General features: G+C 71.9%; 52 protein-coding genes (2 of these 52 only partly in view). 16 read left to right on the top strand and 36 right to left on the bottom strand.

Annotated features, from left to right (window positions below):
* Window positions 1–577 carry the final stretch of a peptidoglycan D,D-transpeptidase FtsI family protein gene (locus ACWCQK_RS13540; protein WP_451155202.1) on the top strand. 881 nt of this gene lie to the left of the window's left edge, so 577 of the gene's 1,458 nt are visible here — the last part of the coding sequence; its start codon lies beyond the left edge, outside the window; its stop codon occupies window positions 575–577.
* Between the two features lie 49 nt (window positions 578–626).
* Here ACWCQK_RS13540 and ACWCQK_RS13535 read toward each other — a convergent pair whose 3' ends face one another.
* Window positions 627–2,078, bottom strand: a complete 1,452-nt coding sequence (locus ACWCQK_RS13535) for an NCS2 family permease (protein WP_451155200.1) — start codon at window positions 2,076–2,078, stop codon at window positions 627–629.
* A 271-nt stretch (window positions 2,079–2,349) separates the two neighbouring features.
* Here ACWCQK_RS13535 and ACWCQK_RS13530 point away from each other — a divergent pair, with 271 nt between their 5' ends.
* Window positions 2,350–2,919 carry a SigE family RNA polymerase sigma factor gene (locus ACWCQK_RS13530; protein ID WP_451155198.1) on the top strand — a complete coding sequence of 190 codons (570 nt, stop codon included), beginning with the start codon at window positions 2,350–2,352 and terminating at the stop codon, window positions 2,917–2,919.
* 120 nt (window positions 2,920–3,039) lie between these two features.
* On the opposite strand, the gene ACWCQK_RS13525 is transcribed toward ACWCQK_RS13530, so the two are convergent.
* From ACWCQK_RS13525 to ACWCQK_RS13460, 14 genes are all read right to left on the bottom strand, one after another.
* On the bottom strand, window positions 3,040–4,194 hold the full coding sequence (locus ACWCQK_RS13525) for a right-handed parallel beta-helix repeat-containing protein (RefSeq protein ID WP_451155196.1): 1,155 nt from the start codon (window positions 4,192–4,194) through the stop codon (window positions 3,040–3,042).
* Window positions 4,195–4,392: 198 nt separating this feature from the next.
* The gene (locus tag ACWCQK_RS13520) at window positions 4,393–5,706 is read right to left on the bottom strand and encodes a pectate lyase family protein (RefSeq protein WP_451155194.1); all 1,314 of its coding nucleotides are present in this window, start codon (window positions 5,704–5,706) and stop codon (window positions 4,393–4,395) included.
* Between the two features lie 178 nt (window positions 5,707–5,884).
* Window positions 5,885–7,222 (bottom strand): ABC transporter substrate-binding protein, encoded by a 1,338-nt coding sequence (locus tag ACWCQK_RS13515; protein WP_451155192.1) that lies wholly within the window; start codon window positions 7,220–7,222, stop codon window positions 5,885–5,887.
* A 150-nt stretch (window positions 7,223–7,372) separates the two neighbouring features.
* On the bottom strand, window positions 7,373–8,959 hold the full coding sequence (locus ACWCQK_RS13510) for a family 43 glycosylhydrolase (protein ID WP_451155190.1): 1,587 nt from the start codon (window positions 8,957–8,959) through the stop codon (window positions 7,373–7,375).
* Entirely contained in the window at window positions 8,956–9,801 is an 846-nt protein-coding gene (locus ACWCQK_RS13505; RefSeq protein WP_451155188.1) for a DUF6807 domain-containing protein, read from the bottom strand. The genes ACWCQK_RS13510 and ACWCQK_RS13505 overlap by 4 nt, the downstream gene beginning before the upstream one ends.
* Entirely contained in the window at window positions 9,798–11,060 is a 1,263-nt protein-coding gene (locus tag ACWCQK_RS13500; RefSeq protein ID WP_451155186.1) for a Gfo/Idh/MocA family protein, read from the bottom strand. Before ACWCQK_RS13500 ends, ACWCQK_RS13505 begins: the two co-directional genes overlap by 4 nt.
* A complete protein-coding gene (locus ACWCQK_RS13495; RefSeq protein WP_451155184.1) occupies window positions 11,057–11,956 on the bottom strand; it encodes a carbohydrate ABC transporter permease in 900 nt (299 codons plus the stop codon). The genes ACWCQK_RS13500 and ACWCQK_RS13495 overlap by 4 nt, the downstream gene beginning before the upstream one ends.
* Complete coding sequence (locus ACWCQK_RS13490) at window positions 11,953–12,888, bottom strand: carbohydrate ABC transporter permease (RefSeq protein WP_451155182.1); 936 nt, start codon at window positions 12,886–12,888, stop codon at window positions 11,953–11,955. Before ACWCQK_RS13490 ends, ACWCQK_RS13495 begins: the two co-directional genes overlap by 4 nt.
* A gap of 178 nt (window positions 12,889–13,066) precedes the next feature.
* Window positions 13,067–14,818, bottom strand: a complete 1,752-nt coding sequence (gene araD, locus ACWCQK_RS13485) for an L-arabinonate dehydratase (RefSeq protein WP_451155180.1) — start codon at window positions 14,816–14,818, stop codon at window positions 13,067–13,069.
* Entirely contained in the window at window positions 14,815–15,726 is a 912-nt protein-coding gene (locus ACWCQK_RS13480) for a dihydrodipicolinate synthase family protein (RefSeq protein ID WP_451155178.1), read from the bottom strand. Before ACWCQK_RS13480 ends, araD begins: the two co-directional genes overlap by 4 nt.
* Window positions 15,723–16,427, bottom strand: coding sequence for a GntR family transcriptional regulator (locus tag ACWCQK_RS13475; protein WP_451155176.1), 705 nt, complete (start codon window positions 16,425–16,427; stop codon window positions 15,723–15,725). The genes ACWCQK_RS13480 and ACWCQK_RS13475 overlap by 4 nt, the downstream gene beginning before the upstream one ends.
* Window positions 16,428–16,658: 231 nt before the next feature.
* Window positions 16,659–17,408, bottom strand: coding sequence for an MBL fold metallo-hydrolase (locus ACWCQK_RS13470; protein ID WP_451155174.1), 750 nt, complete (start codon window positions 17,406–17,408; stop codon window positions 16,659–16,661).
* Window positions 17,409–17,506: 98 nt separating this feature from the next.
* Window positions 17,507–18,673, bottom strand: coding sequence for a hypothetical protein (locus ACWCQK_RS13465; RefSeq protein WP_451155172.1), 1,167 nt, complete (start codon window positions 18,671–18,673; stop codon window positions 17,507–17,509).
* Entirely contained in the window at window positions 18,670–19,611 is a 942-nt protein-coding gene (locus ACWCQK_RS13460) for a 5-dehydro-4-deoxyglucarate dehydratase (RefSeq protein WP_451155170.1), read from the bottom strand. The genes ACWCQK_RS13465 and ACWCQK_RS13460 overlap by 4 nt, the downstream gene beginning before the upstream one ends.
* 277 nt (window positions 19,612–19,888) lie before the next feature.
* Between ACWCQK_RS13460 and ACWCQK_RS13455 the strand changes: the two genes are divergently transcribed.
* The 6 genes from ACWCQK_RS13455 (at window position 19,889) to ACWCQK_RS13430 (ending at window position 26,430) form a co-directional block, all read left to right on the top strand.
* Window positions 19,889–20,698 carry an NAD-dependent epimerase/dehydratase family protein gene (locus ACWCQK_RS13455; RefSeq protein WP_451155168.1) on the top strand — a complete coding sequence of 270 codons (810 nt, stop codon included), beginning with the start codon at window positions 19,889–19,891 and terminating at the stop codon, window positions 20,696–20,698.
* 290 nt (window positions 20,699–20,988) lie between these two features.
* Window positions 20,989–21,759 (top strand): DeoR/GlpR family DNA-binding transcription regulator, encoded by a 771-nt coding sequence (locus ACWCQK_RS13450; RefSeq protein ID WP_451155166.1) that lies wholly within the window; start codon window positions 20,989–20,991, stop codon window positions 21,757–21,759.
* A 102-nt stretch (window positions 21,760–21,861) separates the two neighbouring features.
* The gene (locus ACWCQK_RS13445; RefSeq protein ID WP_451155164.1) at window positions 21,862–23,232 is read left to right on the top strand and encodes an ABC transporter substrate-binding protein; all 1,371 of its coding nucleotides are present in this window, start codon (window positions 21,862–21,864) and stop codon (window positions 23,230–23,232) included.
* Entirely contained in the window at window positions 23,229–24,167 is a 939-nt protein-coding gene (locus ACWCQK_RS13440) for a carbohydrate ABC transporter permease (RefSeq protein WP_451155162.1), read from the top strand. Before ACWCQK_RS13445 ends, ACWCQK_RS13440 begins: the two co-directional genes overlap by 4 nt.
* On the top strand, window positions 24,164–25,012 hold the full coding sequence (locus ACWCQK_RS13435) for a carbohydrate ABC transporter permease (RefSeq protein ID WP_451155160.1): 849 nt from the start codon (window positions 24,164–24,166) through the stop codon (window positions 25,010–25,012). Before ACWCQK_RS13440 ends, ACWCQK_RS13435 begins: the two co-directional genes overlap by 4 nt.
* Before the next feature lie 215 nt (window positions 25,013–25,227).
* Window positions 25,228–26,430, top strand: coding sequence for a TerD family protein (locus ACWCQK_RS13430; RefSeq protein WP_451155355.1), 1,203 nt, complete (start codon window positions 25,228–25,230; stop codon window positions 26,428–26,430).
* Between the two features lie 97 nt (window positions 26,431–26,527).
* On the opposite strand, the gene ACWCQK_RS13425 is transcribed toward ACWCQK_RS13430, so the two are convergent.
* The 4 genes from ACWCQK_RS13425 to ACWCQK_RS13410 form a co-directional block, all read right to left on the bottom strand.
* Window positions 26,528–27,094 carry a TetR/AcrR family transcriptional regulator gene (locus ACWCQK_RS13425; protein ID WP_451155158.1) on the bottom strand — a complete coding sequence of 189 codons (567 nt, stop codon included), beginning with the start codon at window positions 27,092–27,094 and terminating at the stop codon, window positions 26,528–26,530.
* 303 nt (window positions 27,095–27,397) lie between these two features.
* Window positions 27,398–28,981, bottom strand: a complete 1,584-nt coding sequence (locus tag ACWCQK_RS13420) for a TROVE domain-containing protein (protein WP_451155156.1) — start codon at window positions 28,979–28,981, stop codon at window positions 27,398–27,400.
* Between the two features lie 369 nt (window positions 28,982–29,350).
* On the bottom strand, window positions 29,351–30,799 hold the full coding sequence (locus tag ACWCQK_RS13415; protein ID WP_451155154.1) for an alkaline phosphatase PhoX: 1,449 nt from the start codon (window positions 30,797–30,799) through the stop codon (window positions 29,351–29,353).
* Between the two features lie 326 nt (window positions 30,800–31,125).
* Window positions 31,126–32,568, bottom strand: coding sequence for a hypothetical protein (locus ACWCQK_RS13410; RefSeq protein ID WP_451155152.1), 1,443 nt, complete (start codon window positions 32,566–32,568; stop codon window positions 31,126–31,128).
* Between the two features lie 461 nt (window positions 32,569–33,029).
* Between ACWCQK_RS13410 and ACWCQK_RS13405 the strand changes: the two genes are divergently transcribed.
* Entirely contained in the window at window positions 33,030–34,856 is a 1,827-nt protein-coding gene (locus ACWCQK_RS13405; RefSeq protein ID WP_451155150.1) for an endonuclease/exonuclease/phosphatase family protein, read from the top strand.
* Window positions 34,857–34,883: 27 nt separating this feature from the next.
* Here the strand turns inward: ACWCQK_RS13405 and ACWCQK_RS13400 are convergent, their stop codons facing one another.
* The 5 genes from ACWCQK_RS13400 to ACWCQK_RS13380 form a co-directional block, all read right to left on the bottom strand.
* Window positions 34,884–35,615 carry an SRPBCC domain-containing protein gene (locus ACWCQK_RS13400; protein WP_451155148.1) on the bottom strand — a complete coding sequence of 244 codons (732 nt, stop codon included), beginning with the start codon at window positions 35,613–35,615 and terminating at the stop codon, window positions 34,884–34,886.
* Between the two features lie 13 nt (window positions 35,616–35,628).
* On the bottom strand, window positions 35,629–36,249 hold the full coding sequence (locus ACWCQK_RS13395) for an ArsR/SmtB family transcription factor (protein WP_451155146.1): 621 nt from the start codon (window positions 36,247–36,249) through the stop codon (window positions 35,629–35,631).
* Window positions 36,250–36,951: 702 nt separating this feature from the next.
* Window positions 36,952–37,416: a DUF3618 domain-containing protein gene (locus tag ACWCQK_RS13390; protein ID WP_451155144.1), complete on the bottom strand. Its 465-nt coding sequence runs from the start codon at window positions 37,414–37,416 to the stop codon at window positions 36,952–36,954.
* Between the two features lie 665 nt (window positions 37,417–38,081).
* Window positions 38,082–38,795, bottom strand: a complete 714-nt coding sequence (locus tag ACWCQK_RS13385) for a hypothetical protein (protein ID WP_451155142.1) — start codon at window positions 38,793–38,795, stop codon at window positions 38,082–38,084.
* Window positions 38,792–38,983 carry a hypothetical protein gene (locus ACWCQK_RS13380; protein WP_451155140.1) on the bottom strand — a complete coding sequence of 64 codons (192 nt, stop codon included), beginning with the start codon at window positions 38,981–38,983 and terminating at the stop codon, window positions 38,792–38,794. The genes ACWCQK_RS13385 and ACWCQK_RS13380 overlap by 4 nt, the downstream gene beginning before the upstream one ends.
* 113 nt (window positions 38,984–39,096) lie before the next feature.
* On the opposite strand from ACWCQK_RS13380, the gene ACWCQK_RS13375 reads away from it, so the two are divergent.
* From ACWCQK_RS13375 to ACWCQK_RS13365, 3 genes are all read left to right on the top strand, one after another.
* Window positions 39,097–39,825, top strand: coding sequence for a class I SAM-dependent methyltransferase (locus tag ACWCQK_RS13375; RefSeq protein ID WP_451155138.1), 729 nt, complete (start codon window positions 39,097–39,099; stop codon window positions 39,823–39,825).
* Between the two features lie 94 nt (window positions 39,826–39,919).
* Window positions 39,920–40,825 (top strand): 4-hydroxy-tetrahydrodipicolinate synthase, encoded by a 906-nt coding sequence (dapA, locus tag ACWCQK_RS13370; protein ID WP_451155136.1) that lies wholly within the window; start codon window positions 39,920–39,922, stop codon window positions 40,823–40,825.
* 121 nt (window positions 40,826–40,946) lie between these two features.
* Window positions 40,947–41,450, top strand: a complete 504-nt coding sequence (locus tag ACWCQK_RS13365) for a hypothetical protein (protein WP_451155134.1) — start codon at window positions 40,947–40,949, stop codon at window positions 41,448–41,450.
* Window positions 41,451–41,507: 57 nt separating this feature from the next.
* On the opposite strand, the gene dapD is transcribed toward ACWCQK_RS13365, so the two are convergent.
* The 3 genes from dapD to ACWCQK_RS13350 all read right to left on the bottom strand — a co-directional run bounded on the left by dapD (window position 41,508) and on the right by ACWCQK_RS13350 (window position 43,668).
* The gene (gene dapD, locus ACWCQK_RS13360; RefSeq protein ID WP_451155132.1) at window positions 41,508–42,497 is read right to left on the bottom strand and encodes a 2,3,4,5-tetrahydropyridine-2,6-dicarboxylate N-succinyltransferase; all 990 of its coding nucleotides are present in this window, start codon (window positions 42,495–42,497) and stop codon (window positions 41,508–41,510) included.
* Between the two features lie 287 nt (window positions 42,498–42,784).
* Window positions 42,785–43,348 (bottom strand): TetR/AcrR family transcriptional regulator, encoded by a 564-nt coding sequence (locus tag ACWCQK_RS13355; RefSeq protein WP_451155130.1) that lies wholly within the window; start codon window positions 43,346–43,348, stop codon window positions 42,785–42,787.
* Window positions 43,348–43,668, bottom strand: coding sequence for a DMT family transporter (locus tag ACWCQK_RS13350; RefSeq protein WP_451155128.1), 321 nt, complete (start codon window positions 43,666–43,668; stop codon window positions 43,348–43,350). The genes ACWCQK_RS13355 and ACWCQK_RS13350 overlap by 1 nt, the downstream gene beginning before the upstream one ends.
* A gap of 181 nt (window positions 43,669–43,849) precedes the next feature.
* On the opposite strand from ACWCQK_RS13350, the gene ACWCQK_RS13345 reads away from it, so the two are divergent.
* Entirely contained in the window at window positions 43,850–44,698 is an 849-nt protein-coding gene (locus ACWCQK_RS13345) for an AbfB domain-containing protein (RefSeq protein WP_451155126.1), read from the top strand.
* A 74-nt stretch (window positions 44,699–44,772) separates the two neighbouring features.
* Here ACWCQK_RS13345 and ACWCQK_RS13340 read toward each other — a convergent pair whose 3' ends face one another.
* From ACWCQK_RS13340 to ACWCQK_RS13305, 8 genes are read right to left on the bottom strand one after another with little or no spacing between them, the layout of a single operon-like run.
* Entirely contained in the window at window positions 44,773–45,105 is a 333-nt protein-coding gene (locus ACWCQK_RS13340; RefSeq protein ID WP_030677253.1) for a metal-sulfur cluster assembly factor, read from the bottom strand.
* Window positions 45,102–45,569, bottom strand: a complete 468-nt coding sequence (gene sufU, locus ACWCQK_RS13335) for a Fe-S cluster assembly sulfur transfer protein SufU (RefSeq protein ID WP_451155123.1) — start codon at window positions 45,567–45,569, stop codon at window positions 45,102–45,104. Before sufU ends, ACWCQK_RS13340 begins: the two co-directional genes overlap by 4 nt.
* A 16-nt stretch (window positions 45,570–45,585) precedes the next feature.
* Window positions 45,586–46,842: a cysteine desulfurase gene (locus ACWCQK_RS13330; protein ID WP_385783668.1), complete on the bottom strand. Its 1,257-nt coding sequence runs from the start codon at window positions 46,840–46,842 to the stop codon at window positions 45,586–45,588.
* Window positions 46,839–47,603: a Fe-S cluster assembly ATPase SufC gene (gene sufC / locus ACWCQK_RS13325; RefSeq protein WP_451155121.1), complete on the bottom strand. Its 765-nt coding sequence runs from the start codon at window positions 47,601–47,603 to the stop codon at window positions 46,839–46,841. Before sufC ends, ACWCQK_RS13330 begins: the two co-directional genes overlap by 4 nt.
* A gap of 7 nt (window positions 47,604–47,610) precedes the next feature.
* On the bottom strand, window positions 47,611–47,931 hold the full coding sequence (locus ACWCQK_RS13320) for a non-heme iron oxygenase ferredoxin subunit (protein ID WP_451155119.1): 321 nt from the start codon (window positions 47,929–47,931) through the stop codon (window positions 47,611–47,613).
* Window positions 47,931–49,112: a Fe-S cluster assembly protein SufD gene (sufD, locus tag ACWCQK_RS13315; RefSeq protein ID WP_451155117.1), complete on the bottom strand. Its 1,182-nt coding sequence runs from the start codon at window positions 49,110–49,112 to the stop codon at window positions 47,931–47,933. The genes ACWCQK_RS13320 and sufD overlap by 1 nt, the downstream gene beginning before the upstream one ends.
* Window positions 49,113–49,169: 57 nt before the next feature.
* Window positions 49,170–50,591 carry a Fe-S cluster assembly protein SufB gene (sufB, locus tag ACWCQK_RS13310; protein WP_451155115.1) on the bottom strand — a complete coding sequence of 474 codons (1,422 nt, stop codon included), beginning with the start codon at window positions 50,589–50,591 and terminating at the stop codon, window positions 49,170–49,172.
* Window positions 50,588–51,340 (bottom strand): helix-turn-helix transcriptional regulator, encoded by a 753-nt coding sequence (locus tag ACWCQK_RS13305; RefSeq protein WP_451155113.1) that lies wholly within the window; start codon window positions 51,338–51,340, stop codon window positions 50,588–50,590. Before ACWCQK_RS13305 ends, sufB begins: the two co-directional genes overlap by 4 nt.
* 477 nt (window positions 51,341–51,817) lie before the next feature.
* Between ACWCQK_RS13305 and ACWCQK_RS13300 the strand changes: the two genes are divergently transcribed.
* From ACWCQK_RS13300 to ACWCQK_RS13290, 3 genes are all read left to right on the top strand, one after another.
* Window positions 51,818–52,741 (top strand): ABC transporter ATP-binding protein, encoded by a 924-nt coding sequence (locus ACWCQK_RS13300; protein ID WP_451155111.1) that lies wholly within the window; start codon window positions 51,818–51,820, stop codon window positions 52,739–52,741.
* A gap of 103 nt (window positions 52,742–52,844) precedes the next feature.
* Complete coding sequence (locus ACWCQK_RS13295) at window positions 52,845–53,561, top strand: ABC transporter permease (RefSeq protein ID WP_451155354.1); 717 nt, start codon at window positions 52,845–52,847, stop codon at window positions 53,559–53,561.
* 80 nt (window positions 53,562–53,641) lie between these two features.
* Entirely contained in the window at window positions 53,642–54,652 is a 1,011-nt protein-coding gene (locus ACWCQK_RS13290; RefSeq protein WP_451155109.1) for a COX15/CtaA family protein, read from the top strand.
* Window positions 54,653–54,822: 170 nt separating this feature from the next.
* Here ACWCQK_RS13290 and ACWCQK_RS13285 read toward each other — a convergent pair whose 3' ends face one another.
* Window positions 54,823–55,628, bottom strand: the 3' portion of a protein-coding gene (locus ACWCQK_RS13285) for an amidohydrolase family protein (protein WP_451155107.1). It continues 301 nt past the right edge of the window; 806 of the gene's 1,107 nt are visible here — the last part of the coding sequence; the start codon falls outside the window, past its right edge; its stop codon occupies window positions 54,823–54,825.

The raw sequence follows: 55,628 nt of genomic DNA, 5'->3' as shown, positions 1-55,628 counted from the left end.
GGAGAGGTTCGGCTTCGACGACGACAGCCAGGACGTCCCGGTCCGGGCCTACCCCAGCGTGTACCCGTCGGGCATGGACCGGGCGCAGACGGCCCTGGCGGGCATCGGCCAGTTCGACGTCACCGCGACCCCGCTGCAGATGGCCATGGTGTCGGCGGCCCTCGCCGACGGCGGCAAGCTGGTGTCGCCGCACATGGTCGCGCGGATCACCGACAGCGGCGGCGACCTGCTGAGGAACTACGACGACGAGGCGGGGACCACCCAGGTCGTCAGCTCCGGCACCGCGGAGCAGCTCAGGTCGGCGATGCGGACCGTCGTCGAGCGGGGCACCGGCACGAACGCGCTGATCGACGGGGTCACCGTCGGCGGCAAGACCGGCACGGCCCAGCACGGCGAGAACAACAGCGAGACGCCGTACGCGTGGTTCACGTCGTACGGCACGTCCGACGCGACCGGCGAGCAGGTCGCCGTGGCGGTCGTGGTCGAGCAGTCGGACGCGGCCCGTTCGGAGGTCAGCGGCAACGGGCTGGCGGCGCCGGTGGCCAGGGCGATGATGCGGGCCGCGCTGCGCGGCTGAGCGCGCCCGGGTCCCCGCCGCCCTCCTCGGGCGCGGGGACCCGCGGAACCTACTTGACGCCGAGGATCTGCTGGAGCGGATCGATCGCGAAGTACACGAGGAACAGCGCCGACGCGCCCCACAGCAGCCAGTGGACCTCCTTCGCCTTGCCGAGCACCGACTTGATCAGGACGTAGGCGACGAAACCCGCGCCGATGCCGTTGGTGATCGAGTACGTGAAGGGCATCACGGCGATGGTCAGGAAGGCCGGGATGGCGATCTCGTACGAGTCCCAGTCGATGTTCTTGACCTGGGTCATCATCAGGAAGCCGACCGCGACCAGGGCCGGGGCGGCCGCCTGGAGCGGGACGATGGTGAGCAGCGGGGTCAGGAACAGCGCGAGGGCGAACATGCCGCCGGTGACCAGGTTCGAGAAGCCGGTGCGCGAGCCCTCGCCGACGCCCGCCGCGGACTCGATGTAGGAGGTCGCCGAGGAGGACGAGGCCGCGCCGCCCGCGACCGCGGCCGCGCCGTCGATGAGCAGCACCCGGCCGAGGTGGGGCACCTTGCCCTCGTCGTCCAGCAGGCCCGCCTCGGCGCTGATGCCGACGACCGTGCCCATGGTGTCGAAGAAGTCGGACAGGACCAGTGTGAAGACCAGCAGGACCACGGTGAGGGCGCCGGTCTCGCCGAACGCGCCGAACAGGCTGAAGTGACCGAGCAGTCCGAAGTCGGGAGTGTCCACGACCTTGTCGGGCCACGCCGGCGTGGTCAGGCCCCAGGACTTGATGTCGGCGAGCGAGTCGATGACGATCGCGACGACCGTCATCGTCACGATGCTGATGAGGATGGCGCCCTTGACCTTGCGGGCGAGGAGTCCGACGGTCAGCAGCACGCCGAGACAGAAGACGAGAACCGGCCAGCCGGTGAGGGTGCCCGAGCCGCCGAGCTGGACCGGCACGGTGGTGCCCGCGATGTCGGGGATACGGCTGACGAAACCGGCGTCGACGAAGCCGATGAAGGCGATGAACAGGCCGATGCCGACGCTGATCGCCTGCTTGAGCGGCTGCGGGATGGCGTGCATGACGGCCTCGCGCAGACCGGTCGCCACCAGCACGCAGATGAGCAGGCCCTCGAGGACGATGAGGCCCATCGCGTCGTCCCAGCTCATCAGCGGGGCGATCTGGAAGGCGACGACGGCGTTGAGGCCGAGTCCGGCGGCCAGTGCCAGCGGGAGGTTGCCGCCGACGCCCATGATGATCGTCATGACGGCGGCCACCAGGGCGGTGGCGGTGGTGAGTTGGACGGCGTCGAGCTGGTGGCCGAACTTGTCCTTGGCGCTGCCGAGGATGATGGGATTCAGGACGAGGATGTAGGCCATGGTGAAGAACGTGGCGAAGCCGCCGCGTATCTCCCGGCCGAAGGTGGATCCCCGTTCGGAGATTCTGAAGAACCGGTCGACTCCGTCGGCCGCTGGTGGGGCGGCGCTCGGCCGGTCGGTCACCTTCTGTTGTTCGGACATGGCGGGTACTCCTCGTCGCCTGAATGATCGGTGCGCGGATGCTGGCTGGATTGTTCCCTCGTCCAACCGGTTTCAGGTTTTCCCCGTGTTACGGAATCGGGCTCGGGCAGCCATCCGCCGTTCAAAGCACCGTACGAGCAGGGCCGTTGACCACTGCTACGCTTCCGGATCTCGTCCCGGCCGTCCCCTCCGGGCTTCCCCGTGTCATCTACATGACATACATAGGCGCCGCCTTGCCGAGGGCGCGCTTCGCACCGAGAAGAGGTCATCCGTGGGCACGGTCGTGGACGACGCCGCCGCCGTGGAGTTCCATGCCTTCTTCGAGCGCCACTACGGCGAACTCGCGCGCCTCGCCCATCTGTTGACGGGAGAACCGGACGCCGCCGACGATCTGGCGGCGGACGCCCTGCTGGCGCTGTGGCACCGCTGGGACCGGGTCCGGGCCGCCGGCCACCCGGCGGCGTACGCGCGGGGTGTCGTCGCCAATCTGGCCCGCACACGGATCCGCAGCGCCGTGCGCGAGCGGCGCAGGGTCGCGCTCTTCTGGTCACAGCGCATGGAGACGGTGGCGGAGAACCCGGACGTCGCGAGCGTGCTGGACGTCCGGACGGCGCTGAGCGCCCTCCCGTTCCGCAAACGCGCCTGTGTGGTGCTGCGCCACGCCTGCGATCTCTCGGAGAAGGACACCGCGCTGGCCCTGGGGATCTCGGTGGGTACGGTCAAGAGCCAGACCTCCAAGGGCATCGGTGAGTTGCAGAGACTGTTCGGCGCCCACGGGACGCGGCGTAAAGCGCACGCGGTGATGGCCCGCACCGGGAAGGCCGGGGGAAGGGCCCGATGACGACGCGGCGGGCCGGGCCCGACGAGTCGCGCGCACCGGCGACGAGGGCGCCTTCCGGGAGATCCGCCGCGAGGGCGACCGGCGGGGGCGTACGCCCGGCCCGCCGGCCGCCGGGAGACGTCAGTTCATGGCCGTGCCGATCTCGGTCGCGCCGGTGGTCAGGAACCTGGTCGCGGGCAGCGACCCGTCCGCCCCGCGCGCCCCGCGCGCCGTGGCCGCGTCCGTCGACCTGAAGGCCGGGGTCGGCACCCCGCCGTCCCAGTTGTTGGCCGCGGACACCGTCGAGGGGCCGAGCTCGGCCGGGCCGCCCTTGTCACCCACGGCGAGGTTGCGGGCGAGCCGTGCCCTGCCGGTGGCGAAGGAGAAACCGGCCCCGGTGTTCGCGTACGCGGTGTTGCGGTTGAGCACGACGGCACCGGTGTCGGAGTGCGCGGTGAAGCCGTTGAGGGCGTTGCCCCAGGCCGCGTTCCGGTTCACGACGTGGGCGACCGTGGCTCCCCCGCCGCCCAGGTCGAAGCCGTCGCCGCTGCCCGCGAAGGCCGGGTCGTTCCAGCGGTTCCCGCCGTTGCCGAACGCCCAGGAGTGCTCGATGGTGACCGGCGAGGAGAACCGCCCCAGGTCGAGGCCGTCGTCCGAGTTGTCGTACAGGCGGGCGCCGGTGATCCGGTTGCCCGTGCCCGAACCGGACTCGACCGCGAGGCCGTCGGCGTTCCCGCCGTGTCCGGCCGCGTCGTAGTTGCCGTGGCTGTCCAGGTTCTGCACGAGGTTGTCGACGGTGTGGTCGCCCCGCAGGGTGAACCCGCTGTCGCCGTTGTCCGCGGTGACCAGGTTCCTGAAGACACCGCCGGTGGACGAGGTCACCACGAGACCCTGGGCCGGGGAGTTCTGGAAGGTGAGGTTCTGCACGGTCCAGTAGCTGCCCTGGATCGCGGCGAGCCCGGAGCCGGCGGGCAGCCGGGAGCCGTCGATCCGCACCGACTCGCCGTCCTGGGCCTCGAGCGTGATGCGAGCCGAACCGTCGCCGTCGGCGCTCGACTTGAGCGTGGCGGTCGGGTGGTAGGTGCCGCCGCGGACCTGGATGACGGTACCGGCGGCGGCGTGCGCGACGGCCGACTCCAGCTGCGCGGTGGTGGACACGGTGACCGTGGTGGACGCGGCCTGGGCACCGCCGTACGACAGACCGAGGAAGACGACGCCCGCCCCCGCGGCGAGCGCCGACGCGGTGGCGATCGGGAGGGTGCGCTTCCTGCGGTGGCGTCCGGTGCTCTGACGCACGGAGGGCTCCTTTCCTTGAGGGATGTGCGCAGTCCGGTCGCCGCCGGGGCCACGGAAGGTTGCCGCGGCGGAGCGAGATCGTGTGAAGATCTCACCGGTTCCCTCCGTGCGGTCGGCGTACCCGCCGTCGAGGTCGGAGTACTGGCCGCCGAACTCGACGGCGGCCGTGCGGTGCGCCCCGGCCCGGTGGGCGGGACGTCAGCACAGATGGCCGGCGCCCGCGCCGCGGTCGACGAGGCGCGGGACGGCCCTCGCCTGGTCGATCCGGGTGCGCAGGGTGGGCGTCCACCCCGCGCCCTGCTCCAGCGCCTCCGCCGGGATCTCCGCGTTGTGGACGGCGATCAGGTCGGTGAGCCTGCCGTTGACGTGGTTGTCGGCGGCGGTGAGCGGTGCCACGCTCCATCGCTTCAGGGTCTTCGCCGCGCTGATCCCGTCCGGCAGCGTGAACGCGTTGTGCTCGGCGACGAGCCGGGACTCCTTGCCGATGCCGAAGCTGTAGGAGTAGCCCGCCCCGGCCACGAAGTGGTTGTTGTAGGAGTCGACCTGCCCGAAGCGGACCCGTGGCGCGCGCTCCACCAGTCCCGAGAACAGGTTGTGGTGGAAGGTCACCTTCAGGTGGCCCCGGTCGTCCACGGCGGTCGACTCGCTGTCGCTGTTGCCGATCAGGATCGCCTTGTCGTGCTCGGTGAAGACGTTCCAGGAGGCGGTGACATGGTCGGCGCCCCGGACGATGTCCAGTTCGCCGTCGTGCTGCTGGTAGAGCATGCCGAAGTAGGCCGGCGCCGCGCTGTCGGGGTGGCTGCCGTCGGTGAACGTGTTGTGGTCCAGCCAGACATGGGTGGCGCCGTGGACGACGGCGGTGTCGTACTCGGAGTTCCAGTTGCCGCCGGCGCCGTCGGTGGGGTCCCACTGCGGGAAGCAGTCCAGGGGACTCTCCAGGGCGAGGTTGCGCACGATGACGTTGTCGACGGCCTTGATCTGGAGGCTGACGCCCCTGAACCCGGCGTTCCTCCCGATGCCGATGACGGTGGTGTTCGCCGGGATCTCCACCTTGACCGCCTGGTCCTGCCGGGCGGCGGAGGCCCGGCGCAGGCCCTCGGGGCTGTCGTCGGGCTCGGCGCTCAGGTCGGTGTCCAGGCCCCAGGCCCCGGGTGAGTACCTGGCCAGATAGGCGTCGAAGTCGTAGCCGGGCGCGGCGAAGGCGTCACAGCCCTCGGAGACGGCGTCGATCGTCCCCTTCACCTTGATGATCTTCGGTGCGGCGCCGCCGGCGGCGAGGGCGGCCTTGAAGCCGGCCCAGGTGGTGACGGTGTGGACGTGCGCGGCGTCGGCCGCGGCGCCGCCGGTGGTGCCCGTCCCGTAGGAGCCCCAGCCGTCGTGCGCGGCGAGCACCTGCCGGGCCGGGTCGCGCGGGGACTCGCCCGCGGCGGCGGGGCCGGTGACGGACAGCACCAGGGCCGTGCAGCCCACGAGTGCCTGTATGGCGCGAGCATGACATGTGCGTGTACGCATGATGCGGGTCTCCTCGGTTGCGCGGCCGGGCGACGGTCGCCTCGGGCCAGGTCGATCCGGAGCAGGGGGACGCCGGTCCCCCAGGGACACGGGAACGCCGACTCCCCGGGGGCGCGGGGAACCGCGCGGCCGGCCACGACCGGCCCGCGGTCACCCCGCGACCGCACCACCCGAGCGGTCAGTGGTTCTTCTTCCAGTCGGCCTGCGCCGCGTTCAGCTGGTCGGCGAGCGTGCCCAGGAAGTCCTTCGCGCTCATCTTCCCGAGCAGCAGCCTCTGGAAGTTCGGCTCGTTGTCCGCCTTGGAGATCGTGTTCCAGTCGGGCAGGTAGTACGGCAGCTGGACGATCTTCGTGCTGGTCCCGTTCAGCGCCTCCGCCGCCAGCTTCGTCGGCTCGGCGTTCTGGATCCACGCGTCCTTCGCGGCATCGGTGTTCGCGGGCACCTGCCCGGCGGACTCGTTGAACTTGGAGTTCTCCGCGGCCGAGAGCGCGAACTCGATGAACGTCCAGGCCGCCGCCTTGTTCTTGCTGGACTTGAACAGGCTGAGCCCGTCCACCGGGTTGGAGATCTGCACGCGGGTGCCGTCGTCCGCCGTGGGGTTCGGGACGCCCTTGAACTTGTCCGCGCCCAGCGCCTTCAGATGGTCCTGGTAGGAGCCCAGGTTGTGGCTCAGCATGCCGATCGTGCCGCTGTCCCACTGGGCGACCATCTTGGTGAAGTCGTTGTTGACGTCGGCGGACGGGGTGTCCTTCTTGTACAGCGCGACGTACTTCTCGAGCGCCGCCACGTTCTTCGGGTCGTCGACCGTGGTCCTGTCGCCGCTCCAGAACGAGGTGATGCCGGTCTGGCCGTACACCGCGTCCAGGGCCGGCGCGATGGACCCCTCACCGCCGCGGATGGTGAACCCGAACTTGTTCGCACCCTTGTCGGTGAGCTTGTCGGCGGCCGCGTAGAACTTCGACCAGGTGGTCGGGGCGTCGAGTCCGGCGGCCTCGAAGAGGTCCGTCCGGTACCACAGCGTGCCGTTGTTGGCGGAACTCGGCACCTGGTAGAGCGCCTCTCCGCCGCCGGCGGACTTGCTGACGTCGAGCAGGTTCCGGCTCAGCTTGCCGTTCAGCGGACTCTTCTCCAGCCGGCCGTCCAGCGGCTCCAGCGCTCCCTGCACCGCGACCTCGGCGAGCACCGCGGTGCCCACCCCGCCGACGTCGGGCAGGCCGCCGCCCTGGATGGCGGTGTCGTACTTGGACTGGGCGCTCGCGGCGGGGATCCCGACGTAATTGACCTTGATGTCGGGGTACTTCTTCTCGAAGTCGGCGATGATCTGCTTCCAGATCTCGGTACGGACACCGCCGTTGTTGTCCCAGAAGGTGATCTCGCCCTTGCCGGAACCCTCGCCGCCCTTGTCCCCCGCCGCTCCGCTGCCGTCGTCGCCACAGGCGGTGGCGGTCAGCGCGAGCACGGAGCCCAGGGCGACGGCCAGGGCGGCGCGCCTGCTTCCGCGGATGCTGCTCTTCATAGGTCGGCTCTCTTCTTCCGGATGCGGCGGGGTCATGAGGAGGTGGACGGGCTCGGTCACATCGCCGGCACCGGCGACACCACCGACGGGTAAGCGCTTGCTAGGGAAGTGCGTCATTGCGGCTCCCAACAGGCGTGCGGATGGACGGGATTACAGGGAACTGATCCGGAACCGGGTGAACGTGGCCGCGCCCGCGTGCCCGTGGCCCTCGGGCGCGAGCGCGAACAGACCGAGCCGGGCACCGGCCCACTGCCAGGGGGTGGCGGCGAAAACGGGACCCGACGGACGGAAACCGCCGGCGGCGGGAGACTCGGGAGACGTCGCGGGGAGCCCGGGTCGTGCCCCCTCGGGCAGCGGCGCGGCGGAGAACCGGCAGCGCGCTCCGGCCCCGATCTCGATCCGCAGCCTCACCCGTCCCCCGGGCGCGAGCCGCGGCGGGCCGGCGTCACGCTCCCGCTCGGCGACGGACTCCGCGGCGGACTCGGCGGCGGACTCGGCGAACCGGTGCACGAGGCGCACCGCCCGGTCCGCGCCCCGCTGGAGGCCGATCCAGCCGTACGCGTCCCCGAGGACCACGAGCCCGGCCCGCGCCCCCGGCTCCTCGCTGCGCAGCCACAGCTCCACCTCGACGGCGACCGGCGTCCCGGGCAGCCGCTGGGTGAGGACGTTCGGCAGTCTCCGCAGGTCGTGCGGGTCGGCCGAGCGCGCGCAGGTCAGCCGCAGCCCGTCGGCCGAGTGCCGGGTGGACCGGCCGTCCCGCGGGCCGGCCGTCCACGACCACTGCCGGCCGAACCGTCCGCCCGGGAAGTCGTCGTCGGTGGCGGGCGCGGCGGGCGGCTGCGGAGGCAGGGCGGGCCGCCGGTGTTCGGCGACCGGCGCGCCCTCGTCGCCGATCACCGGCCAGTGGTCGGCGCCCCAGCGCATCGGCTGGAGATGGACGACGCGGCCGTACGCGCCACGCTGCTGGAAGTGCAGGAACCAGTCCTCGCCGGACGGAGTGCGCACCCAGCCGCCCTGGTGCGGGCCGTTGACGTCGGTGTCCTTCTGTTCGAGGACGATCCGCTCCTCGTACGGGCCGAAGAACTCCCGGGCGCGGAAGGCGCCCTGCCAGCCGGTGCCGACTCCCCCGGCGGGCGCGAGGATCCAGAACCAGCCGTCGTGCCGGTAGAGCTTGGGGCCTTCGAGGGTGAACCAGCCGGGGATCCGGTCACCGTCGACGATCAGCTCGCCGTCGTCGAGCAGGGAGGTCCCGTCGGGGTGCATCCGGTATCCGGTGAGGCGGTTCTTGACGCCGGAGCGGGACCTGGCCCAGGCATGGGCCAGATACGCCTCACCGGTCTCGTCGTCCCACAGGGGGCAGGGGTCGATGAGTCCCTTGCCCCGCTTCAGCAGGTGCGGGCGGCTCCAAGGGCCGCGGATCGCGGGGGCGTTGATCTGGAAGATGCCCTGGTCGGGGTCCCCCCAGAAGATCCAGAAGCGGTCGTCGTGATGCCGCAGCGACGGGGCCCAGACCCCGCCGTCGGGCCGCGGCGAGCCGAACTCCGTTGCGGATTCAAGGTGTTCGAGGGCGTGGCCGACCAGGGTCCAGCCGACCAGATCACGGGAGTGCAGCAGCGGCAGGCCGGGGACGCCGCCGAAGCTGGAGGCGGTGAGGTAGAAGTCGTCGCCGACCCGGACGACGTCGGGATCGGACCAGTCGGCGTTCAGCACGGGGTTGCGGTAGGTCTCGTACGTCACCGGCCGACCGCCTTCCGCACCAGCGCGGCGGCCTGGTCCCGGCCGAGGCGGCCGTCGGCGACGACGGTGACGATCCGGCGTACGGCGGTGTCCCCGGGCTCGATCGTCAGCCGTTCCTCGGCCGCCAGGGACGAGCCGACGCCCGGGTAGTCGGCGGCTCGCACGAACCAGGGGTCCTGTCGGGTGGTGTCCGTGGCCCCGGCGAAGACCAGCGTCCAGGTGGCGCCCGCCAGGGCGAGCCAGTCGGCGCGGGTGCCGTGGACGGCGGCCTCGCCCTCGCCGTCGGCGGTGAAGACGTCCGGGGCCCCGGGCTCTCCGCGAGCCCGCCAGAAGTAGCCGCCGTAGGCCGCTCCGGGGCGTCCGTTGGTGGCGGGGCTGCCGATCGACAGCGGGGCCGGGGTGACGTTGGTCAGGCCGAAGGCGAAGTCCAGCGCCCAGGCGGACGCGGTGAGTTCGACGGCCGCGACCGTACGGCGCTCGCGCAGCAGCTCGGTGCCTGCGGCCGTCCAGCGCAGTCGCGCCGTGAAGCCGGCGGCGTCGCACAGCTGGAACGCCGTGTGCCGCTGGGTGCCGTGGTCGTCGAGCTCGGTGGGGCCCCGGTCGCGGACGTAGGTGCGCCCGCCCCAGAAGTTGTGCCCCTCGACGTCGGGAACGGCGACACCGACGCCGAGGTGGTGGGGGTGGTCGGCGGGGCCGAGCTCGGTCACCGCCGTGCCGGCCAGGGTGGTGACGGGGTGCAGGTAGGGACGCGGGGAGAGCCGGGCGGGCAGCTCGGGCCGGATCACGTACCGGGCGACGGGGCGGCCCGCGACCCGCAGGACCGGCGCGTCGTTCGCCGTCATCGGGTGCTCACCTCTTCCGGGTTCGCCGGGGTGGGCGCCCAGGGGGCGCCCAGTTCCGAGTAGAGGGCGAGGGTGTCGGCGGCGGCCGCGACCAGCGCCTCGACGCCGGGCACGATCCGGCGGCCGTCCCCGGCGAGCGGGCGCCAGGCGCCGGCGGGCAGCGGGGCCGGGTCGGGGGCCAGCCGGATCGCCTCGACGACCTTCATGAACGCGCCGGTCACGTCCGGCGGGACGAGCAGCGCGGTCCCGTCGGTGACATGCGCGACGAGGTTCTCCAGCAGGTCGGTGCGGCCGTACTCGTACTCGCGCGGGCCGTGGTCCGCGCGCTGGAGCAGCACGCGGTCCTGTTTGTACCAGAAGGTGATATGTCCGTGGCTGCCGTGCACGACGACGTACGGCTCGTCCGGCCGCTCGGCGCACAGCGTCGCGGCGACGGTGATCCGCCGGCCCCGCGCGGTGGTGACGCGGACGCACGAGGTGTCGTCGGACTCGATGTCGTTGGCGCGCAGCAGTTCGGTCTCGACGCCGGTGACGTCCCCGGCGCGGGAGGAGCCGCCCAGGGCGAGGGCGGTGGCCACGGCGTGCGCGAGGGGGTTGGTGAGGACGCCGTCGAGCACGTCGACGCCGTTCAGCCGTCGTCTGCCCGCCCAGGGAGCCCGCCGGTAGTAGGCCTCGGCGCGCGCCCAGGCGCCGGCGCCGCCGATCCCGGTCACCGCGCCGATCGTCCCCCGCTCGATCAGGTCGCGGATCGCGGGCAGGGCGTGCGAGCCCAGCGACTGGAACCCGATCTGGCAGCCGACCCCGGCCTTGGCGACCCCGTCGGCCATCCGGCGGAACTCCGCGTAGGAGGGGGCGGGCGGCTTCTCCAGGAGCAGGTGCGAGCCCCGTCGCGCGGCCGTCAGCGCGAGGTCGGTGTGGGTGGGGATGGGCGTGCAGATCACGGCGATCCGGGCACCGGTGGCGTCGAGGAGCGCGCCGAGGTCGGCGGACTGCGCGGGGGCGCCGAGACCGTCGGGGATCTCGTCCGGGGTGAGCGGGGTCAGCTCGCAGATCCCGGCCAGCCGGACGGCCCCCCGGTCCTGGAGCCGGCGGATGTTGTCGAGATGCCATCGACCGTGACCGCGCGCGCCGGCGAGGACCACGGGGAGCGGGGCGGTCGGGGAGGTGTTCGCACGCGTGCGGGTGTACGTCCGCGGCTGCGGGGCCGGGGGCGTGTGCGAGTCCCGGTGTCCGGGCCGGCTGTCGCCTCGGGGCCTCATCCCTTCACCGCCCCCGCGCTGAAGCCGGTGATCAGCCACTTCTGGATGAAGGCGAACACGATCACCACGGGCAGGGCCGCGATGATGCCGCCCGCGGCCAGCCCGCCCAGGTCGACGCTGTCCGAACTCATCAGGGTGTTGAGGCCGACCGGGATGGTCTGCTTGTCCTGGTCGGAGAGGAACATCAGGGCGAACAGGAAGTGGTTCCAGGCGTGCACGAAGGCGAAGGAGCCGACGGCGATCAACCCGGGACGCAGCAGCGGCAGTACGACGATACGGAAGGCGGTGAACCGGGTGCAGCCGTCGACCCAGGCGGCCTCCTCCAGGGAGTACGGCACGTTCCGGATGAAGCCGCTGATCAGGATCATCGACAGCGGCAGCTGGAACACCGTCTCCGCGACGACGACACTGCCCAGTGAGTTGATCATCCGGAGCCCGGCGAAGATCTGGAAGAGCGGCACCAGGAGCAGCGCGCCCGGGACGAACTGCGAGCACAGCAGGACCAGCATGAAGGCGCGCTTGATCCGGAAGTCGAACCGGGCGAGCGCGTAGCCGCCGGCCAGGGCGACGACCGTGGTCAGGAACAGGGTCGCCACGCCGACCAGCACGCTGTTCTGGAAGTAGGTGCCGAAGCCGCGCTCCGTCCAGACCTTCTCGAAGTGCTCGAAGGTCATCGGCCAGGGCACGAGCGAGGTCGAGCCGGCCGGGCGCAGGGCGAAGAGCAGGATCCAGTAGAACGGGATCAGCGTGAAGAGCAGGTAGACCGACAGGGGAAGGTAGATCTGCCAGCGCGGGGCCTCGTCCCAGGCCTGGCGGCGCCGGGCGGGCCGGGGGGCCTCGGGGGCGGCCGGCCGCCCGGGAGCGGGGGCGACCGCGGTGGCCTCCTTGGTGCTCACTTGTCCTCGCCTCCGAACTTGCTCAGCCGCAGATAGACGACCGAACAGAAGAGCAGGATCACGAACGCGACCGTCGTCAGGGCGGACGCGTAACCGAAGTTGTGGGCGTCGACGCTGGTGTTGGCGATGTACAGCGGGAGCGTCGTGGTCTCGCCGGCCGGGCCGCCGCCGGTGAGGGTGTAGAGCAGGTCTACGTTGTTGAACTCCCAGACCGCGCGCAGCAGTGTGGACAGGACGATCGCGTCCTTCAGATGCGGCAGCGTGATGTGCCAGAACTGCTTCAGCCGGCTCGCGCCGTCGACCTCGGCGGCCTCGTACAGGTCCTTGGAGACGGACTGGAGGTCGGCGAGGATGAGGATCGCGAAGAAGGGGACACCGCGCCACAGGTCGGCGACGACCGCCGCCGGGAAGACGGTGGAGGTGTCCGAGAGCCAGCTGGTGCCGTAGTCGCCGATGCCGAGATCCGCGAGGTAACGGGTGATCCCCGTCTGGGAGTTGTAGAGCAGCACCCAGATCGCGGAGGTCAGCACGCCGGAGACGGCCCACGGGGAGAAGACCAGGGCGCGGCCCACCCCCCGGCCGACGAAGGTCTGGTTGACGATGAGCGCCAGCGCGAGACCGCACAGCAGTTGCAGACCGACCTCGACGACGACCCACTGGGCGCTGAAGGTCAGCGTGTCCCAGAACTGCGGGTCTGCGGTGAAGGCGTGCACGAAGTTGTCGAAGCCCGCGTAGCCGTTGCGCCACGGCTTGGTGGGGTTGTAGTTCCGCAGGCTGTAGAAGAAGACGCTGACGACCGGGTAGGCGATGAAGCCCAGCATCAGCAGGGCCGCCGGGGCGATCAGCAGGTACGGCAGCCGGCGGGGCGTGGCGGAGGCACGGCGTCGCCGGGGTGGCACGGGCGGTTTCGCCACGGCTGCGGCTTGGGCCATGACTGGTCTCCGTTCTCGGTACGTCGGGCGTGCGCGGTGCTCGCGTGGTGCCTGCCTGGCGATTGCGTGGCGCTGAAGTGGTGTGCGCGGGTGGTGCGCGGGTGGTGCCTGCCTGGTACAGGAAGCGCTTTCTCCCTGTGCAGGGGTGTGCCGTGCCGAACGGCCGGACCCGCGGGGGTCAGCCCGCGTACGGATCCGGCACCTGGCCCGGGCGGGCCAGGAACGCGAAGTCGCAGCCGGTGTCGGCCTGGGTGATCTGCTCGTTGTAGAGCGCGCCGTAGCCACGCTCGTAGCGCACGGGCGGCGGCGTCCACTCCGCCCTGCGTCGCTCCAACTCCGTCTCGTCCACGTCGAGATGGAGGATGCGCGCGTCGACGTCCAGGGTGATCGGGTCGCCGGTGCGCACCAGCGCCAGCGGCCCGCCGATGTACGACTCCGGTGCCACGTGCAGCACACAGGCGCCGTAACTCGTCCCGCTCATCCGGGCGTCGGAGATCCGCACCATGTCCCGCACACCCTGCTTGAGCAGATGGTCGGGGATGGGCAGCATCCCGTACTCCGGCATGCCCGGACCGCCCTTGGGCCCGGCGTTGCGCAGCACCAGCACGCTGTCCGCGGTGATGCCGAGCGCGGGGTCGTCGATGGTCCGCTGCATCGTCCTGTAGTCGTCGAAGACGACGGCCGTCCCGGTGTGCTTGAGCAGGTGCCGCTCGGCGGCGATGTGCTTGATGACGGCACCGTCCGGGCAGAGGTTGCCGCGCAGGACGGCGACCCCGCCCTCGCCCGCGACCGGGTTGTCCCGCGGGCGGATCACGTCGTCGTCGTGCACCCGGGCGCCGGCGAGCTGTTCGCGCAGGGTGTCGTACGAGATCGTCGGCCGGTCGAGGTGGAGCAGGTCCGTGATCCGGGAGAGGAACCCCGGGACGCCGCCCGCGAAGTGGAAGTCCTCCATGAGGTAGGTCCGGCCGCCGGGGCGGACGTTGGCGAGGACGGGGACCGTGCGGGCGACGCGGTCGAAGTCGTCGAGGGTGAGGGCGACCCCGGCCCGGCCCGCCATGGCGATCAGGTGGATCACGGCGTTGGTGGAGCCGCCGAGGCCGAGGACGGTGGTGACGGCGTCCTCGAAGGCGTCACGGGTGAGGATCTCGGAGAGGGTCCGCCCCTTGTGGACTTGTTCAACGATCCTCATGCCCGCCGAGGCGGCCATCCGATCGTGTCCCGAGTCCACGGCGGGAATGCTCGACGCTCCGGGAACCGTCACGCCGAGCGCCTCCGCCGCCGCCGTCAGTGTGGACGCCGTCCCCATCGTCATGCAGTGCCCGGGGGAACGCGCGAGCCCGTTCTCCAGCTCGGTCATCTCGCAGTCACCGATGAGGCCGGCCCGCTTGTCGTCCCAGTACTTCCACATGTCGGTCCCGGAGCCGAGGACCTCGTTGCGCCAGTGGCCGGGCAGCATGGGCCCGGCGGGCACGAACACGGTCGGCAGGTCGACGGAGGCGGCCCCCATGAGCAGGGCGGGCGTGGTCTTGTCGCAGCCGCCCATCAGCACGGCGCCGTCCACCGGATAGGACCGCAGCAGTTCCTCGGTCTCCATCGCGAGCAGGTTGCGGTAGAGCATCGGGGTCGGCTTCTGGAAGGTCTCGCTGAGCGTGGAGACCGGGAACTCGAGCGGGAATCCGCCCGCCTGCCACACGCCCCGTTTCACGGCCTGCGCCCGGTCCCGCAGGTGCACATGGCAGGGGTTGATGTCGGACCAGGTGTTGAGGATCGCGATGACGGGCTTGCCCAGGTGCTCCTCGGGGAGGTAGCCGAGCTGGCGGGTGCGGGCGCGGTGGCTGAAGGAGCGCAGTCCGTCGGCGCCGTACCACTGGTGGCTTCTGAGCTCCTCCGGGCGCCTGTTCGCCTCCGGGGACCCTCCCCCGGGCTTCACAGGGACCACCCGGCCGCGATGGCGGCGACCTCGGCCCGCTCCCGCTCCGGCAGCATCCTGCTCGGCGGGCGGACCTCGCGGCGGCACAGGCCGAGGGAGGCGAGCGCCTCCTTGACGACGGTGACGTTGTCGGCGGAGCCGCCCGCGGCGCGCAGCTCCTCGAAGCGGCGGATCTGTTCCCAGACCTTCATGGCGGCCGGGTAGTCGCCCGCCCGCAGCGCCTCGATCATGTTCAGCGAGAGGGCCGGGGCGACGTTCACGAGTCCGGAGGTGAAGCCGGTGGCGCCCGCGGAGAAGTACGAGGGGGCGTAGGGCTCGGCGAGACCGGCGACCCAGACGAACCGTTCCAGCCCGGCGTCGCGGGCGAAGGCGGCGAACCGGGAGGCGTCCGGGACGGCGTACTTTACGCCGATGACGTTCGGGCAGGCGTCCGCGAGCTCGGCGAGGCGGGCGCCGTCGAGCCGCGCGTCGCGGAGGTAGGGAACGACACCCAGTTCGGGCACGGCGTCGGCGACGGCGCGGTGGTAGTCGACCCATCCGCGCTGCGAGACGTAGGGGTGGACGGGTTGATGGACCATGACCATCTCGGCCCCGAGCTCACGGGCGTGACGCGCGGAGTCGACGGCGGTGGGCACATCGTGGCCGACCCCGACGAGGATCGTTGAACGATCCCCCGCCTCATCGATCGTCAGCTCCGTGACCAGACGGCGCTCCTCGGGGGTGAGGGCGTAGAACTCGCCGGTGTTGCCGTTGGGGGTGAGCGTGGTGATCCCGCCGTCGAGCAGCCGGCGCAGCAGGGTCCGGTGGGCGCGCCGGTCGACGGAGCCGTCCTCGGCGAACGGGGTCACCGGGATCGCCACCACATCGGCCAGGGCCGCCCGCTGGGACTCGAACGCCACGCTGCTCATTCCCGGCCTCCCTCTGCCGCCGTCTCCGCCGCCGCTTCTGGCTCTGCTGCCGCTCCTGCCTCTGCCTCCGCCTGGGGGAACGCGCGCCGCACGAAGGACGCGATGTGGGCGTGCAGGGCGCTCGCCGCGCCGTCCGCGTCCCCGTCGAGGGCCAGCCGCAGGATCTCCCGGTGCTCGCCGGCCTCCCGCTCCCAGGAGGGCGAGGCGGCCCAGGCGACGGCGGAGACCAGGGCCGCCTGGTCACGGACCTCGTCGAGCATCCGGCCGAGCAGCGGGTTGCCGCACGGGAGGTACAGGGCCCGGTGGAACTCCCTGTTCGCGAGCGAGCGTTCGGCGGTGTCCGTGGCGTCGTCGGCCCGGGTCAGCGCGTCGCGCGCGGTGTCCAGGGAGGCGCCGCGCCGCACGGCCCGCCTCAGCGCCTCGGGTTCCAGCAGCAGCCGGACGTCGTAGACCTCGCGCGCCATGTCCGCGTCCACCATGCGTACCGTGACGCCCTTGTACTGGTTCATCACGACGAGTCCGGTGCCGGCCAGGGTCTTGAGCGCCTCGCGCACCGGGGTCTTGGACACCCCGAACCGCGCGGCGAGTTCGGTCTCGACCAGTGCCTGACCTGGCGTCAGCTCCCCGGTGAGGATGCGGTGTTTGATCGCCTCCAGCACGAACTGCGTACGGGAGGGGATCGGGATGGGCACAGAGGTCATGCGCGCCTCTCGGATCTCACGTGACGGATCCCGCGCAGCGGGTCCCGCGTATCGGATCTCATGTATCGCGTCTCATATATGACGTACGAAGTACGACGCGTTGAAGGTAGGAGCGGCCCTGCCGTTCGTCAATGCTTCCGACAAAGGAAGTCGGCGTAGCCGGAAGAGAACCGGAGGAGAGGCGGAGGAGAGGCGACGCGGCCCGCGAGGAAGGCTCCAAGAGCCCCGCTCTCAGAACGACTTCGTCTCGCCCTCGCGCGCGACCGAGACCCGGCCGCCGTACACCGTGGCCGCGCGCATCACGGCCGCCTCCCGGGTGAGCGTGGGTCCCACATGGGTGATCAGGAGCTCCCGCGCGCCCTTCGCGTACGCGCCGGCCTCCTCGGGTGTGAGATGCACCGGACGTTCGCCTTCGTGACGGCGGTCGATGTCGGCCTCGCAGAGGAACACGTCCGCGCGGGAGGCGAGTTCGGTGAGCGCGTCGCAGGGGCCGCTGTCCCCGGAGTACGCGAGGACGCTCCCCTGGCACTCGGCGCGCAGTCCGTACGCCTCGGCGTCGTGGGCGACGGCGCGCGTGGTGAGGCGGAGGTTCCAGTGCCGTACGGCGTGGTTGTCGTGCAGGGGCCGGAAGTCGAGGATGCCGCTCAGGAAGCGCGTGTCCGGCTGCCCGAAGAACCCGGCCAGCCGCCGGGCGCAGTCCCTCGGGGCGTACACCGGGACGGGTACGGGCGGGGTGAGCCCGCCGAAGGCGAACGCGTAGACCGCCGACAGCAGGTCGGCGCTGTGGTCGGCGTGCAGATGGGAGATCCAGACGGCCGTGAGCCGTGTGGGATCGGTGTGCCGCTGCAACTCCGCGAAGGTTCCCGGCCCGGCGTCCACCCACACCTCGGCGCCTCCGCCGCGCAGCAGGTAGCCGGAGCAGGGGCGGCCGGGCTGCGGGTGCGGGGAGGCGGTGCCGAGGACGGTGAGGCTCAGGGGCATGGACCGGAGAGTACGTTTCCCGGCCCCGGCCCGCTTCCGGTTCCGGGTGGTCTACGGCTTCCGGCCGGGTCCCGTCCGCCCTGCCGGCCGGGCCCGCTTCAGCGGGTGGCGAGCGCCTCCCGTACCGCCGCCAGGTCGCCGTCAGACGCCAACCCGGCGTGATAGAGGCGCAGTTCCGTCGCCCCGCACGCGCGGGCACGGGCCGCGTCCGCCGCCAGGGTCGCGGGGCTGCCGCCCATCCCGGAGATCACGGTGAGGTTGGCCGCCAGGACCGCGCCCGCGCGCCCCTGCTCGGCGAAGGGGGTCAGCGGGCCGGGCCCGCCCGCGCAGGGCACGACCACGCCGTCCGCGACGGACAGGATGTGCGCGGGGTCCACGCCGACGTTCGCGCCGCAGTGGTACCACACCGGATCCGCGTGCAGCAGGACCTGGAAGCCGTCGGGTGCGGCGGCGCGGACGGCGGCGACCGCCTCCTCCTGGAGGGTGCGGGCCGTCGTCCCGCGCCACGCGCGCGTGGCCGTCGCCCGCGCCTCGCCGAGCAGCTTCTCGACGCCCGCCCAGCCGCCGTCGCCGTCGGCCGCGCCCCGCCACAGCGGTTCCAGCGCGTCGCGAACGGCGTTCGCCAGCTCGTCGGCGTCCAGTCCCTGGTTCCCGTACCCGGCCCGGCAGTCCGGGCAGAAGCAGAGGGCCATCAGGTACTGTCCGGCGTCCCCCAGGCCGACCCCGCCGGTCTTGTCGTGGGCGTGCAGGTGGGGCAGCCCGTACCAGCCGAGGGACTCCAGCTCGGTGCCGCGCGCCCCGGGCCGTACGGCGGCCTCGGCTGCCAGGTCGACGAGGTACGCGCGCGTGGCGGGCTGCGCGATGCACGGCGCCCAGGGGTAGCGGTCGCCGTAGGCGTTGACGACCGAGGTGTCCGGGTGTTCCGCGCCCAGGCGGGAGTTGTGCGCGAGGACCACCCAGGTGTGCACCTCGAGACCGGCGTCCGCGAGCGCGGCGGACGCCTCGCCGTAGGCGTCCCCGGGGGCCCAGTCCCCGGCCGGACAGGGCCGCAGGGCGCGGGCCGTCCAGCGGTCGCCGAGCGGGTACAGCGCGGCGGCGTGCTCGGCGGTGACGACGCGGTGGCGCGGGTGGCGCGGGGTCAGGGCGCGGGTGGAGTGGTAGGCGGCGGCGAGGGTGACCTGTTCCACGCCGAGCGCGGCGATCCGGGCGGCCGCCCGCGGATCGCCGTTGACGTCCCAGGGGTAGACGAACGCCGACGCCTTCACTCGCCCGCCTCCAGCAGCGCGTCCGCGCGTTCGATCAGCCGGGCGAGCTGCTTCACATGCTCCTCGGTCGGCTCGTGCAGCGGCGGCCGCACCTCGCCCACGTCCAGCCCGCACAGCCGTACACCGGCCTTGACCAGGGAGACGGCGTAACCACGGCCCTGGGCGCGCAGTTCGACGAAGGGGCGGTAGAAGCCGTCCAGGAGCCGGTGGGCGGTGGCGTCGTCGCCCGACCTCAGCGCCTGGTGGAAGGCGAGGGCGAGTTCCGGGACGAAGCAGAACACGGCGGAGGAGTAGAGGGTGATGCCGAGGGCGCGGTAGGCGAGCTGGGTCTGCTCGGCGGTGGGCAGCCCGTTGAAGTAGAGGAAGTCGCCGGGCGCCTCGGTGCGTACGGCACTGACGATGCGCTGCATCAGGTCCAGGTCGCCGAGGCCGTCCTTGAGGCCGATGATCCCGTCGGTGCGGGCCAGCCCGACCACGGTCTCGGGGGTGAACACGGCGTTGTCGCGCTGGTAGACGATGACGGGCAGGTCCGTCGCCGCGGCCACCTCGCGGTAGTGCCGCAGCAGCCCCTCCTGGCCGGCGACCACGAGGTACGGCGGCATGGCGAGGAGTCCGTCGGCGCCGGCCGTCCGCGCGAGCCGGGCGTACCGTACGGCGAGCGCGGTGCCGTAGCCGGCGCCGGCGATCACCGGCACGCGCCCGTCGGCCGCCTCCACGGCCGCCCGTACGCAGTCCTCGAACTCCTCGGGTGTCAGCGCGTGGAACTCGCCGGTGCCGCAGCAGGCGAAGACGGCGGCGGCACCGGCCTCGACGCCCCGGCGCACATGCGCGCGGTAGACGTCGAGATCGACGGAGCCGTCGGGGCCGAAGGGGGTGACGGGGAAGAACAACGGCCCGCTGGGGATGCCGAGTCGAGCGGCGAGGGGGGCTGGCGTCACGGGCTCTCCCTAGGACAGGCGCGCACGTTTCCGATCCGCGCTCACGCTTCTGATCGGCGTCTACATTTCTGAACACGCCTAGCCTAAGGAGCCATCTCGGGGCCGGTCAAGCGCGCACATCCGCAATACGGAAGCGGATTCAGCAGGTCCGCGCCACACTTGACGGGACAGACCCAGGATCCTTAGCGTGTCCACGCATGTGAATACCGTCCATGGATACGTACTGTCCTCAGTTGCGGCCACCTGTCTCAGGCGGCGGACCCAAGGAGACCCGAGGATGCCCGCTCCGCGCACCGTTCTGCTCACCGGCGCCGCCGGCGGGCTCGGCACCCTGATGCGGGGCCTGCTCCCCGACCTCGGCTACCGGCTGCGGCTGCTCGACATGCGGCCGATCGAGGGCGAGCCCGACGCGATCACGGCGGACCTGGCCGACCGGGAGGCGCTGCGGGAGGCCGTCCGGGGCGTCGACGCGATCATCCACCTCGCGGGCATCTCCCTGGAAGCCTCCTTCGACAAAATCCTCCGGGCGAACATCGAGGGGACCTACCACCTGTACGAGGCGGCCCGCGAGGAGGGCGTCGGACGCGTCGTCTTCGCCTCCTCCAACCACGCGGTGGGCTTCACCCCCGCACCGCGCGGGGACGATCCGCTGATCCCGGTCGACACCCCGCGCCGCCCGGACACCTTCTACGGCCTGTCCAAGTCCTTCGGCGAGGACCTCGCCCAGTTCTACTGGGACAAGCACGGCCTGGAGAGCGTCTCGGTGCGCATCGGCTCCTGTTTCCCGGAGCCCACCAGCGTGCGCATGCTGTCGGTCTGGATGAGCCCCGCCGACGGCGCCCGCCTCTTCCACGCGGCCCTGACCGCCGAGCGCGTCGGCCACACCGTGGTCTACGGCTCCTCCGCCAACACCCGCCTGTGGTGGGACCTGTCGAGCGCGCGGGCGCTGGGCTACGAACCGCGCGACGACTCCGAGCCGTACGCCGGGAAGCTGATCGCCGAACACGGCGAGCTGGACCCGGCGAACCCCGCGCAGTCCCACCTGGGCGGCCACTTCGTGAACGACCCGCCGATCTGGCCGTACTGAGCCGTACCGGCCGCAACGAGTCGGCGCGAGACGGTGGGCGGGCACCGAACGGGCCCGCCCACCGCCCTGTTCGGGCATCGACGCCGCCCGTTCTCCCGCCCTCCCGCACGGCCTCGCAGGTCCGCGGCGGGCACCGGCCCGGCGGAACGGGCCCGGGCGGGCCGTATCGGACCTGCAACAGGCCTGGTCAGCGCCGCGCACCCGCTGTACAACTTCCCCCATGGGCCCCATCGGGCCCCACCGGGCCCGAACGGGCAGGGATGTCGGAGAGGGGAGAGCGGGTGGCGGCCATGAGCGTGCGGACGGCGGAAGAACGCCAGCGGGAGATCGTCCGGGTGGCCCGCACCACCGGCTCGGTCGACGTCACCGCCCTCGCGGCCGAACTGGGCGTGGCCAAGGAGACCGTACGACGGGATCTGCGCGCCCTGGAGGACCACGGTCTGGTGCGCCGTACCCACGGCGGCGCCTATCCCGTGGAGAGCGCCGGATTCGAGACGACGCTCGCCTTCCGCGCCACCAGCCATGTGCCCGAGAAGCGCCGGATCGCGGCCGCCGCCGCGGAACTGCTCGGGGACGCCGAGACGGTCTTCGTCGACGAGGGGTTCACCCCGCAGCTCATCGCCGAGGCGCTGCCCCGGGACCGTCCGCTGACCGTGGTCACCGCCTCCCTGCCGGTGGCCGGCTCCCTCGCCGGGACCGGGAACGTGTCGGTCCTGCTGCTCGGCGGCCGGGTCCGCTCCGGCACGCTGGCGACCGTCGACCACTGGACGACGAAGATGCTGGCCGGCTTCGTCATCGACCTCGCCTACCTCGGCGCCAACGGCATCTCCCGCGAGCACGGCCTGACCACCCCCGACCCCGCGGTCGGCGAGGTCAAGGCCCAGGCCGTCCGTGCCGCACGGCGCACGGTCTTCGCGGGCGTGCACACCAAGTTCGGAGCGGTCAGCTTCTGCCGGTTCGCCGAGATCGGCGTGCTGGAGACGATCGTGACGAGCACGCTGCTGCCGGCCTCCGAGGCCCATCGGTACTCCCTGCTCGGGCCGCAGGTCATCCGCGTCTGACAGCCCGGCCCACTCCGTCCGGGCACACACCTCACCACCCCCAGGGCGCCATCACCTCCCCACCGCACGCCCTTTACCCACCTATACGTCCAGGAGCGATCCATGCGAACCCCGAGCCGACGGAGGCCGCGAGCCACACTCGCCGCGGTCGCCGCAGGGACGCTGCTCGCCCCGCTGCTCTCCGGCTGCTGGGTCGGGGCGGGCGGGGCGGGATCGGGCGGCGACTCGATCAACGTCCTGATGGTCAACAACCCGCAGATGACCGAGTTGCGGAAGCTCACCGCCGCGCACTTCACCCGGGAGACCGGCATCGAGGTGAACTTCACCGTCCTGCCGGAGAACGACGTCCGCGACAAGATCAGCCAGGACTTCGCCAACCAGGCGGGCCAGTACGACGTCGCCACCCTGTCCAACTACGAGATACCGATCTACGCAAAGAACGGCTGGCTGGAACCGATGGACGCGTACGTCGCCGAGGACCCGGCGTACGACGAGCAGGACGTCCTGACACCGATGCGCCGGTCCCTCACCGCCGACGACGGCAAGCTCTACGGCCAGCCCTTCTACGGCGAGTCCTCCTTCCTGATGTACCGCAAGGACGTGTTCGCCGCGAAGGGCCTGACGATGCCCGCGCATCCGACCTGGACCCAGGTGGCGGACCTCGCCGCGCGGGCGGACGGCGCCGAGCCCGGCATGAAGGGCATCTGCCTGCGCGGACTGCCGGGGTGGGGCGAGGTGATGGCCCCGCTCACCACCGTCGTGAACACCTTCGGCGGCACCTGGTTCGACCAGGACTGGAAGGCGCGGCTCGACTCCCCGGAGTTCAGGAAGGCGACGACGTTCTATGTCGACCTCGTGCGCGAGCACGGCGAGTCCGGGGCGGCCCAGTCGGGCTTCGCCGAGTGCCTCAACAACATGACCCAGGGCAAGGTCGCCATGTGGTACGACGCCACCTCCGCGGCCGGTTCCCTGGAGGCGGCGGACTCCCCGGTCAAGGGCAGGCTCGGCTACGCCCCCGCACCCGTGGAGAGGACCGAATCCGCCGGCTGGCTCTACACCTGGGCCTGGGGCATCCAGAAGGCGTCCCGCAACCCCGACAAGGCCTGGAAGTTCGTCTCCTGGGCCTCCGGCAAGGAGTACGAGCAGCTGGTCGGCGACGAGGTCGGCTGGGCCGACGTGCCGGCCGGGAAGCGGGCGTCGACGTACGAGAACCCGGACTACCGCGCGGAGGCCGCCGCCTTCCAGGAGATGACCAGGGAGGCCATCGAGGGCGCCCGCCCCGACGACCCCGGGGTGCAGCCGCGTCCCGCGCCCGGCATCCAGTTCGTCGGCATCCCCGAGTTCACCGACCTCGGCACCAAGGTCTCCCAGGAGATCAGCGCGGCCATCGCCGGACGCCAGTCCGTCGACTCGGCCCTGACCAAGTCCCAGCGGCTGGCCGAGAAGATCGCCGAGGAGTACGAGGGACGATGACAGCCACGACGACGGCCCCTGCCGCCACCACTCCCCCACGCACGACGCACCGGCCCTCCGCCCGGCTGCGCGCCTGGTCGACCCGGGCCCCGCTGCTGCCCGCCCTCATCTTCATGATCGCCGTGACCCAGCTGCCGTTCGTGGCCACGCTGGTGATCTCCTTCTTCGACTGGAACGCCCTCTACCCCAAGGCCCGCCGCTTCACCGGCCTGGACAACTACCAGCAGGTGCTCACCGACGCGGACCTGCGCCACTCGGTGTGGACGACCGTGCTGCTGACCGTCGCGGTGGTCCTGGCCGGTCTCGTCCTGGGCCTGGCGCTGGCACTGCTGCTGGACCGCCGGTTCCCGGGCCGGGGCGTGGTCCGCACCCTGCTGATCGCACCGTTCCTGGTGGTACCGGTCGCGGCGGCCCTGCTGTGGAAGCACGTGCTCTACAACCCCGAGTACGGCCTGTTCAACGGCCTGTTGCACTACGTCGGCGGCCCCCGGCCGGACTGGATCTCGAACACCCCGCTGCTCGCGGTCGAGGCGTCCCTGGTGTGGCAGTGGACCCCGTTCATGATGCTGATCCTGCTGGCGGGCCTGCAGAGCCGGGACCGGGAGCAGCTGGAGGCCGCCCGGGTGGACGGCGCGAGCGACTGGCAGGTCTTCCGCCATCTCACCCTGCCGCACCTGCGCCGCTACCTGGAACTGGGCGCCCTGCTGGGCTCGATCCACATCGTCCAGAACTTCGACGCGGTCTTCACGATCACGTCCGGCGGCCTCGGCACGGCGAACCTTCCGTACACCGTGTACCAGAGCTTCTACCAGGCCCACGAGAACGGCCTCGCCTCGGCCGCGGGCGTCCTGGTGGTCATCGGCTCGATCGTCATCGCGACCTTCGCCCTGCGCGTGGTGTCGTCCCTGTTCCGCGAGGAGATGTCACGCGCATGAGCGCCACAGCCGTACGAGGACGCGGCCGCCGCAAGGACGCCGGGCTGGGCCTGCTGGCCTGGCTCGCCGGAGTCCTGTTCTTCCTGCCCATCGCCTGGATGGCGCTGACGTCCTTCCACTCCGAGCAGGACGCGGCGACCGACCCGCCGTCCTTCGGGGCCGCGCTGACGCTGGACGGCTACCGGGAGTTCTTCGGCACCGGCGGCGGGGCGAGCCCCTGGCCGGCGCTGATCAACTCGACGGTGGCGTCGACGGTGTCGACGGCACTGGTGCTGGCGCTGGCGCTGCCCGCCGCGTACGCGCTGTCGATCCGCCCGGTCCGTCGGTGGAGGGACGTCCTGTTCTTCTTCCTCTCGACGAAGATGCTGCCGGCCGTGGCGGGCCTGCTGCCGATCTACCTGTTCGCGAAGAACGCCGGAATGCTCGACAACATCTGGCTCCTGGTCATCCTCTACACGTCCATGAACCTGCCGATCGCGGTGTGGATGATGCAGTCGTTCCTGGCCGAGGTGCCGGTGGCGGTGATCGAGGCGGCGCGGGTGGACGGCGCACGACTGCCGACGGTCCTGACCCGCGTGGTCGCCCCGATCGCCCTGCCCGGCATCGCGGCGACCGCCCTGATCTGCTTCATCTTCAGCTGGAACGAGCTGCTGTTCGCCCGGGTGCTGACCGGAGTGGTCGCCGAGACCGCCCCCGTCTTCCTCACCGGCTTCATCACCAGCCAGGGCCTGTTCCTGGCGAAGATGTGCGCCGCGTCACTCGTCGTCTCCCTGCCGGTGCTCGCCGCGGGGTTCGCCGCCCAGGACAAGCTGGTCCAGGGCCTGTCGTTGGGAGCCGTCAAATGAGGGCCGCCGCCATCGAGTCCGTGGGCCGGGCCGTCGTCACCCAGGCGCCCGAGCTGCCGACTCCTGCCGGGGCACGAGTGCGCGGGGCGGGTGGTCGGGGCGGCCGGGCAGGGGCCGCGGGGGCCCGGAGAACACCCCGCCGCCGCGCCCACCCGATTGGCCGCCAGGTAAGGGAACGGTAAAGCGGCCCCGCTCGTTCACCCGGCATGACAGCTATGACACCCGGCTCGAACATCCCTCTGTCGGCCACCCGCGTGACGGTGGACGTCGCCGCCCCGGTGCGGCTCGACGTATCGGGCCTGCTGCTCACCGCCGACGGCAAGGTGCGCTCCGACGACGACTTCATCTTCTACAACCAGCCGAGCGGACCGGGCGTGACCTACCGCTCGGGCGGCGGCGCGGTTCCCGACGCGATCATCGTCGACACCTCCGCCGTCCCGCCGGGCATCGAGAAGATCGTCATCACCGCGAGCCCGGACGGCGCGGGCCAGACCTTCCAGGGCGTCGAGCCCACGGCCACGATCCGCAACGCGGCCGACAACAGCGTCCTGGCCACGTTCACGCCCCCGCAGCTCGGCACCGAGACGGCCCTGGTGGTCGTGGAGGTCTATCTCCGCAACGGCGCCTGGAAGGCCCGCGCGGTCGGCCAGGGATACGCCGACGGTCTGGCCGGCATCGCCACCGACTTCGGTGTGTCGGTCGAGGAACCGGCCGCCGCCGCCCCGCCCGCCGCCGCCGCCGCTCAGCCGGTCGCCCCGCCGCCGCCCGCCATGCAGCCCCCGGCCGCCCCGCCCATGCCCCCGGCCCCGCCCGCGCCGCCCGCCGCCGCGCCCGGCACCGGGAAGATCAACCTCGACAAGGGCCGGGTCAGCCTCCAGAAGAACCAGACCGTCTCCCTGGTCAAGGGCGGCCGCCCGCTGCTCTCCCAGGTCAAGATGGGCCTCGGCTGGGAGCCCGCGTACCGCGGCGGTGACATCGACCTGGACGCGTCGGTCATCGCCTTCGGCCCGCAGCGCAACCACATCGACAGCTGCTACTTCGGCAAGCTCTCCATCGTGAACGGCGCCATCAAGCACTCCGGTGACAACCTCACCGGTGAGGGCGGTGGCGACGACGAGGTGATCGTCGTGGACCTCGGGCGGCTCCCGCAGGAGGTCACCGGCCTGGTCTTCACGGTCAACTCCTTCTCGGGCCAGAAGTTCACCGACGTCGCCAAGGCCTACTGCCGCCTCCTGGACGCCGCGAGCGGCGAGGAACTCGTCCGCTTCGACCTCACCAACGCCGAGGCGCAGACGGGTGTGCTGATGGCGAAGCTGATCCGGCAGTTCTCCGGCGAGTGGGAGATGACCGCGATGGGCGACTTCGTCAAGGCGCGCACCGTACGGAACATGGTGAAGCCGGCGGCCCAGTCGCTCTAGGTCCTACGGCCCCGCACGGGGCGGACGGTTGCCGAGGGGCTCGGCCGGGTGTCCTACGAGCCCCTTCCACCGCCCGCCCGGGCGGTCCCCGGACCGCCTACGCCCGCAGTCCCTCCGTCAGCAGCGCGACATACCGGCGGATGGACTTCCCCTGCCCGTCGGCCAGTTCCGACGCCGTCGCCACCCCGTGGGCCAGCCGCAGGACCTCGACCGGCTCGATGTCCCGCCGCAGCGTGCCCTCCTCCTGCGCCGCCCCGACCAGCCGCGTCGCCGCACCCCGTACCGAGGTCGCGCACGCCGTCACCGTGGCCGAGCCGCCGTCGGTGACCGCCGACCCCAGGAGGGTCTTCAGGCCGCGCACCTGGATCGTGCCGACGCACAGCTCGTTCAGCCACTCCACCAGCGCCTCGCCCGGGGGCAGCCGCCCCGCGAGCTCGTCGGCGCGCGCCGCCAGCGCCTCGACGCGGTCCACGTACGCGGCCTCCAGCAGCGCATGCCGGGTCGGGAAGTGCCGGTAGAGCGTGCCGGACCCGACCCCCGCCCGCTTGGCGATGTCGTCCAGGGACGCGCCTTCCCCATGCTCGGCGAAGGCCTCCGCCGCCGCCTTCAGCAACCGCTCATAGTTGCGCCGAGCGTCCGCACGCATGGGCTTGACCTGCGTCATCCAGTTACTCCTCGCACACCGGGGACACTCTCCGCATCTTGTCGAGGACCGAACGGAGACAGCACCCGCTCACCTCGCGGGCAGTCCGTGCTGCCCGCATGGTCCATCACATCACCCGGGGACACCAGACAGGGAGCACTCGGTGTCGACCCGTCCACCCGGTGCACGCCGACCGCCCGTAACGGTCGGCGCGGCACGCCGTCGGCATCGGTGCCGGCTACCGGCACCGGCCCACCGGTGCCGGCGTCGGTTCCGGTACCGGCCTGACCGTGGCCCGCACCGAAGTGCGGGCCACGGCCGGTGTCAGCCGGTCCAGGGCCAGTCGGCGTCCCTGGCCGCCTCGAGCAGCGGCACCATCCGGAAGGCCGCGTCCGAGAGGCCGCCGAAGGTGTGCCGGCCGTCCTTCCCCGACGGGCCGTGGCCGGCCCCGTACCCGGCCAGGTTCCAGGTGTAGACCGGCACGCCCGCCGGGACCTGCTCGGTCGGGTCCCCGTGCCGGCTGTACGCGTACTGCTCGTCCGTGACGATCAGTACCCGGTCGTGCCCCTTGTAGTGGCGCCGTACGGCCTCGGTGGTGTCGGTGCCGCCCAGGTCGCCGAAACGCTCCAGGACCTTCAGCACCGACTCGCCCTCGCGGAACTTCATCCGGTTGCTGCTGGTGCCGAACTCGACGAGGTCGGCGTCCGCCGCCCGCAGCGCGAGCGCCGTACCGAAGATCGCCGCCGCGTCGGCCCGGCTGAGCTCCGAGCGGTCGGACAGCCGGGAGTGGAACATCGACCCCGAGCGGTCCACGAGCACCAGGGTGCGCCCCGGCAGCGCGGGCACGTTGGCCAGCGAGTGGCCGAGCGCCCGCTCCAGCGGGTACGACCAGCGCAGCGACGGCGCGTGCTGGTACGCGGCGAGGTACCGGAAGGGGAACTGCCGCGAGCGCGCGACCTCCGCCGGGTCGCTGATCCGCGCGGCGACCTCGGCCGCCACCGCGTCACTGACGCCCGCCTCGTCGAAGTTGCGCAGGTTACGCGTCAGCGCCATCACGCCCATGGACGGGATCACCGCCTCCCAGGCCTCCTTGTCCATCGGCCCCTGGAGCCAGCCCGCCAGCGCCTCCCACGTCATCCCGGCCTCCGCGAGCCGCTCGGCGCCGCCCGCGGAGGTGACCACCGCGCGCCGCCGTGCCACCGGCAGCGCCATCAGCTCGCGGTGCGCGGTCAGGACCCGGTTCGAGGCGGGCGGCACGGCGGTGTCCGGGTGGTGCCGACGGTCGAGGGCGTACTGGAACAGCTCGCCCTGCCACGGCTTGTCCGGGTCGGGTGCCGCGTGCACGACGTTGAGGATGTCGCCGAAGCGGTAGCCCTTGGAGGCGGTGTCGTACTTCAGCAGCGACCTGCCGCCGTAGAGACGTCGAACGGCGTCGGCGATGCCGCGCTTGACCGGCTTCGGCACGTTGCGGCCGTACACCGAGGTCCAGTACGCGAGCAGTTCGCCGGGCTCGTCGGGGCGCTGGAGCACGGAGGCCACGACCTGCCGGTTCGACGGGCCGTCGGTCGCGCCGGCGTCCAGCCGCGCCTTCACGTACTCGGCGGCGCCCACGACCGAGGCGCTGCGGAGGTTGCCCTCGCCGCGCAGCCAGCCGAGCAGTCCGGCGGTCCAGACCGGGTCGCTGACGGCGAGCTCGCACACCAGGCGCGCGAAGCGGTCGTCGCGGCCAGCACCGGTCTCGTAGAAGGTCCGCTGGGAGACGAAGTGGGACACGGCGAGCAGGAAGAGCTCGGAGCGCGCGTCGCGCTCCTGCCCTCGGCCGCCCTGGTAGGTGCGCAGCACCCGTCCCGTGGACGTCACCCGCGAGGTGGGCCGCGCCTTCGCGGTGCGGACATTGAATCGCGCCATGGTGAATTCCCCCGAATTCCGCTACGACTTTCCCGTCGGACAACGGAGGGAGGAACAGCTGAAGGAGGGTGCCCGAGATCAGGGGTCGACGACGGACTTATTTCCGGATGCTCTGCCGATTGAGCTACACCGACCCGAAGTCGATGACGGGACTCGAACCCGCAACCTTCCGATCCCTGAAGTAACCGTTGCCTGCGCACCGGGCACCCACCAAGAGCTGCGCCTCCCGAGATCAAGTCGGCGGCGGCATCGGATTCTTTGACAGAGAAGTAGCCGCCGCCATCGCACCGGGAGGTGCGTGACATTGTGATCTCACTGTAGGAGGCGCAGCTCGGGTGGAGCGAGCGAATTAGATACCTCTCCCGGTCCTCATCGCTTGTGCCGCTTCCAGGGCCCCGTGATGGCCAGCATGATGCCGGGGGTCTGGATATTGGCGAACAGCGTCTTCCCGTCGGGCGAGAAGGTGACGCCGGTGAACTCGCTGTACTCGGGCTTCTCCGCGGTGCCGGCGTTCAGCTCGTTGCGGGCGATGGGGTACGTCCGGCCGCTGTCGGTGGCGCCGAACAGGTGCTGGACGCCCTCGCCGTCCTCGGCGATGACGAGACCGCCGTACGGGGAGACCGTGATGTTGTCGGGGCCGTCGAAGGCGCCGTCGACGGACGGGTCCGGGTTGACACCGATCAGGACCTTGAGCGTGAGGGTGCGCCGCTTGGGGTCGTAGAACCAGACCGCGCCGTCGTGCTGGGCGCCGGGGCTTTCGGTGCGGGCGTACGAGGAGACGATGTACGTGCCGCCGTCGCCCCACCACATGCCTTCGAGCTTGCGGGCGCGGGTGACCTCGCCGGCGCCGAACTGCTTGCGCACCGAGACCGTCTTCGCGTCGCGGTCGGGAACGTCGATCCAGTCGACCCCGTACACCGTGCCGATCTTGGTGGCGCGGGACAGGTCGTCGACGAACTTGCCGCCGGAGTCGAAGCACTTGAAGGCCTGGAGCACGCCCGCGTTCTCGGCGAGGCGGCGCAGCTTGCCGTGGCCGTGGCAGAAGTCCTCGGGCGGCGTCCAGCGGTACAGCAGGCCGTTCGGGTTGGACGCGTCCTCGGTCAGGTAGAGGTGGCCGCGCTTGGGGTCGACGACGACGGCCTCGTGGGCGTAGCGGCCGAGCGCCTTGATCGGCTTGGGGTTGCGGTTGGCGCGGCGGTCGGCGGGGTCGACCTCGAAGACGTAGCCGTGGTCCTTGGTGAACCCGTTGGTGCCGGTCTTGTCCTCGGTCTCCTCGCAGGTGAGCCAGGTGCCCCAAGGGGTGTTGCCACCGGCGCAGTTGGTGGCGGTGCCCGCGATGCCGACCCATTCGGCGACATGGCCGCCGGGACGGATCTCGACGACCGTGCAGCCGCCGGCCGCGGCCGGGTCGTAGACCAGGCCCTCGGTGAGCGGTACCGGGTGGGGCCACTGGGCGCGCGGGCCGGCCAGCTCGTGGTTGTTGACGAGGAGGGTGGTGCCGCGGGGACCGTCGAAGGTCGACGTGCCGTCGTGGTTGGAGGGGGTGAACTCGCCCGACTCCAGCTTGGTCTGGCCGCTGTAGGTGATGACGCGGTACTTGAAACCGGCGGGCAGGGCGAGCAGGCCCTTGGGGTCGGGGACCAGCGGTCCGTAGCCGACCCCGCCGTGCGCGTCCGCCGACGCCTCTCCGACGCTCTCGGTGTCCGTGGAGGCGAGGGCGTTCGGCGCGGTGGCGAGGGCGCCGACGCTGCCCGCCAGCGCGACCCCGGCACTCGTGATCGCGGATTTCCTGGCGAAGTCCCTGCGGCTGAGCGACATGGTGTCTCCTGTGACGGTGGGTGTGCCGTGGAGGGTGGCGGTCGCGGTTCCGCGACACCGTCCCGCCCCCGCCTGAACGGGAGTTGAACACCGGGCGACCGAAGCGGACCGCGTTCCATGAATCCGTATGCTCCCGGCCCGCCGAAAGCAAAATGCGCCCGGCCGTCGGCGTGACGCCGCCGCGCCCGGCGGTCGTACCCGGCGGTCGCGCCCGGCGGTCGCGCCCGGCCGTCCCGCTCAGCCGTCGTGCTCGGCGTCGCCTTCAACCGTCCCGCTCAGCCGTCGTGCCCGGCCTCGGGTTCAGTCGTCGCGCTCGGCCGTCGTGCTCAGCCCTGTTGCTGCGAGCGTGCCTTGAACGCCGCCTTGCGGGCCTCCTTGGCCACCTTCTTGTCGGGGTGGAGGCGGCCCATGGCCTCCAGCACGTCAGCGGTGGCCGGGTGGTCCACCCGCCAGGCGGCGGCGAAGAAGCCGCCGTGCTGCTCGGCGAGTCCCTCCACGAGGGCCTGGAGTTCCTCGGAGTTGCCCTCGGCGGCCAGTTGAGCGGCCACGGTGTCGACGGTGAGCCAGAAGACCATGGCCTGCGACGGCACGGGCACGTCGGGGGCGCCGTGCTCGCTCAGCCACACCCGGGCGAGACCGCCCAGTTCGGCGTCGTCGAGGACCTCCCGCAGCGCCGGTTCGGCCTCGCCGCCGACCAGGGACAGCGCCTGCTGGCAGCGCAGTCGCCGCAGTGGCGCGCCGGCGTCGGCGCCGCGCGCCGCCGCGAGCAACTCCCGCGCCGCGGCGAGAGGTTCGCGGTGGGCGAGCCACTGCTCGGTCTCGGCGTGCGCCGCCGCGGGCGGGAACCCGGCCGTCCCGTCGAGCAGCGCGTCCGCGCCCTTGTCCGAAAGCTCACCCACGGCGGGGGCCTCGAACCCGGCCTCCAGCAGCCGCGCGCGCACGCCGTACCGGCCGAGGGGGGTGAGGCGGACCATGCCGTAGCGGGCGACGTCGGCTTCGTCGAGCTGCGCGGGGAGTTCCGCGACGGCGTCGTCGGTGTCCGCCATGAGCGCCTCGTCGACCGGCCGGTACTCCACCAGCCCGACGGGCTCCAGCAGCCGGAACTGGTCGTCCAGCCGCATCATCGCGTCCGACACCTGCTCCAGCATGTCGTTGGTGGGCTCGCCCATGTCGTCGGGTACGAGCATCGACGCGGCGAGCGCGGGCAGCGGCACCGGGCCGTCGCCGGGGCCGCCCTCGCTGACCGTCAGCAGGTACAGGTTGCCGAGGACGCCGTCGAGGAACTCGGCCTCCGCGTCCGGGTCCCAGTCCAGCCCGGCGAGGTCGACCGCACCGCCCTCGTCCATCGCCGCGACCAGGTCGTCGAGGTCGGGCACGCTCGCGTCGGCCAGCACGGTCTCCAGCGCGGTCAACCACACCCCGAGCACGTCGTGCGGGGAGCCGCCAGCGAGCAGGTCGAGGTCCTCGCCCGCCGTCACGGTGCCCGCCTCCTCGTCGACGACGTCGACGAGCCCGGTGTCCACGGCGATCCGCCAGGACTCGCTCGCCAGGGCGGCCGCGTCGTCGCCGGTCAGCCCGAGGGCGCCGGCGGCGGCGGGCAGCTGTTCCGCCACGAGTTCCCCGCCCGCCTCGACCCGGGTGTCGGGTCCGGTCCAGCGGGCGAGCAGGACGGCCCGTGAGAGCAACGGCGTGGACAGGGCGTCCCGCGCCAGCTCCGCTTCGGGGCGCAGCCGCACCGGCGGCAGGGAGGAGCTGGAGCTTTCTGACATCGGCTGGTTCTCCTAGGGCGCCTTGACGGCCGTACGCATCACGGTTCGACCACTCAGCCTAGACGGATTTCCACCCATGCCGCCCGGTTCATCTGCCCGCCGGTGGCCGCTCCTGGCCGAAACCTTGACAACTGGCGTGAGCAGACGGGAGATTGACGCGCGTAGATGTTCAGCGGACACTTGTTCACCGGATTTTCTACGCGCGTCGCCGCCCCCTGGGGGCCGCGGCCCCACGACGTTCCACGTTCGACCCACGCACCACCCCTGCTCCACCGAGGCGCACGTTCGACCGACGTGCCCCCGTGTCCCACCGAGGCGCACGTTCGACCGACGTGCCCCCCGTTCCAGGCAGGTGCACGTTCGACCGACGTGCCACCCGTGCTCCACCCCGTGCACGTTCGACCGACGTGCCGTGTCCCGCCCATGTCCCGGCGCTCACGTATGTCCCCGGAGGGATCCCGTTGCCGAGCAAGTCCTCCGCGCGCTTCGCCGCGCTCACCGTCGCCGCCCTGTGCTCCGCGGCCTCGACCGTCGTCCTCAGCTCGCCCGCGCACGCGGACGCCGTACGCGTCCACGACGTCCAGGGCACCACGCGCACCTCCCCGTACGCCGGCCTCCAGGTCACGGACGTGCCCGGAATCGTCACCGCCGTCCGTGCCTACGGCTCGTCCAAGGGGTTCTGGATGCAGGATCCGGACCCGGACACCGACCCGGCCACCAGCGAGGGCGTGTTCGTCTTCACCGGTTCCGCCCCGAAGGTCGCGGTCGGTGACGCCGTCACGGTCACCGGCACCGTCGCGGAGTACGTCCCGGGCGGCGCCTCGACCGGCAACCAGACGCTGACCGAGATCACCAAGGCGACCGTCACCGTCGTCTCCGGCGGCAACGCCGTCCCGGCCGCCACGGTCGTCGGCGCGCGGTCCGTGCCGGACGCGTACACCCCCGCGGGCGACACCGCCGCGGGCGGCTCGGTCAACGGCCTCACCCTGAGGCCGCGGAAGTACGCCCTGGACTTCTACGAGTCCCTGGAAGGCATGACCGTCCAGATCTCCGACACCCGCGTGGTCACGGCCACCGACCCGTACAGCGAGCTGTGGGTCACGGTGAAGCCGCACGAGCACGCCAACCGCCGCGGCGGCACCGTCTACGGCTCCTACGGCGCGCAGAACACCGGCCGCCTCCAGATACAGTCCCTCGGCGCGACCGCCGACTTCCCCGTGGCGGACGTCGGCGACACGCTCACCGGCGCCACCAGCGGCCCCCTGGACTACAACCAGTACGGCGGCTACACCCTCGTCGCGAACGAGCTCGGCACCCTGAGGAGCGCCGGACTCACGCGCGAGACGACCCGGAAGCAGTCGCGCGGCGAGCTGGCCGTGGCGACGTACAACGTCGAGAACCTCGACCCCGGCGACGCCACCTTCGAGGAGCACGCCGCCGCGATCGTGCACAACCTCCGGTCGCCCGACATCGTGTCCCTGGAGGAGATCCAGGACGACAACGGCGCGACGGACGACGGCACGGTCACCGCCGGCCGGACGGTGACCAAGCTGATCGACGCGATCGTCGCGGCGGGCGGCCCGGCCTACCGGTGGCGCTCCATCGACCCGGCGAACGACACCGACGGCGGCGAGCCGGGCGGCAACATCCGCCAGGTCTTCCTGTTCAACCCCGAGCGGGTCTCCTTCACCGACCGCGCGGGCGGCGACGCCTCCACCGCCGTCGGCGTCACCGAGGTGCGCGGCAAGGCTCGGCTGACGGCGTCGCCCGGCCGGATCGACCCGGCGAACCCGGCCTGGGCGAGCAGCCGCAAGCCGCTGGCCGGCGAGTTCGTCTTCCGTGGCAGGACGGTCTTCGTGATCGCCAACCACTTCAACTCCAAGGGCGGCGACCAGGGGCTGACCTCGCAGTACCAGCCGGTGGCGCGGAGCTCGGAGACCCAGCGCCACCAGCAGGCGACACTCGTCAACGCCTTCGTCAAGGACATCCTCGACACCCAGCGCGACGCGGACGTCATCGCCCTCGGCGACATCAACGACTTCGAGTTCTCCGGCACGGCGAAGATCCTCGAAGGCGACGGCGAGCTGTGGTCGGCGATCAAGTCGCTGCCCCGGAGCGAGCGTTACACCTACGACTACCAGGGCAACCAGCAGGTCCTGGACCAGATCCTGGTCAGCCCGTCGATCCGGCGCGGCTGCGACTTCGCGTACGACAGCGTGCACATCAACTCGGAGTTCCACGACCAGATCAGCGACCACGACCCGCAGGTGCTGCGCTTCGAGCCGTAACCCGGACCCGCACCGCCCGCCGCCTGCTCAGGACTGGCCGAACACCCCGTCCAGCCAGCCCTGCCAGGCGGTCTCGTCCGCCTTGGCGTCGGCGCCCGGCGCGAAGTCGTGCACGGAGATGCCGACCGGCGCGCCCCAGTGGTTGCGTCCGAAGAAGCGGATGAGGGCGTCGTCGGTGCGCAGCCCGAGGAAGTACGGGTTGCGGTAGTCGACCACGGCGTCGAGCTCGCGCCCGGCCGGCCCGCGGGCCGTCACCCGCACCCCCTGGGCCGTGTCCTCGGCCAGACCGAGGGCCCGGCCCACGGCGGCGAAGGCGTCGGCGGCCGTGGACGCCCCGGGGCCGTTGAGCGTCGCGAAGGCGACCGGGCGGCCCGCGAAGTGCGTCAGGTACTCGCGCAGGGTGTGCAGGTAGAAGTCGGTGTGCTTGCTCGCGCCGTCGTACTGGTTGTCCCAGTCGTCGGTGAAGATCCCGCTGTGCACGTACCGCACCCAGGCCCGCCGGCCGCCGTCGCGGGGCTCGATGGTGTTGTCGAGCTGGTTGAGGCTCTGCGTCGGGAAGCCCACGTCCTCGCTGCGCGAGGTGAGGCGGTGCGGCGGGTCCCAGTTCGTGAGCGTGGACCCGAAGGGGCCGGTGCGGCTCTCGCCGTCGAACTCCATCGGCCACAGCCACCCGCCGGTGCCGTGGGTGAGGCCCTCCCACACCTCCTCGGGCGTTGCGTCGACCTCAAACTCGCGGACGATCTCGAATTCCTTGGACATCACTGACTCCTGGCTACTTCTGGTCGATTTCCGGGGTGGCGGCGGGGGGCTGCGGCCGGACCGTGGGGTGGAGGGCCACGACGATCCGGTGGTCACGGCCGTCGTCGGCCTCCGGGGCGTCGTACTTGCGGATCAGGGCGCTGACGCCCGCCGTCAGCTCCTCGACGAACGCTGCCCGGTCGGCTGCCGAGGCGAAGCGCACCTCGCCGTCCAGCGCGTAGGTCGCCAGCCGTTTGCGGGCCTTCGCCGCGCCGGTCACCAGCGAGCCGACGTCCCGGACCAGCCGGGCGCCGAGGGCGAGCAGCCAGCGCGCGGAGAGCTGGTCGCGGAAGCGGTCCGGGTCCGGCTGCACCGCGGCGAGCGCGAGCGGTGAGATCACGTACGACGCCGCCGTCGCCCGCATCAGCCGCTCGGTGACGTTGCCCTTGCGGCGCTCGCCGGCCAGCTCCACCAGGCCGTGCCGCTCCAGTGCCTTGAGGTGGTAGTTCACCTTCTGCCTGGCCAGCCCGACCTGGCCGGCCAGCATGGCGGCGGAGGCGGGGCCCGCGGCCAGCTCGGCGAGCAGCCTGGCCCTGATGGGGTCCAGGGACACTGCCGCGGCCTCAGGGTCCTCGATCACGGTGACATCCAGCATGCCTTCACCTTCCCACCGAACACTTTTTTTGTCCAGGAGGCTGGATTGTTCGGTGAGGGGTGGGAGTGGGGGGTGCGGGGGCGGGGTGGTGCGGGAGGCGGGTGATGCGGGTGGTCCGGGCGCCGCGATCCTCCGCGCGGCGGGCGACCGTGCGGGATGGTCCCGCGCCGACGTCGTCCCTGTCGCAGCCGGCCCTGTCACGCGAGGCGTCCGTGCGGCGGGCGACCGTGTGGCGATCGTGCCCGCCGCGACCGTCGCCCCTGCCTCGGCAGGCCCTCCCGTGGCCGTCCGCGCGGTGCCGGTCCGCACGGCAGGCGCCCGCGCGACGATCGACTGTGCCGCCATCGCGCCTACTGCGACCGCCCGTACCACGGCCGTTCATACCGCATCGGTCCGCGCACCGACCGTCCGCGCCCCGAACCTCCATCCGACGGCCGCCCCTGCCGCAGTCCCCCGTCCCTACCGCTGCCGCTGCCGCGGCCGCGCCTACCACGACCGTCCGCGACGGTCCGTGCCGCGGCCGTCCATACCGCCATCCTCCGTGCGGCCCTCGTCCCCGCTTCAGCGGGTCCTGCCGCGCGCGGCGCGCGCAAGCGGCGGACGGCTGACAGCGGACAGCGGACAGCGGACAACGCGCCCCAGGGCTGGGTCCGGACCGGTTCCTCCGGTCCGGACCCAGCCCTGGGCTCGCGCTCCGAACGTTTACCGCGCGTCGCGCCGGCGCCGCACCACAGCGGCCGCGACGACCGCCGCCCCCGCCGCACCGACGATCAGCACCGGCCGCGGGTGCCGCCGCCCGGCCTGGACGGCGGTGCGGATCGGGCCCGGAACCACGTGCTCCGCCGAGCGTCCCGCGCGGGTCGCCGTGTCCTGGAGGCTGTGTCCGGCCCGTACGGCCGTGTCCTGCGCGCCGTGTCCCGCGCGTACCGCCGTGTCCTGCACGCCGTGCCCGGCCTGCGCGGCGCTGCTGCGCAACTGGACGGTCATCGCGCCCGCCCGGTCCCTGAGGTCGGCTGCCCGCGCCCTCGCCCGGCCCTTGACGTCCACCTTCGCCGCCAACTCCTGCACGGTCGCGCCGAGTTGGCTCCTGGTCCGCTCGATTCGGCGGCGCAGCTCGTCGGGCCCCTCGGCCCCAAGAGCGCCTCGTGCCGTCCTGTCCGTCGTCATCGGTGGGTCCTTTCCCTGGTCTGCTGGGCATCGACATCGGCACCGGCCCTGACGCCGCCGAGGCTCTCCTCGGACGCAGGGCGCCACGCCATGGGGCGCCACTCCATGGGCCGCCTCGGCGTGAGGAGCCTCGTCGGTGTGCGGCGCAGGGGCCGGCAGGACCCGGCACGGCCGGTCACGGCCGGGAGGCCGGCCGGCGCGCGCGGCACCCGTACGGGCCATGCAGGCGGAAGCGCGGCGGTGGCAGGCCCGGCCGGGGCCGGCCGCCTCGCGCAGGAGACGGCACCCGTCGGGCCGCCGCCGCACCCCGCACGCCACCCCGCCTCGGCCAACTCCGCCTCCACCGGGCGCGTTTCCGGTCGCGCGGGGCGGTAGGTCCGTACGGCGGGCCGCCCCGCAGCCGCGGCCATGGAGCACCGCTCCGCGTCCCGACCGGCGTGCGCGGGCCGGGCGTTCATGGTCGCGCTCACGATGTCCCGCCTCCTCCCGGCCGCAGAACCTTCGGGTACCCGGGCGGGCCGCGCCTACCCCAGGGGTACACCGACAGGAGTGCGGCGCACGGGCTGGGGCCCCCGGGGCAGCAGGCGGACCGATGGCGGAACGCCAGCGCGGCCGGACAACGCGGCGACGGAACGCCAGGGCGGCCGGCCGGCGGGCACGTCCCCCTACCGCTGCGGCTCCCCGCCGGACCCGCGTTCGCCCAGTCGGGACAGCTGCGTCTGGAACCAGTCGAGCCGTGCCTGCAACAGGGCTGCCTCGGCGACGAGTTCGGGCATGCCGAGGTCGCCGGGGAGGCCAGGAGCGCCGGAGCCGCCCAGGGCACCCGGGGCGCCCACCGGACCGGTGCCGCCCGCGACGACACGCAGGCCGTCACCGGCCAGCCGGGCGAACGCCGCGAGGGGGAGGGACGTACGGCCGCGTACGCAGCCCGCGCAGGCCGGAGCCAGCGCGTACCAGCCGGGCCGGCCCCAGCCGACGTCGGCGAGCGCGGCCGCGACCGTGCCGCAGGCGCACGGTCCGACCGTCGCCGTACGCACCCGCTGACGGGCACAGCGGAAGCCGCGTTCGAAGCGGATGTAGGCGCCCAGGACGGTGACTTCGAGCAGGACGGCCGCCCGGTGCTCGGCGGTGCACAGCAGCGCCTCGGCCGTCGAGCGGTCGTGCACGCAGTGGAAGCCGCAGTCGCAGCGGCGGTGCGGTGCCCGGTGCCGCAGTCCGTAGACGCAGGACGCGTCGGCCACGACTCCGTACGGCAGCGCGCCGCCGAGCGACACACCGGTGAACCCGGCCCGGGCGCCGTCCTGGGACAGCACCGGGTGGGCGATCTTGAATCCGGTCGGCGGCTCCGTCGGTCGTTCCTCCGGAAGCCGCAGCCTCATCGGGCGACCGGCACCTCGTCGACCGCGGACGAGGACGTGGTCGGGGCTGCGGCCGTGGAGGTGGACGCGGACGCGTCGACGTCACGCCCCTCCGTGGGCCGCAGCGCTTCGGGGAACGCGATCCCCTCCTGCCGGACCTCGGGCCGCTCCTGCGCGACGCCGGTGGCGAGTGCCTTGCCGAGCTTCATGACGCCTCCCATGACCAGGGGTGCACGAACCGTCCCTGCCATGGTGACCCATGAGTGGCCGGATTGGACACAGGGCCTCCCCGGGGCGCACCGGCTCCGCGTACCGTCACGGCATGGCTGACGAGGGCTTCCGGCATCCGCGGCTCGCCGCGATCTACGATCCGCTCGACCCCGACCGCGGCGATCTCGACGCGTACGTGGGCATGGCGCGGGAGTTCGGGGCGCGGCGGGTGCTGGACATCGGCTGTGGGACGGGGGTCTTCGCGCTGCTGCTGGCCGACCGGGGAGTCGAGGTCGTCGGCGTCGATCCCGCTCTGGCGTCCCTGGACGTGGCCCGGGCCAAGCCGGGCGGCGGACGGGTGCGCTGGATCCACGGTGACGCGACGGCGCTGCCGCCGCTGCGGGTCGACCTCGCGACGATGACGGCGAACGTCGCCCAGGCCATCGCCGGCCCGCGGGAGTGGCGCGGCACCCTGCGTGGCGCGCACGCGGCGCTGCGGCCGGGCGGCCGTCTCGTCTTCGAGACGCGGGATCCGGCCCGGCGGGCCTGGGAGGAGTGGAACCGCGAGACCTCGTACGGCGTGACGGAGATCCCGGGCGTCGGCGCCGTGGAGAGCTGGGTGGAGCTGACCGAGGTGAGCGGGCCGCTGGTGACGTTCCGCTGGACGTATGTGTTCGCGGCGGACGGACAGGTGCTGACGTCGGACTCGACGCTGCGCTTCCGGGGCCGGGAGGAGATCGAGGCGGATCTGGCTTCCCTCGGCTACCTGGTCGAGGACGTACGGGACGCGCCGGACCGCCCCGGCCGGGAGCTGGTCTTCGTCGCCCGGCGGCCCCGTTGACCCGTTTCCCGAACGCCACCTCTCAGCGTTGCTTACCGATACCTCGTAGAAGATTTAAGTGGAGCTTCACGGTCGTCGTGTCGAGACTGCTCGTATGACGAACGCCGGTTTCTCGACCCCGCCCTTCGGCCGCGCGCTGTGCGCCATGGTCTCGCCGTTCACCGAGGCGGGCGCGCTCGACCTCGACGGTGCCCAGCGGCTCGCCGGGCGGCTGGTGGCGGAGGGGTGCGACGGACTGGTGCTGTCCGGGACGACGGGTGAGTCGCCGACCACGACGGACGCCGAGAAGTCGGCGCTGATCAGAGCCGTGCGCGAGGCGGTGGGCGAGCGGACCGCGCTCCTCGCCGGGGTGGGCACCTTCGACACCCGGCACACCGTCGAGCTCGCCCGGGAGGCGGAGAAGGCCGGCGCGGACGCGGTGCTGGTGGTCACCCCGTACTACAGCAGGCCCCCGCAGGACGCGGTCGAGGCACACTTCCGCGAGGTCGCCGACGCCTCCGGGCTCCCCGTGGTCCTGTACGACATCCCCGGCCGCACCGGGACCCGGATCGAACCCGACACGATGATCCGCCTCGCCGGCCATCCGCGGATCGTGGCGGTCAAGGACTGCTCCTACGACTTCCTCGGCACCCAGAAGGTGCTGTCCCGCACGGACTTGGCGTACTACGCGGGCTGCGACGAACACAACCTCGCCCTCTACGCGGTGGGCGCCGCCGGCTACGTCAGCACGGTGGCGAACGTGGTCCCGGGCCAACTCCGCTCCGTACTGGACGCGTTCGACGCGGGAGACCCGGCGCGGGCGGCCCGGCTCCAGCAACGGGCCACGCCTCTCATCGAGTTGATGATGGCGTCGGGTCTGCCCGGCGCCGTCACCGCCAAGGCGCTGCTGCGTGCCCTCGGACTCCCGGCCGGCCCGGTGCGCGCCCCGCTCCGGGACGCCGGCCGCGACGCGATCGACGGACTGCTGACGGAGTACGAGCGGCTCCTGACGGCCGCCTGATCAGCGCGGACCGGCCGGTGCCGCCCGATCGACGCGCGGGCGAGGAACGCTCCCCGCTCGCGCACACCCCGGCAGCCATATCTCCGTGTGCCTCGCCCGCACGGTGCCGTACGGTGACCGGGTGAGCCGCCCCCTGCTCTTCCTCGACGTCGACGGCCCCCTGAACCCGTACGCCGCGCAGCCGGAGCGGCGGCCCGCGGGCTACACGACGATCCGGGTCGCCCTGCGTCCGGGCAAGCCCCTGCGGGTCTGGCTGCACCCGGAGCACGGCGCGGCACTGCTCGCGCTGCCGTTCGAGCTGTGCTGGGCCACGACGTGGATGGACGCGGCGAACCGCTGGATCGCCCCGGTCGTCGGACTGCCCGAGCTGCCGTACGTCGACTTCGGCACGCACCTGTTCGCGGAGCGCCCGGACGGGGTGCACTGGAAGACCGAGGCGATCGTGGCGTACGCCGAGGGCCGGCCCTTCGCCTGGGTGGACGACGAGCAGGGCCCGGCGGACGACGCGTTCGTGACCGCCCACCACCCCGGCCCCGCGCTGCTGCACCACGTGAACCCCAGCATCGGCCTGCGAGAACCCGACTTCGCCACGCTGGCGAGGTTCGCGACAGCCCTCCCCGCCTGACGGAGAACGCCCTTCCACCCAAGGGGGCGGAAGGGCGCTCACCGGCGCGTGCCGTGATCAGTTGTGGCTGTGCAGGACGTCGTTCAGGCCGCCCCATTCCGCGTTGTTCGGGCGGCCCTCGACCGTGCCGGTGACCGAGTTGCGGCGGAAGAGGATGTTGGAGGCGCCGGACAGCTCGCGGGCCTTGACGATCGTGCCGTCGGGCAGCGTGACGCGGGTGCCGGCGGTGAGGTAGAGGCCCGCCTCGACCACGCAGTCGTCGCCCAGGGCGATGCCGACCCCGGCCTCGGCGCCGACCAGGGAGCGCTCGCCGATGGCGACACGCTGCTTGCCGCCGCCGGACAGGGTGCCCATGGTGGAGGCGCCGCCGCCGATGTCCGAGCCGTCGCCGACGACGACGCCCTGGGAGATGCGGCCCTCGACCATGGAGGTGCCGAGGGTGCCGGCGTTGAAGTTGACGAAGCCCTCGTGCATGACCGTGGTGCCGGCCGCGAGGTGGGCGCCGAGCCGGACGCGGTCGGCGTCGGCGATCCGGACGCCGGCCGGGGCCACGTAGTCGGTCATCCGCGGGAACTTGTCCACGCCGAAGACGCTGAGGTGCAGGCCGCGCGCGCGGGCGGCCAGCCGGATGGTCTCCAGGGTGTCCACGGCGACCGGGCCGAGGGAGGTCCAGACGACGTTGGCGAGGAAGCCGAAGATGCCGTCCAGGTTCTGCTCGTTCGGCTTGACCAGGCGGTGCGAGAGCAGGTGCAGGCGCAGGTAGACGTCGTGCGTGTCGAGCGGCTTGTCGTCGAGCGAGGAGATGACCGTACGGACCGCGACGACCTGCACGTTCCGCACGTCGTCCTTGCAGACGGCGGCGACGCCGTGCTCACCGAGCAGTTCGCGGGTGCGCTCGGCGTCGAGCCGTTCGGTGCCGGCGGGGCCCGGTTCGGCGGACAGCTCGGGCGCGGGGTACCAGGTGTCGAGAACGGTGCCGTCGGCGGCGACGGTGGCGAGCCCGGCGGCCACGGCGCCGGCGGTACGAGGAGCAGTCGTGTCGGTCATAAGGGCAACCTAACCGGACGGGGGCCGCCGAGGCCAACCAGCGAGGGTCCGTCCCGGGGGTGCGAGCACCGCCCCTCGCGCCTTGCGCACGCAGACCACGATCGGGGACCACGTTCGCGACGGCCAGGGGGCGGGAACCACATGCGCCACGGCCAGGCGCGGGAGCCGTGGCCATGGCGATGCCGAAAGCCACGGCAGAGCGCACCAAGCCGCAACCAACACGCGGCGAAAGCCACAGCCAGGCGCGCGAAGCCACAGCCAGGTACGGCCGAACCCGCGTCCCCCGCTCAGCCGCCCGCGTGATGCGGCGGTGCCGCGCGTGTCACCCGTGCGAGCGCCTCCGTGGCGTACTCCTCGTCGTACGGGGTGCCGGTCAGCAGTACCTGGAGGCAGATTCCGTCCATCAGGGCGACCAGGGCCCGGGCCGTCACCGCGTCCGTGCGGGAGGCGAGCAGGGCGGCGAGTTCGTCGGCCCACTCGGCGGCGACCGGCCGCAGGGCGGGGCGGCGCAGGGCGGCCAGGTAGAGCTCGTACTCCAGCTCGACGCCGGTCCGGTCGCCGGCCAGCCACTCGCCCAGCAGCGCGGCGAGCTCCGCGGCCAGGTCGGCGCCCGGATCGGCCAGGCCGCCGCGCGCGGCGACCACCTTGGCGAAGCCCTCGTTCGCCTGCCGCAGCGCGGCGACCATCAGCTCGTCGAGGGTCGCGAAGTGGTACGTCGTCGAGCCGAGCGGGACGTCCGCCTCGGCCGCCGCCGAACGGTGGCTCAGCCCGGCCAGGCCCTTCTCCCCCACCACCCGGATCGCCGCGTCGATGATCCGCTGCCGTCGCTCGGGGTCGTGGCGGCGGGGCATCAGTGCGCGCCGCCCAGGTTGAGCACCAGGACCCCGCCGACGATCAGCACCAGGCCGGCGGCCTTGGCGAGGGTCAACGCCTCGCCGAACAGGGCGAGCCCGATGACGGCGATGGTCGCGGTACCGGCTCCCGACCAGATCGCGTAGGCCGTGCCGACCGGCACGGTCCTCAGGGTCCGCGCGAGCAGCGCGAAGGCGACGACATAGCCGAGGGCGGTCAGCAACGAGGGCCACAGCCTGCTGAAACCGTCGCTGTACTTCATGGCGGTCGTCGCGGCCACCTCGGCGGCGATGGCTCCGGCGAGCGTCAGGTATCCCATGTGTACAAGCGTACATAACAGCGGGTCGCGCCCGGGCCGCGCGGACCCCCGCCCGTCGCGCGGAAACCGCTCACGCGAACCGGCTTCCACAACACCATGTCTCCACTACTCTTTCACCGCTCACACCCCCCACCATCACGGCCGCAGCCGTCGCCTCCGGGCGCCGCCGAAGGAACCGCGTATGCCACAAGACAAGTCCCAGCACCCCCGGCAGCAACCGTGGGAGAACGGCTGGGCCCCGGACACCACCCGGACTCCGGGAACGCGCCGCCTCTGGCTGGCCGGCGTTCTCGCGATATCGACCATCGCAGCCTGCGTCATGGCGATCACCCTCACGGACAAGGACTCTGACGAGGCGTCACCCACGACCAAGAGGGCCGCGCCCGGGCCCGAGGCGACCGTGCCGGGCCTGATCTCCTTCGCCACCCCGTCCGCACCGGGAACCGGGACACCGGGCGGGGCGGGCGACCGGGCGACGACGGGGGCGGCCACGGCGTCCACGCCCACGCCCACCGCCAAGACCGGCGACCCGGGCGCCGCGGGCTCCGCACGACCGACCAAGTCGGCTGGTTCCGGCGGCGGTTCACCGTCCACGTCCAAGCCGTCGACGAACTCGATGTCCGTCCGGTCGGTCAACTACCCCGACCGCTACTGGCACATGAGCGGCGGACTGGTGAAGCTGGACGCCGTCACCTCGTCCTCGGCCCGCCGGGCCGCCACCTTCGCCCGGGTCGCAGGCCTGGCCGACGCATCCTGCTACTCCTTCGCCGCGGCCGACGGCACCTACCTCCGGCACCGCGACTTCGTCCTGCGCGCGGAGCGGGACGACGGCTCGTCCCTCTTCGGCAAGGACGCCACCTTCTGCCCCCGCGGGTCCGCCGCCGGCTCCGGCGCGCTCATGCTGGAGTCGGTCAACTACCCGGGCCGCTATCTGCGCCACAAGAGCTTCCAGCTCCGCCTCGACCCGTACCAGAACACCGACCTGTACCGCTCCGACTCGGCGTTCCGGCTGGTGGACGGCCTGAGCTGAGTCCGGCGACGACAATGGCCCCCGGCGGTCGCCGGGGGCCACTGCGTGTCGCTCGCGCGGACGCGGTCAGGGGCTCAGACGTTGAAGCCCAGCGCCCGCAGCTGCTCGCGCCCGTCGTCCGTGATCTTGTCGGGGCCCCACGGCGGCATCCACACCCAGTTGATGCGCAGCTCGTTGACCAGCCCGTCCGTGGCTGACTTGGCCTGGTCCTCGATCACGTCCGTCAGCGGACAGGCCGCCGAGGTCAGGGTCATGTCGATCGTCGCGATGTTCGCGTCGTCGACGTGAATCCCGTAGATCAGGCCGAGGTTGACGACGTCGATGCCCAGTTCGGGGTCGACGACGTCGTACAGCGCCTCACGGAGTTCCTCCTCCGAGGCGGGCTTCATCTCAACGGTCTCGCTCATGCCGTCTTCCTTTCGGCGTCGGCCTCGCCCAGAGCCTGGGCCGTCGCGTCCTTCCACGCCATCCAGCTGAGGAGAGCGCACTTCACCCGGGCCGGGTACTTGGAGACACCGGCGAACGCGACCGCGTCCTCCAGCACCTCCTCCATCGCGTCGTCGGGCTCGATCCGGCCCTTGGACTGCATCAGCTCCAGGAAGGTCTCCTGGATCCGCTGCGCCTGGGCCAGTTCCTTGCCGACGAGGAGGTCGTTCAGCACGGAGGCCGAGGCCTGGCTGATCGAGCAGCCCTGTCCCTCGTACGAGACATCGCTGATCGTCGTGCCGTCGTACCTCACCCGCAGTGTGATCTCGTCACCGCACGTCGGGTTCACGTGGTGCACCTCGGCGTCGCCGTCCCGGAGACCGCGCCCGTGCGGGTGCTTGTAGTGGTCCAGGATGACTTCCTGGTACATGGAGTCCAGCTTCACCGTTTCAGCACGCCCCTCAGCCGAAGAAGTTCCGTACGTGCTCCAGACCGTCGACCAGAGCATCGATCTCGGCCGGCGTGGAGTACAGATAGAACGACGCTCGCGTGGTCGCAGGAATTCCGTAGCGCAGGCAGACCGGCCGGGCGCAGTGGTGGCCGACCCGTACCGCGATGCCCTGCTCGTCGAGGACCTGGCCCACGTCGTGCGGGTGGATGTCACCGAGCGTGAAGGAGATCGCCGCACCCCGGTCCTCGGCCGTGGTCGGGCCGATGATCCGCAGATCCGGCACCTCGGACAGCCTGCGCACCGCGTACTCGGTGAGCGCGTGCTCGTGCGCGAGGATCTTGTCCATGCCGATCGCGGACAGGTAGTCGATCGCCGCGCCCAGACCGACCGCCTGCGCGATCGGCGGGGTGCCCGCCTCGAACTTGTGCGGTGCCGGGGCGTACGTCGACGAGTGCATCGACACCGTCTCGATCATCTCGCCGCCGCCCAGGAAGGGCGGCAGGTCCTCCAGGAGTTCCTGGCGGCCCCACAGCACCCCGATGCCCGTCGGACCGCACATCTTGTGACCGGTGAAGGCCACGAAGTCGGCCTGGAGGGCCTGGACGTCCAGCGGCATGTGCGGCGCGGCCTGCGAGGCGTCGATGCAGACCAGCGCACCGACCTCCTGCGCGCGCCGCACTATCGCCTCGACCGGGTTGACCGTGCCCAGGATGTTCGACACCAGCACGAAGGAGACGATCTTCGTCTTCTCGGTGATGATCTCGTCGATGTTGGACAGGTCGAGCCGGCCGTCGTCGGTCAGGCCGAACCACTTCAGCTTCGCGCCCGTGCGCTGCGACAGCAGCTGCCACGGCACGATGTTGGAGTGGTGCTCCATCTCCGTGATGACGATCTCGGTCTCGTGGTCCACGCGGTAGGGCTCGTCGGCCCAGCCCAGCATGTTGGCCACGAGGTTGAGCGACTCGGAGGCGTTCTTGGTGAAGATCACCTCGTCGCGGCTCGGCGCGTTGATGAACGCGGCGACCTTGTCGCGCGCGCCCTCGTACAGCGCCGTGGCCTCCTCGGCGAGCACATGCACACCGCGGTGGACGTTGGCGTTGTAGCGCTCGTAGTACTCACTGAGTGCGTCCAGCACCTGGCGCGGCTTCTGCGAGGTCGCCGCGTTGTCCAGGTACACGAGCTTCCGGTCGTCGTGGACCAGTCGGTCCAGGATGGGGAAGTCCTTGCGGATCGCCTCGGTGTCGAGGAGGCCCGGCAGCTGCGTCACGCGGATACGCCACCCTTCGTGTAAGCCTCGTAGCCCTCGTTCTCCAGCTTGTCGGCGAGCTCGGCGCCACCGGACTCGACGATGCGTCCGCCGGAGAAGACGTGGACGAAGTCGGGCTTGATGTAGCGCAGGATGCGCGTGTAGTGCGTGATGAGCAGGGTGCCCACCTCGCCGGTCTCACGGACGCGGTTGACGCCCTCGGAGACGACGCGCAGGGCGTCGACGTCCAGGCCGGAGTCGGTCTCGTCGAGGATCGCGATCTTCGGCTTGAGCAGTTCCAGCTGGAGGATCTCGTGGCGCTTCTTCTCACCGCCGGAGAAGCCCTCGTTGACGTTGCGCTCGGCGAAGGCGGGGTCCATGGAGAGGCGCTCCATGGTCTCCTTGACCTCCTTCACCCACGTACGCAGCTTGGGGGCCTCGCCGCGGACGGCGGTGGCGGAGGTGCGCAGGAAGTTGGAGACCGAGACGCCGGGGATCTCGACCGGGTACTGCATCGCCAGGAACAGGCCCGCGCGGGCGCGCTCGTCGACGGACATCTCCAGGACGTCCTCGCCGTCGAGGGTGACGGTGCCGCCGGTGACGGTGTACTTCGGGTGACCCGCGAGCGAGTAGGCGAGCGTCGACTTGCCGGAGCCGTTGGGGCCCATGATGGCGTGCGTCTCGCCCTGCCTCACGGTGAGGTCGACGCCCTTGAGGATCTCCTTCGTGGCGTTGTCGGCCTCGACGGTGACGTGCAGGTCTCGGATTTCAAGCGTTGCCATGGGTGCCTCAGGACTCCTGGGTGAGGGAGACGAGCACGTCGTCCCCTTCGATCTTTACGGGGTATACGGGGACGGGGCGCGTCGCGGGAAGGCCGGACGGCTTGCCGGTACGGAGGTCGAACGCGGAGCCGTGCAGCCAGCACTCGATCTGACAGTCCTCCACCTCGCCCTCGGAGAGCGAGACGTTGGCGTGCGAGCAGATGTCGTTGATCGCGAACACCTCCCCCTCGGTCCTCACGACCGAGACCGGCGTGCCGTCGATCTCCACCCGCTTCGGGGTGTCCTCCGCCAGCTCGCTCAGTCCACAGGCGCGTCGGAACGTCGTCATCAGACCGACGCCTCCAGCTCCTCGTCGATCTTCACGAGGAGGCGCTCTTCGATGTCGTCGACGCCGATCTGCTGGACCAGGCCGGCGAAGAAGCCGCGGACCACCAGACGACGAGCCTCGTCGGCGGGGATGCCGCGGGCCATCAGGTAGAACAGCTGCTCGTCGTCGAAGCGGCCTGTCGCACTCGCGTGCCCGGCGCCGACGATCTCGCCGGTCTCGATCTCCAGGTTCGGCACGGAGTCGACGCGGGCGCCGTCGGTCAGCACGAGGTTGCGGTTCATCTCGTACGTGTCCGTGCCCTCGGCCTTGGCCTCGATGAGCACGTCGCCGATCCACACCGCGTGCGCGCCCTCGCCCTGGAGCGCGCCCTTGTACATGACGTTGGACTTGCAGTGCGGGGTGTTGTGGTCGACCAGGAGACGGTGCTCCTGGTGCTGGCCGGCGTCCGTGAAGTACAGGCCGAACAGCTCGGCCTCGCCGCCGGTGCCCGCGTAGGCGACGCGCGGGTGCAGGCGTACGAGATCGCCGCCGAAGGTGACCACGAACGACTTGAAGGTGGCGTCGCGGCCGATCAGCGCGTTGTGCTGGCCGACGTGCACGGCCTTGTCGTCCCAGTCCTGGACGGAGACGACGGTCAGCTTGGCGCCGTCGCCCAGGACGAAGTCGACGTTGGCGGCGAGCACCGCGTCACCGGTGTGGTCGATGACGACGACGGCCTCGGCGAAGGCACCCAGTTCGACCACCTGGTGGGCGTAGGCGACCCCGCCCTCGCCGTGCACGGCGATCCGGATCGGGTCGGTGAGCACCGTCTCCTTGGGGACGGTGATGACACCGGCCTTCTCGAACGCCGAGAACGCCTGCGCGGCGACCCGGTCCACCGGGGTGCCGGCCTTGCCGATCCGGGCGTCGTCGCGGCCGACGGCCTCGACCGTGACGCCCGCGGGGGCCTCCACGTCGACCTTCACGCCGTCGCCGGTGGCGACCGCGGTGCCGTCGTGCAGCCCGCGCAGACGCTCCAGCGGGGTGAACCGCCACTCCTCCTCACGGCCGTGGGGGACCGGGAAGTCCGCCACGTCGAAGGACGGGGGCGCGCTCATGCGCGTGGCGACGGTCGACTCGGCGGCCACCGCGATCTGGCCCGCGGTGGTGGAGCCCACAGGGATGTTTTGAGCCTCAGCCATGGCTGTCGGTCTGCTCGCTTTCTTACGTGAGTGGCTTGACGGGAGGACGGGCGGGGCTTAGCCGACCGCGCCTTCCATCTGGAGCTCGATCAGCCGGTTGAGTTCGAGGGCGTACTCCATGGGCAGTTCCTTGGCGATGGGCTCGACGAAGCCGCGCACGATCATCGCCATCGCCTCGAACTCGGAGAGACCGCGGCTCATCAGGTAGAAGAGCTGGTCCTCGGAGACCTTGGAGACGGTCGCCTCATGGCCCATGGACACGTCGTCCTCACGGACGTCCACGTAGGGGTACGTGTCGGAGCGCGAGATGGTGTCGACGAGCAGCGCGTCGCACAGCACGTTGGACTTCGAGCCGTGGGCGCCCTCACCGATCTCGACCAGACCGCGGTACGAGGTACGGCCGCCACCGCGCGCCACCGACTTGGAGACGATGTTCGAGGAGGTGTTCGGCGCCATGTGGACCATCTTGGAGCCGGCGTCCTGGTGCTGGCCCTCGCCCGCGAAGGCGATGGAGAGGGTCTCGCCCTTGGCGTGCTCGCCCATCAGGTAGACGGCCGGGTACTTCATCGTCACCTTGGAGCCGATGTTGCCGTCGATCCACTCCATGGTCGCGCCCTCGTACGCCACGGCACGCTTGGTGACCAGGTTGTAGACGTTGTTCGACCAGTTCTGGATGGTCGTGTAGCGGCAGCGGGCGTTCTTCTTGACGATGATCTCGACCACGGCGCTGTGCAGCGAGTCCGACTTGTAGATCGGGGCCGTACAACCCTCGACGTAGTGCACGTAGGCACCCTCGTCGACGATGATCAGGGTCCGCTCGAACTGGCCCATGTTCTCCGTGTTGATACGGAAGTAGGCCTGGAGCGGGATCTCCACGTGCACGCCCTTCGGCACGTAGATGAAGGAGCCACCGGACCACACCGCGGTGTTCAGCGACGCGAACTTGTTGTCGCCGACCGGGATGACGGTGCCGAAGTACTCCTTGAAGAGCTCCGGGTGCTCCTTCAGGGCGGTGTCGGTGTCCAGGAAGATGACGCCCTGCTCCTCCAGGTCCTCACGGATCTGGTGGTAGACGACCTCGGACTCGTACTGGGCCGCGACACCGGCGACGAGGCGCTGCTTCTCCGCCTCCGGGATGCCGAGCCTGTCGTACGTGTTCTTGATGTCCTCGGGCAGGTCCTCCCAGGACTCCGCCTGCTTCTCGGTGGAGCGCACGAAGTACTTGATGTTGTCGAAGTCGATCCCCGACAGATCCGATCCCCAGTTCGGCATCGGCTTCTTCTCGAAGAGGCGCAGGCCCTTGAGACGGAGCTTGGTCATCCACTCCGGCTCGCTCTTCTTCTCGGAGATGTCGCGGACGACGTCCTCGTTGATGCCGCGCTTGGCGGAGGCGCCGGCCGTGTCGGAGTCGGCCCAGCCGTATTCGTACTTGCCCAGACCCTCGAGTTCGGGGTGAGCAGTCTCCGTGGGGAGCGTCATGCGGGGTTCCTCCCGGCCGTGCTTGCAGATGCGTTGTGGGTGGTGTCGGAAATCTTGGGGATGAACGTCGTGCAGACGCCGTCACCGTGCGCGATGGTCGCCAGCCGCTGGACGTGCGTGCCGAGCAACTGGGAGAAGATCTCGGTCTCCGCCTCGCACAGCTGCGGGAACTTCTCCGCGACGTGGGCCACCGGGCAGTGGTGCTGGCAGAGCTGCTCACCCTTCTGCGGCAGGGGCGCGCTACGCGCCGTAGCAGCGTACCCGTCCGCGCTCAGGGCCTTGGCCAGGGCTTCGGTGCGCTCGTCGGGGGCGGCGGCCTCGATCGCCGCGCGGTACGCGGCGGCCTGTTCGGCGATCCGGGCGCGGGCGAAGGCGACGACCGCCTCGTCCCCGCCGAACCGCTCCTGGATCCAGCGCAGGGCGTCCGCGGCGAGCTTGTCGTAGGACTGGTCGAAGGCGTCGCGACCGCAGTCGGTCAGGGCGAACACCTTGGCGGGGCGGCCGCGGGTGCGCGCGCCGTACACCCGCTGCTCGCGCGGCTCCACGACGTCGTCGGCGGCCAGCGTGTCCAGATGCCGTCGTACGGCCGCCTGCGTGAGCCCCAGCCGTCCCGCGAGCTCGGCGACGGTCGACGGGCCGTGGTCCAGGATGGACCGCGCGACCCGGTTGCGCGTCGAGCGCTCTCCGGTCGCGAGCTCCTCCTGAGGGGCCCCGGTGGGGGTCTCCCGAGCCTCGCCGACGTATTTCACAACACCATTGTTGCGTAATTCCTCAGAGCCAGGCAAGCGGCGTCCGCTCCGCCGGACGGTGCCCTGCATCACTTAGGCATACCTAAGCTGACCTGGGAAAAAAACGATCTTTGATCGATCAGAGCGGACCGGTCGCGGCCGCCCGTCCGCCGGTGCCGGGAGACAACCCGAAACCCGCTCCGACCGGCCCACTTGTCCCGTATGAGGCACTCGCCGACCGGCGTCCCCGGAGCGGGTCGCGAGGTGGGGCCGGGCGCGTCGGCGGCCCGCCCGTCCTGCCCCTCGGGCACGCGCGCCGACCCGGCGAAATTCGTCGCCGCCGGGCGACGGACGGGGGTGTCGAACCCGTCGGAGCCGCCCCGAAACCGCGCGCGGGACCGCGTCGGGACCCCGCCGGAACCCCCTCGGGACCCCGTGCGAGGGAGTTCCCGCACCCGCCCGTCCGGGATGCCCGGCGCCTACCTAGACTCTGGACCCATGCGAAGTGAGCCTGTCGTCCAGGTCCAGGCCCTGGTGAAGCGGTACGGAACGAAAACCGCGGTGAACGGCCTCGACCTGACGGCCGAGGCAGGCGTCACCGCCGTACTCGGTCCGAACGGCGCCGGCAAGACGACCACCGTCGAGACCTGCGAGGGGTACCGCACCGCGGACTCCGGCACGGTCCGCGTGCTGGGCCTCGACCCGGTGAGACAGGCCGGTGAGCTGCGCCCCCGGATCGGTGTGATGCTCCAGTCCGGCGGCGTCTACTCGGGCGCCCGCGCCGACGAGATGCTCCGGCACGTGGCGAAGCTGCACGCCCACCCGCTGGACGTGGACGCGCTCATGGAACGCCTCGGGCTCGGCGGCTGCGGCCGTACCGCCTACCGCCGGCTCTCCGGCGGGCAGCAGCAACGGCTCGCGCTGGCGATGGCCGTCGTCGGCCGCCCGGAACTGGTCTTCCTCGACGAGCCGACCGCGGGCCTCGACCCGCAGGCCCGCCGGGCCACCTGGGACCTGGTCCGGGACCTGCGCTCCGACGGCGTCTCCGTGATCCTCACGACCCACTACATGGACGAGGCCGAACAGCTCGCCGACGACGTCGCCATCATCGACGCGGGCCAGGTCATCGCCCACGGCTCCCCCGAGGAGCTGTGCCGGGGCGGCGCGGAGAACACCCTGCGCTTCACGGGCCGGCCGGGCCTGGACGTCGGATCCCTGCTCAAGGCGCTGCCCGCGGACTGCACGGCCGCGGAGCTGACGCCCGGTTCGTACCGGGTCGTCGGCAAGGTGAACCCCCAGCTGCTGGCCACCGTCACCTCCTGGTGCGCCCAGCACGGGGTGATGCCGGACCGGATCTCGGTGGAACGGCACACCCTCGAAGACGTATTTCTGGAGCTCACGGGCAAGGAGCTGCGCTCATGACCGCGGCCCGCGGCCCGGAGCGCACGGGCAAGGAGTCGCGTTCGTGACGACGACCATCACCGGGGCGTACGCCCCGAAGCCGGGTGCGGCCCCCCTGCCCCGCATGATCGCGGCCCAGGCCGTGCTCGAGACGAGGATGCTGCTGCGCAACGGCGAGCAACTGCTGCTGACGGTCGTGATCCCGACGCTGCTGCTGCTGCTCTTCGGCTCCGTGGACATCGTCGACACCGGCGCGGGCAAGGCCGTCGACTTCCTGACCCCGGGCATCCTGGCCCTCTCCGTGATGTCCACGGCGTTCACCGGCCAGGCCATCGCGACCGGCTTCGAGCGGCGCTACGGCGTGCTCAAGCGCCTCGCCTCCTCGCCGCTGCCCCGCTGGGGTCTGATGACCGCGAAGACGGCGTCGGTGCTGGTCACCGAGATCCTCCAGGTCCTCCTGGTGACGGTGATCGCCTTCGCGCTGGGCTGGTCGCCGCACGGCGACCCGCTCGCCGTACTGCTCCTGCTGGTGCTGGGCACGGCCGCGTTCTCCGGGCTCGGCCTGCTGATGGCCGGGACGCTGAAGGCCGAGGCCACCCTGGCCGCCGCCAACCTGGTGTTCCTGCTGCTGCTCGTCGGCGGCGGGGTGATCGTCCCGCTGGAGAAGTTCCCGTCCGGCGCGCAGGACGCGCTCGGCCTGCTGCCGATCTCCGCGCTGTCGGACGGCCTGCGGGACGTCCTCCAGCACGGGGCCTCGATGCCGTGGGGCGACCTGGGGATCCTGGCCGTGTGGGGGGTCCTGGGGCTGGCGGCCGCGGGCAGGTTCTTCCGCTGGGAGTAGCGCCCGGGCGAGCGGGGAACCGGCGTCGGCGAACCGCCCGGGCCGACCCTCGTGAAAGCGTGCACAAGCGGACCCCTACGATGGGGCGCGTGCCAAACGTGACCCCCGCCGACGCCGTAGCGGCCGTGCGCAACCCGCTCGCCTTCATCGCCGCGCGCTGGACCCCGCGACCGCGGACCGTCCAGCGGGCCGCCCTCGCCGCGCTCGTCATGTCGGTGGTGATCGTCGTCACCGGCGGCGCCGTACGCCTGACCGGCTCCGGCCTCGGCTGCCCGACCTGGCCCAAGTGCACCGCCGACTCGCTCACCGCGACCAGCGCGATGGGCTTCCACGGCGCCATAGAGTTCGGCAACCGCATGCTGACGTACGTGCTGTGCGCGGCGGTCGGCTGGGCGATCGTCGCCGCCCGCTCGCAGAAGCCGTACCGGCGCAGCCTGACCCGGCTGGGCTGGGCGCAGTTCTGGGTCGTGATGAGCAACGCGATCCTCGGCGGCGTCGTGGTGCTCGTCGGCCTCAACCCGTACACGGTCGCGGCCCACTTCCTGCTCTCCTCCGCGCTGATCGCGGTCGCCACGGTGATGTGGCAGCGCACCCGGGAGGGTGACACCGCCCCCAAGCCGCTGGCCGGCAAGGCGGTGCAGCAGCTGGTGTGGTTCCTGGTCGCGGCCTCGGTGCTGCTGATCGCCGCCGGAACGGTGGTCACCGGTTCGGGTCCGCACGCGGGCGACTCCAGCGAGGTCGAGCGGATGCCGCTGGACTGGGAGACGATCAGCAAGCTGCACGCGGTGCTGGCCTGGATCGTGGTGACGTTGACGTTCGCGCTGTGGTTCGTCCTCAAGGCGGTGGACGCGCCCAAGGGGCCGCTGGACCGGACGCGTGACCTGTTCCTGGTGCTGCTCTCCCAGGGTGTCATCGGCTATGTCCAGTACTTCACCGACCTGCCCGAGGCACTGGTCGGTCTGCACATGCTCGGTTCGTGCCTGGTGTGGATCGCGGTGCTGCGGGTGCTGCTGTCCCTGCGCGAGCGTCCGTGGACGGCGGAGGCGGAACTGCCGGGCCCGGCGGCCGAGGCGACGCTGACCAAGGCCTGACCCGGGAGGGGGACCGGGCACCCAGGATTTCCTGGCCGCCCGGTCACTCCGGAACCGGACGGCCCGGGAGTTCGGGGGCCGGTCACTCCGGAACCGGACGGCGCGGGAGTGTGTGTTCCGGGGCCCGGTCGCTCCAGAACCGGACGGCCCAGGAGCGTCCCGGGGACCGGTCACTCCAGCCTGTAGACCCGTCTGGCGTTGCCCGCCGCCACCATCCCGGCCACCCGCTGCGCGTCCGCCAGCGACCAGGCCCCCTCGGCCGCCCAGGCGCCGAGCACCCGGCCAAGGGCCTCACGGAACAACCGGGCCCCCACCACGTGCAGTTCGGGCAGCCCCTGGGCCCCGCTGGAGAAGAGGATCTTGCCGAAGGGGGCCAGTTCCAGGATCTCCGCGAGCACGGTCGCGGCCCGGGCGCCGGTGCGCACGAGCGCGGCCCCCGAGTCGGCGTACACGTGCGGGAAGACGCCCGCGAGGTGGGCGGCGTGGCGGTGGTAGGGGTAGCCGTGCAGCAGGACCAGGTCCGTGCCCAGGCCCGCCGTGGCCCGCACGAAGTCGGTGAGCAGCACCGGGTCCGTGCGGTCGATGCGCAGCCCCGGCTGGCCGAGCCCCGCGTGCAGTTGCAGCGGCAGCCCGGAGGCGACCGCGATCCACAGCAGATGGCGCAGCAGCACCGGGTCGCTCAGCTCCCCGCCGACCCGGCGTCCGGCCAGCCAGCGGCCCGCCGCGCCGCGCACCTCGCCCGGTCCGGGCGGTTCGGGCGCGAGCGCCAGGCCGTGCCGGACTCCCGCGACCGAGGTGAAGGCGACGGCCTGCGCGGCGGCGCCGTGCACCGCCTCGGCGAGGTTGGCGAGCAGGGCCTCGACGGTGCCGGAGGTGTCGGCGACCTGTTCGGCGAGGAGTTCCAGGCGCACGATCTCGTGCGCGTTCGCCTCCCCGGCGGTCGCCATCTCCGGCGGACCGGTCAGATCGCCGGGCA

Source organism: Streptomyces sp. NPDC002306 (genome assembly GCF_053593435.1).
The sequence above is the reverse complement of the archived record's forward strand: the minus strand, read 5'-3'. Positions and strand labels throughout refer to the sequence as shown.

What these genes read in the sequence shown, in the direction of transcription:
- ACWCQK_RS13535 (WP_451155200.1), bottom strand. Translation starts at nt 2,078, where the DNA reads ATGTCCGAACAACAGAAGGTGACCGACCGGCCGAGCGCCGCCCCACCA.
- ACWCQK_RS13520 (WP_451155194.1), bottom strand. Translation starts at nt 5,706, where the DNA reads ATGCGTACACGCACATGTCATGCTCGCGCCATACAGGCACTCGTGGGC.
- ACWCQK_RS13515 (WP_451155192.1), bottom strand. Translation starts at nt 7,222, where the DNA reads ATGAAGAGCAGCATCCGCGGAAGCAGGCGCGCCGCCCTGGCCGTCGCC.
- ACWCQK_RS13505 (WP_451155188.1), bottom strand. Translation starts at nt 9,801, where the DNA reads ATGACGGCGAACGACGCGCCGGTCCTGCGGGTCGCGGGCCGCCCCGTC.
- ACWCQK_RS13500 (WP_451155186.1), bottom strand. Translation starts at nt 11,060, where the DNA reads ATGAGGCCCCGAGGCGACAGCCGGCCCGGACACCGGGACTCGCACACG.
- ACWCQK_RS13490 (WP_451155182.1), bottom strand. Translation starts at nt 12,888, where the DNA reads ATGGCCCAAGCCGCAGCCGTGGCGAAACCGCCCGTGCCACCCCGGCGA.
- ACWCQK_RS13480 (WP_451155178.1), bottom strand. Translation starts at nt 15,726, where the DNA reads ATGAGCAGCGTGGCGTTCGAGTCCCAGCGGGCGGCCCTGGCCGATGTG.
- ACWCQK_RS13475 (WP_451155176.1), bottom strand. Translation starts at nt 16,427, where the DNA reads ATGACCTCTGTGCCCATCCCGATCCCCTCCCGTACGCAGTTCGTGCTG.
- ACWCQK_RS13470 (WP_451155174.1), bottom strand. Translation starts at nt 17,408, where the DNA reads ATGCCCCTGAGCCTCACCGTCCTCGGCACCGCCTCCCCGCACCCGCAG.
- ACWCQK_RS13455 (WP_451155168.1), top strand. Translation starts at nt 19,889, where the DNA reads ATGCCCGCTCCGCGCACCGTTCTGCTCACCGGCGCCGCCGGCGGGCTC.
- ACWCQK_RS13450 (WP_451155166.1), top strand. Translation starts at nt 20,989, where the DNA reads ATGAGCGTGCGGACGGCGGAAGAACGCCAGCGGGAGATCGTCCGGGTG.
- ACWCQK_RS13445 (WP_451155164.1), top strand. Translation starts at nt 21,862, where the DNA reads ATGCGAACCCCGAGCCGACGGAGGCCGCGAGCCACACTCGCCGCGGTC.
- ACWCQK_RS13440 (WP_451155162.1), top strand. Translation starts at nt 23,229, where the DNA reads ATGACAGCCACGACGACGGCCCCTGCCGCCACCACTCCCCCACGCACG.
- ACWCQK_RS13435 (WP_451155160.1), top strand. Translation starts at nt 24,164, where the DNA reads ATGAGCGCCACAGCCGTACGAGGACGCGGCCGCCGCAAGGACGCCGGG.
- ACWCQK_RS13430 (WP_451155355.1), top strand. Translation starts at nt 25,228, where the DNA reads ATGACACCCGGCTCGAACATCCCTCTGTCGGCCACCCGCGTGACGGTG.
- ACWCQK_RS13425 (WP_451155158.1), bottom strand. Translation starts at nt 27,094, where the DNA reads ATGACGCAGGTCAAGCCCATGCGTGCGGACGCTCGGCGCAACTATGAG.
- ACWCQK_RS13420 (WP_451155156.1), bottom strand. Translation starts at nt 28,981, where the DNA reads ATGGCGCGATTCAATGTCCGCACCGCGAAGGCGCGGCCCACCTCGCGG.
- ACWCQK_RS13415 (WP_451155154.1), bottom strand. Translation starts at nt 30,799, where the DNA reads ATGTCGCTCAGCCGCAGGGACTTCGCCAGGAAATCCGCGATCACGAGT.
- ACWCQK_RS13410 (WP_451155152.1), bottom strand. Translation starts at nt 32,568, where the DNA reads ATGTCAGAAAGCTCCAGCTCCTCCCTGCCGCCGGTGCGGCTGCGCCCC.
- ACWCQK_RS13400 (WP_451155148.1), bottom strand. Translation starts at nt 35,615, where the DNA reads ATGTCCAAGGAATTCGAGATCGTCCGCGAGTTTGAGGTCGACGCAACG.
- ACWCQK_RS13395 (WP_451155146.1), bottom strand. Translation starts at nt 36,249, where the DNA reads ATGCTGGATGTCACCGTGATCGAGGACCCTGAGGCCGCGGCAGTGTCC.
- ACWCQK_RS13390 (WP_451155144.1), bottom strand. Translation starts at nt 37,416, where the DNA reads ATGACGACGGACAGGACGGCACGAGGCGCTCTTGGGGCCGAGGGGCCC.
- ACWCQK_RS13385 (WP_451155142.1), bottom strand. Translation starts at nt 38,795, where the DNA reads ATGAGGCTGCGGCTTCCGGAGGAACGACCGACGGAGCCGCCGACCGGA.
- ACWCQK_RS13380 (WP_451155140.1), bottom strand. Translation starts at nt 38,983, where the DNA reads ATGAAGCTCGGCAAGGCACTCGCCACCGGCGTCGCGCAGGAGCGGCCC.
- ACWCQK_RS13375 (WP_451155138.1), top strand. Translation starts at nt 39,097, where the DNA reads ATGGCTGACGAGGGCTTCCGGCATCCGCGGCTCGCCGCGATCTACGAT.
- dapA (WP_451155136.1), top strand. Translation starts at nt 39,920, where the DNA reads ATGACGAACGCCGGTTTCTCGACCCCGCCCTTCGGCCGCGCGCTGTGC.
- dapD (WP_451155132.1), bottom strand. Translation starts at nt 42,497, where the DNA reads ATGACCGACACGACTGCTCCTCGTACCGCCGGCGCCGTGGCCGCCGGG.
- ACWCQK_RS13355 (WP_451155130.1), bottom strand. Translation starts at nt 43,348, where the DNA reads ATGCCCCGCCGCCACGACCCCGAGCGACGGCAGCGGATCATCGACGCG.
- ACWCQK_RS13350 (WP_451155128.1), bottom strand. Translation starts at nt 43,668, where the DNA reads ATGGGATACCTGACGCTCGCCGGAGCCATCGCCGCCGAGGTGGCCGCG.
- ACWCQK_RS13345 (WP_451155126.1), top strand. Translation starts at nt 43,850, where the DNA reads ATGCCACAAGACAAGTCCCAGCACCCCCGGCAGCAACCGTGGGAGAAC.
- ACWCQK_RS13340 (WP_030677253.1), bottom strand. Translation starts at nt 45,105, where the DNA reads ATGAGCGAGACCGTTGAGATGAAGCCCGCCTCGGAGGAGGAACTCCGT.
- sufC (WP_451155121.1), bottom strand. Translation starts at nt 47,603, where the DNA reads ATGGCAACGCTTGAAATCCGAGACCTGCACGTCACCGTCGAGGCCGAC.
- ACWCQK_RS13320 (WP_451155119.1), bottom strand. Translation starts at nt 47,931, where the DNA reads ATGACGACGTTCCGACGCGCCTGTGGACTGAGCGAGCTGGCGGAGGAC.
- sufD (WP_451155117.1), bottom strand. Translation starts at nt 49,112, where the DNA reads ATGGCTGAGGCTCAAAACATCCCTGTGGGCTCCACCACCGCGGGCCAG.
- sufB (WP_451155115.1), bottom strand. Translation starts at nt 50,591, where the DNA reads ATGACGCTCCCCACGGAGACTGCTCACCCCGAACTCGAGGGTCTGGGC.
- ACWCQK_RS13300 (WP_451155111.1), top strand. Translation starts at nt 51,818, where the DNA reads ATGCGAAGTGAGCCTGTCGTCCAGGTCCAGGCCCTGGTGAAGCGGTAC.
- ACWCQK_RS13295 (WP_451155354.1), top strand. Translation starts at nt 52,845, where the DNA reads ATGATCGCGGCCCAGGCCGTGCTCGAGACGAGGATGCTGCTGCGCAAC.
- ACWCQK_RS13290 (WP_451155109.1), top strand. Translation starts at nt 53,642, where the DNA reads ATGGGGCGCGTGCCAAACGTGACCCCCGCCGACGCCGTAGCGGCCGTG.